The organism is Vibrio sp. 10N.261.51.F12 (genome assembly GCF_041471725.1).
In the GTDB taxonomy this organism is placed as follows: Bacteria; Pseudomonadota; Gammaproteobacteria; order Enterobacterales; family Vibrionaceae; genus Vibrio.
Map to the genome: position 1 here is coordinate 1 of NZ_JBFROV010000013.1, position 57,671 is coordinate 57,671.

57 protein-coding genes and 5 tRNA genes (1 of these 62 running past the window's edge) are annotated in these 57,671 nt (G+C 46.1%); 31 read left to right on the top strand and 31 right to left on the bottom strand.

Annotated elements, in window-relative coordinates:
- Positions 1–290 precede the first annotated feature (290 nt).
- The 11 genes from lafA to AB4405_RS06995 all read left to right on the top strand — a co-directional run bounded on the left by lafA (position 291) and on the right by AB4405_RS06995 (position 9,595).
- Positions 291–1,157 (top strand): lateral flagellin LafA, encoded by an 867-nt coding sequence (gene lafA, locus AB4405_RS06945; RefSeq protein ID WP_372060205.1) that lies wholly within the window; start codon positions 291–293, stop codon positions 1,155–1,157.
- Positions 1,158–1,578: 421 nt separating this feature from the next.
- Positions 1,579–2,916 carry a flagellar filament capping protein FliD gene (gene fliD / locus AB4405_RS06950; RefSeq protein ID WP_102470897.1) on the top strand — a complete coding sequence of 446 codons (1,338 nt, stop codon included), beginning with the start codon at positions 1,579–1,581 and terminating at the stop codon, positions 2,914–2,916.
- An 18-nt stretch (positions 2,917–2,934) separates the two neighbouring features.
- Positions 2,935–3,321, top strand: a complete 387-nt coding sequence (fliS, locus tag AB4405_RS06955) for a flagellar export chaperone FliS (protein WP_102470896.1) — start codon at positions 2,935–2,937, stop codon at positions 3,319–3,321.
- Positions 3,305–3,628, top strand: coding sequence for a LafD (locus AB4405_RS06960; RefSeq protein ID WP_102470895.1), 324 nt, complete (start codon positions 3,305–3,307; stop codon positions 3,626–3,628). Before fliS ends, AB4405_RS06960 begins: the two co-directional genes overlap by 17 nt.
- A 2-nt stretch (positions 3,629–3,630) precedes the next feature.
- Positions 3,631–4,701, top strand: coding sequence for a flagellar hook-length control protein FliK (locus tag AB4405_RS06965; protein WP_372060206.1), 1,071 nt, complete (start codon positions 3,631–3,633; stop codon positions 4,699–4,701).
- A gap of 22 nt (positions 4,702–4,723) precedes the next feature.
- Positions 4,724–5,200: a flagellar basal body-associated protein FliL gene (gene fliL, locus AB4405_RS06970; protein ID WP_372060207.1), complete on the top strand. Its 477-nt coding sequence runs from the start codon at positions 4,724–4,726 to the stop codon at positions 5,198–5,200.
- 8 nt (positions 5,201–5,208) lie between these two features.
- Positions 5,209–5,937 carry a FliA/WhiG family RNA polymerase sigma factor gene (locus AB4405_RS06975; protein ID WP_372060208.1) on the top strand — a complete coding sequence of 243 codons (729 nt, stop codon included), beginning with the start codon at positions 5,209–5,211 and terminating at the stop codon, positions 5,935–5,937.
- 9 nt (positions 5,938–5,946) lie between these two features.
- Complete coding sequence (motA, locus tag AB4405_RS06980) at positions 5,947–6,804, top strand: flagellar motor stator protein MotA (RefSeq protein WP_102470892.1); 858 nt, start codon at positions 5,947–5,949, stop codon at positions 6,802–6,804.
- Positions 6,804–7,793, top strand: coding sequence for a flagellar motor protein MotB (locus AB4405_RS06985; protein ID WP_102470891.1), 990 nt, complete (start codon positions 6,804–6,806; stop codon positions 7,791–7,793). Before motA ends, AB4405_RS06985 begins: the two co-directional genes overlap by 1 nt.
- A 174-nt stretch (positions 7,794–7,967) precedes the next feature.
- Positions 7,968–8,261, top strand: coding sequence for a hypothetical protein (locus tag AB4405_RS06990; protein ID WP_372060209.1), 294 nt, complete (start codon positions 7,968–7,970; stop codon positions 8,259–8,261).
- Positions 8,262–8,554: 293 nt separating this feature from the next.
- Entirely contained in the window at positions 8,555–9,595 is a 1,041-nt protein-coding gene (locus tag AB4405_RS06995; protein WP_102470889.1) for a polysaccharide lyase family 7 protein, read from the top strand.
- A gap of 135 nt (positions 9,596–9,730) precedes the next feature.
- Here the strand turns inward: AB4405_RS06995 and aroQ are convergent, their stop codons facing one another.
- The 13 genes from aroQ to flgB all read right to left on the bottom strand — a co-directional run bounded on the left by aroQ (position 9,731) and on the right by flgB (position 20,389).
- The gene (gene aroQ, locus AB4405_RS07000) at positions 9,731–10,267 is read right to left on the bottom strand and encodes a gamma subclass chorismate mutase AroQ (RefSeq protein ID WP_372060210.1); all 537 of its coding nucleotides are present in this window, start codon (positions 10,265–10,267) and stop codon (positions 9,731–9,733) included.
- A 110-nt stretch (positions 10,268–10,377) separates the two neighbouring features.
- Positions 10,378–11,424 carry a flagellin gene (locus AB4405_RS07005; RefSeq protein WP_372060211.1) on the bottom strand — a complete coding sequence of 349 codons (1,047 nt, stop codon included), beginning with the start codon at positions 11,422–11,424 and terminating at the stop codon, positions 10,378–10,380.
- A gap of 30 nt (positions 11,425–11,454) precedes the next feature.
- The gene (flgL, locus tag AB4405_RS07010; protein WP_102470887.1) at positions 11,455–12,354 is read right to left on the bottom strand and encodes a flagellar hook-associated protein FlgL; all 900 of its coding nucleotides are present in this window, start codon (positions 12,352–12,354) and stop codon (positions 11,455–11,457) included.
- Positions 12,355–12,363: 9 nt separating this feature from the next.
- Positions 12,364–13,737, bottom strand: coding sequence for a flagellar hook-associated protein FlgK (gene flgK, locus AB4405_RS07015; RefSeq protein ID WP_372060212.1), 1,374 nt, complete (start codon positions 13,735–13,737; stop codon positions 12,364–12,366).
- Entirely contained in the window at positions 13,734–14,279 is a 546-nt protein-coding gene (locus AB4405_RS07020; protein ID WP_372060213.1) for a rod-binding protein, read from the bottom strand. The genes flgK and AB4405_RS07020 overlap by 4 nt, the downstream gene beginning before the upstream one ends.
- Positions 14,280–14,288: 9 nt before the next feature.
- On the bottom strand, positions 14,289–15,410 hold the full coding sequence (locus AB4405_RS07025) for a flagellar basal body P-ring protein FlgI (protein WP_372060214.1): 1,122 nt from the start codon (positions 15,408–15,410) through the stop codon (positions 14,289–14,291).
- A complete protein-coding gene (flgH, locus tag AB4405_RS07030) occupies positions 15,410–16,084 on the bottom strand; it encodes a flagellar basal body L-ring protein FlgH (protein WP_372060215.1) in 675 nt (224 codons plus the stop codon). Before flgH ends, AB4405_RS07025 begins: the two co-directional genes overlap by 1 nt.
- A gap of 29 nt (positions 16,085–16,113) precedes the next feature.
- Positions 16,114–16,899, bottom strand: coding sequence for a flagellar basal-body rod protein FlgG (gene flgG, locus AB4405_RS07035; RefSeq protein ID WP_102470882.1), 786 nt, complete (start codon positions 16,897–16,899; stop codon positions 16,114–16,116).
- A gap of 24 nt (positions 16,900–16,923) precedes the next feature.
- Positions 16,924–17,655 carry a flagellar basal body rod protein FlgF gene (locus tag AB4405_RS07040; protein WP_102470881.1) on the bottom strand — a complete coding sequence of 244 codons (732 nt, stop codon included), beginning with the start codon at positions 17,653–17,655 and terminating at the stop codon, positions 16,924–16,926.
- 10 nt (positions 17,656–17,665) lie between these two features.
- On the bottom strand, positions 17,666–18,868 hold the full coding sequence (gene flgE / locus AB4405_RS07045) for a flagellar hook protein FlgE (RefSeq protein WP_372060216.1): 1,203 nt from the start codon (positions 18,866–18,868) through the stop codon (positions 17,666–17,668).
- A gap of 44 nt (positions 18,869–18,912) precedes the next feature.
- Positions 18,913–19,590, bottom strand: coding sequence for a flagellar hook assembly protein FlgD (flgD, locus tag AB4405_RS07050; RefSeq protein WP_372060217.1), 678 nt, complete (start codon positions 19,588–19,590; stop codon positions 18,913–18,915).
- Positions 19,590–20,024: a flagellar basal body rod protein FlgC gene (flgC, locus tag AB4405_RS07055; RefSeq protein ID WP_372060218.1), complete on the bottom strand. Its 435-nt coding sequence runs from the start codon at positions 20,022–20,024 to the stop codon at positions 19,590–19,592. The genes flgD and flgC overlap by 1 nt, the downstream gene beginning before the upstream one ends.
- A gap of 2 nt (positions 20,025–20,026) precedes the next feature.
- On the bottom strand, positions 20,027–20,389 hold the full coding sequence (flgB, locus tag AB4405_RS07060) for a flagellar basal body rod protein FlgB (RefSeq protein ID WP_372060219.1): 363 nt from the start codon (positions 20,387–20,389) through the stop codon (positions 20,027–20,029).
- 184 nt (positions 20,390–20,573) lie between these two features.
- Here flgB and flgA point away from each other — a divergent pair, with 184 nt between their 5' ends.
- The 8 genes from flgA to AB4405_RS07100 all read left to right on the top strand — a co-directional run bounded on the left by flgA (position 20,574) and on the right by AB4405_RS07100 (position 26,893).
- Positions 20,574–21,245, top strand: a complete 672-nt coding sequence (flgA, locus tag AB4405_RS07065; protein WP_241903157.1) for a flagellar basal body P-ring formation chaperone FlgA — start codon at positions 20,574–20,576, stop codon at positions 21,243–21,245.
- Between the two features lie 184 nt (positions 21,246–21,429).
- Complete coding sequence (gene flgM / locus AB4405_RS07070; RefSeq protein ID WP_102470876.1) at positions 21,430–21,711, top strand: flagellar biosynthesis anti-sigma factor FlgM; 282 nt, start codon at positions 21,430–21,432, stop codon at positions 21,709–21,711.
- Positions 21,712–21,786: 75 nt separating this feature from the next.
- Entirely contained in the window at positions 21,787–22,242 is a 456-nt protein-coding gene (gene flgN, locus AB4405_RS07075; protein WP_372060220.1) for a flagellar export chaperone FlgN, read from the top strand.
- Positions 22,205–22,999: a lytic transglycosylase domain-containing protein gene (locus AB4405_RS07080; RefSeq protein ID WP_372060221.1), complete on the top strand. Its 795-nt coding sequence runs from the start codon at positions 22,205–22,207 to the stop codon at positions 22,997–22,999. Before flgN ends, AB4405_RS07080 begins: the two co-directional genes overlap by 38 nt.
- Positions 23,000–23,093: 94 nt before the next feature.
- Entirely contained in the window at positions 23,094–23,975 is an 882-nt protein-coding gene (locus AB4405_RS07085; RefSeq protein WP_372060222.1) for a DMT family transporter, read from the top strand.
- A 129-nt stretch (positions 23,976–24,104) separates the two neighbouring features.
- Complete coding sequence (locus tag AB4405_RS07090; RefSeq protein ID WP_372060223.1) at positions 24,105–24,503, top strand: PPC domain-containing DNA-binding protein; 399 nt, start codon at positions 24,105–24,107, stop codon at positions 24,501–24,503.
- Positions 24,504–24,815: 312 nt separating this feature from the next.
- Positions 24,816–26,087: an NRAMP family divalent metal transporter gene (locus AB4405_RS07095; RefSeq protein WP_372060224.1), complete on the top strand. Its 1,272-nt coding sequence runs from the start codon at positions 24,816–24,818 to the stop codon at positions 26,085–26,087.
- Between the two features lie 206 nt (positions 26,088–26,293).
- Positions 26,294–26,893 carry a beta-phosphoglucomutase family hydrolase gene (locus AB4405_RS07100; protein ID WP_372060225.1) on the top strand — a complete coding sequence of 200 codons (600 nt, stop codon included), beginning with the start codon at positions 26,294–26,296 and terminating at the stop codon, positions 26,891–26,893.
- A gap of 21 nt (positions 26,894–26,914) precedes the next feature.
- Here AB4405_RS07100 and AB4405_RS07105 read toward each other — a convergent pair whose 3' ends face one another.
- Positions 26,915–28,192: a mechanosensitive ion channel family protein gene (locus AB4405_RS07105; protein ID WP_372060226.1), complete on the bottom strand. Its 1,278-nt coding sequence runs from the start codon at positions 28,190–28,192 to the stop codon at positions 26,915–26,917.
- A gap of 240 nt (positions 28,193–28,432) precedes the next feature.
- On the opposite strand from AB4405_RS07105, the gene pdxY reads away from it, so the two are divergent.
- Positions 28,433–29,287 (top strand): pyridoxal kinase PdxY, encoded by an 855-nt coding sequence (gene pdxY, locus AB4405_RS07110; RefSeq protein ID WP_372060227.1) that lies wholly within the window; start codon positions 28,433–28,435, stop codon positions 29,285–29,287.
- A gap of 75 nt (positions 29,288–29,362) precedes the next feature.
- On the opposite strand, the gene AB4405_RS07115 is transcribed toward pdxY, so the two are convergent.
- The 3 genes from AB4405_RS07115 to ftnA form a co-directional block, all read right to left on the bottom strand.
- Complete coding sequence (locus AB4405_RS07115; RefSeq protein ID WP_102470868.1) at positions 29,363–30,565, bottom strand: NAD(P)/FAD-dependent oxidoreductase; 1,203 nt, start codon at positions 30,563–30,565, stop codon at positions 29,363–29,365.
- 223 nt (positions 30,566–30,788) lie between these two features.
- On the bottom strand, positions 30,789–31,112 hold the full coding sequence (gene uspB / locus AB4405_RS07120; RefSeq protein WP_102470867.1) for a universal stress protein UspB: 324 nt from the start codon (positions 31,110–31,112) through the stop codon (positions 30,789–30,791).
- A gap of 72 nt (positions 31,113–31,184) precedes the next feature.
- Positions 31,185–31,712, bottom strand: a complete 528-nt coding sequence (gene ftnA / locus AB4405_RS07125) for a non-heme ferritin (protein ID WP_102470866.1) — start codon at positions 31,710–31,712, stop codon at positions 31,185–31,187.
- A gap of 278 nt (positions 31,713–31,990) precedes the next feature.
- Here ftnA and AB4405_RS07130 point away from each other — a divergent pair, with 278 nt between their 5' ends.
- Both AB4405_RS07130 and AB4405_RS07135 read left to right on the top strand, forming a co-directional pair.
- Positions 31,991–32,416 (top strand): universal stress protein, encoded by a 426-nt coding sequence (locus tag AB4405_RS07130; protein WP_372060228.1) that lies wholly within the window; start codon positions 31,991–31,993, stop codon positions 32,414–32,416.
- A gap of 107 nt (positions 32,417–32,523) precedes the next feature.
- The gene (locus tag AB4405_RS07135; RefSeq protein WP_372060229.1) at positions 32,524–33,405 is read left to right on the top strand and encodes a carboxylate/amino acid/amine transporter; all 882 of its coding nucleotides are present in this window, start codon (positions 32,524–32,526) and stop codon (positions 33,403–33,405) included.
- Between the two features lie 26 nt (positions 33,406–33,431).
- Here AB4405_RS07135 and AB4405_RS07140 read toward each other — a convergent pair whose 3' ends face one another.
- Both AB4405_RS07140 and AB4405_RS07145 read right to left on the bottom strand, forming a co-directional pair.
- A complete protein-coding gene (locus AB4405_RS07140) occupies positions 33,432–33,929 on the bottom strand; it encodes a hypothetical protein (protein ID WP_372060230.1) in 498 nt (165 codons plus the stop codon).
- Between the two features lie 158 nt (positions 33,930–34,087).
- Positions 34,088–34,867 carry a class I SAM-dependent methyltransferase gene (locus AB4405_RS07145; RefSeq protein WP_102470862.1) on the bottom strand — a complete coding sequence of 260 codons (780 nt, stop codon included), beginning with the start codon at positions 34,865–34,867 and terminating at the stop codon, positions 34,088–34,090.
- A 157-nt stretch (positions 34,868–35,024) separates the two neighbouring features.
- On the opposite strand from AB4405_RS07145, the gene asnC reads away from it, so the two are divergent.
- On the top strand, positions 35,025–35,486 hold the full coding sequence (gene asnC, locus AB4405_RS07150; RefSeq protein WP_102470861.1) for a transcriptional regulator AsnC: 462 nt from the start codon (positions 35,025–35,027) through the stop codon (positions 35,484–35,486).
- Between the two features lie 132 nt (positions 35,487–35,618).
- On the opposite strand, the gene prlC is transcribed toward asnC, so the two are convergent.
- On the bottom strand, positions 35,619–37,661 hold the full coding sequence (gene prlC / locus AB4405_RS07155) for an oligopeptidase A (RefSeq protein ID WP_372060231.1): 2,043 nt from the start codon (positions 37,659–37,661) through the stop codon (positions 35,619–35,621).
- A 237-nt stretch (positions 37,662–37,898) separates the two neighbouring features.
- Between prlC and AB4405_RS07160 the strand changes: the two genes are divergently transcribed.
- The 4 genes from AB4405_RS07160 to AB4405_RS07175 all read left to right on the top strand — a co-directional run bounded on the left by AB4405_RS07160 (position 37,899) and on the right by AB4405_RS07175 (position 42,620).
- The gene (locus tag AB4405_RS07160; protein WP_372060232.1) at positions 37,899–38,738 is read left to right on the top strand and encodes a 23S rRNA (adenine(2030)-N(6))-methyltransferase RlmJ; all 840 of its coding nucleotides are present in this window, start codon (positions 37,899–37,901) and stop codon (positions 38,736–38,738) included.
- Positions 38,739–38,950: 212 nt separating this feature from the next.
- Positions 38,951–39,649 carry a glutathione S-transferase family protein gene (locus AB4405_RS07165; RefSeq protein WP_372060233.1) on the top strand — a complete coding sequence of 233 codons (699 nt, stop codon included), beginning with the start codon at positions 38,951–38,953 and terminating at the stop codon, positions 39,647–39,649.
- A gap of 315 nt (positions 39,650–39,964) precedes the next feature.
- Entirely contained in the window at positions 39,965–41,320 is a 1,356-nt protein-coding gene (gorA, locus tag AB4405_RS07170) for a glutathione-disulfide reductase (RefSeq protein WP_102470857.1), read from the top strand.
- A gap of 286 nt (positions 41,321–41,606) precedes the next feature.
- The gene (locus AB4405_RS07175; RefSeq protein ID WP_372060234.1) at positions 41,607–42,620 is read left to right on the top strand and encodes an acyltransferase; all 1,014 of its coding nucleotides are present in this window, start codon (positions 41,607–41,609) and stop codon (positions 42,618–42,620) included.
- Between the two features lie 30 nt (positions 42,621–42,650).
- Here AB4405_RS07175 and AB4405_RS07180 read toward each other — a convergent pair whose 3' ends face one another.
- From AB4405_RS07180 to AB4405_RS07225, 10 genes are all read right to left on the bottom strand, one after another.
- A complete protein-coding gene (locus tag AB4405_RS07180) occupies positions 42,651–43,604 on the bottom strand; it encodes an SPOR domain-containing protein (RefSeq protein ID WP_372060235.1) in 954 nt (317 codons plus the stop codon).
- 124 nt (positions 43,605–43,728) lie between these two features.
- Entirely contained in the window at positions 43,729–44,673 is a 945-nt protein-coding gene (locus AB4405_RS07185; RefSeq protein ID WP_102470853.1) for an ABC transporter permease, read from the bottom strand.
- Between the two features lie 2 nt (positions 44,674–44,675).
- The gene (locus AB4405_RS07190) at positions 44,676–45,653 is read right to left on the bottom strand and encodes an ABC transporter permease (RefSeq protein ID WP_102470852.1); all 978 of its coding nucleotides are present in this window, start codon (positions 45,651–45,653) and stop codon (positions 44,676–44,678) included.
- A 148-nt stretch (positions 45,654–45,801) separates the two neighbouring features.
- Positions 45,802–47,355, bottom strand: a complete 1,554-nt coding sequence (locus AB4405_RS07195; protein WP_102470851.1) for an ABC transporter substrate-binding protein — start codon at positions 47,353–47,355, stop codon at positions 45,802–45,804.
- Positions 47,356–47,445: 90 nt separating this feature from the next.
- Positions 47,446–49,164: a dipeptide ABC transporter ATP-binding protein gene (locus AB4405_RS07200; protein WP_372060236.1), complete on the bottom strand. Its 1,719-nt coding sequence runs from the start codon at positions 49,162–49,164 to the stop codon at positions 47,446–47,448.
- 801 nt (positions 49,165–49,965) lie between these two features.
- Positions 49,966–50,042, bottom strand: a tRNA-Pro gene (locus AB4405_RS07205).
- A 52-nt stretch (positions 50,043–50,094) separates the two neighbouring features.
- Positions 50,095–50,170, bottom strand: a tRNA-His gene (locus tag AB4405_RS07210).
- 44 nt (positions 50,171–50,214) lie between these two features.
- Positions 50,215–50,291: transfer RNA gene (locus tag AB4405_RS07215), tRNA-Pro, on the bottom strand.
- A gap of 68 nt (positions 50,292–50,359) precedes the next feature.
- Positions 50,360–50,435: transfer RNA gene (locus tag AB4405_RS07220), tRNA-His, on the bottom strand.
- Between the two features lie 32 nt (positions 50,436–50,467).
- Positions 50,468–50,544: transfer RNA gene (locus AB4405_RS07225), tRNA-Arg, on the bottom strand.
- A gap of 301 nt (positions 50,545–50,845) precedes the next feature.
- Between AB4405_RS07225 and AB4405_RS07230 the strand changes: the two genes are divergently transcribed.
- Positions 50,846–51,259 carry a cytochrome c5 family protein gene (locus AB4405_RS07230; protein ID WP_372060237.1) on the top strand — a complete coding sequence of 138 codons (414 nt, stop codon included), beginning with the start codon at positions 50,846–50,848 and terminating at the stop codon, positions 51,257–51,259.
- 75 nt (positions 51,260–51,334) lie between these two features.
- On the opposite strand, the gene rep is transcribed toward AB4405_RS07230, so the two are convergent.
- The gene (gene rep / locus AB4405_RS07235; protein ID WP_102470848.1) at positions 51,335–53,353 is read right to left on the bottom strand and encodes a DNA helicase Rep; all 2,019 of its coding nucleotides are present in this window, start codon (positions 53,351–53,353) and stop codon (positions 51,335–51,337) included.
- Positions 53,354–53,530: 177 nt separating this feature from the next.
- Between rep and AB4405_RS07240 the strand changes: the two genes are divergently transcribed.
- The 3 genes in view from AB4405_RS07240 to AB4405_RS07250 are tightly spaced (at most 18 nt apart) and all read left to right on the top strand, a layout consistent with a single transcriptional unit that may run on beyond the window.
- Positions 53,531–54,112 (top strand): TetR/AcrR family transcriptional regulator, encoded by a 582-nt coding sequence (locus AB4405_RS07240; protein WP_102470847.1) that lies wholly within the window; start codon positions 53,531–53,533, stop codon positions 54,110–54,112.
- 18 nt (positions 54,113–54,130) lie between these two features.
- Positions 54,131–55,237, top strand: a complete 1,107-nt coding sequence (locus AB4405_RS07245; protein ID WP_102470846.1) for an efflux RND transporter periplasmic adaptor subunit — start codon at positions 54,131–54,133, stop codon at positions 55,235–55,237.
- Between the two features lie 11 nt (positions 55,238–55,248).
- Positions 55,249–57,671, top strand: the 5' portion of a protein-coding gene (locus AB4405_RS07250) for a multidrug efflux RND transporter permease subunit (RefSeq protein WP_372060238.1). It continues 700 nt past the right edge of the window; 2,423 of the gene's 3,123 nt are visible here — the first part of the coding sequence; its start codon is at positions 55,249–55,251; its stop codon lies beyond the right edge, outside the window.

Sequence of the window (57,671 nt, forward strand, 5' to 3'; positions counted from 1 at the left end):
TCTAGGGTCTAGGGTCTAGGAGATAATGTGGGGTAATCTATTTTCATCAAAAAAAAATGCTATCCCCAGGTTCCACCCTCTACCTCCTAGGCCCTAGGAACTAGGAACCGCTCTTCTCCATTCCTCCCATTTTTACCCTCCCCCTTGAACCAACCTCACACATTTCCGCCCTATTTCAACAATTTGGCTATTTTTTTCACTTTCGAGTTAATCCTAGAAATTATCTGACCGCCTCTTGTTAGTGAGCGGGGCGAACGTCCCAAATTGATAGTGATTCAAGGAGAACGACAATGGCTTTATCAATGCACACGAACTACGCGTCGCTAGTGACACAAAATACGCTAAACAACACCAGTGGCCTGCTTAACACCGCAATGGAACGTTTAAGCACTGGTTACCGCATCAACTCAGCCGCCGACGATGCCGCAGGTTTGCAAATTTCAACCCGTCTAGAATCACAAACCCGTGGCATGAATGTCGCCATGCGCAATGCGCAAGATGGCATCTCGATGATGCAAACGGCCGAAGGCTCAATGGATGAAATGACGAACATCGTGTATCGCATGAATGACCTTGCAACACAGGCATCAAATGACACGTCTTCGACCGCTGATAAAACGGCGCTAAATAAAGAATTCCAACAGCTCAATGAAGAGCTTGTCAACATCATGGATTCAACCAACTTTGGTGGCCAAAAATTATTCAACACAACTGGATTTGCTGCTGGTGCAGTGAATTTACAAATTGGTACTAACGCCGGCGAGCAACTTGCTGTCGATGTTTCAACTGAGATCACCGCTCTGAACGGTTCGATAGGCGCAGCGGGTGCTTTCGCTCTCGGCGATATTTCAACGGCTGCTGGCGCTCAAACTGCATTGACGACATTGACTGGTGCGAGCGGTGATGCTGGTGTTCTTGCTGATGTCGGCACCACTCGTTCTAGCTTTGGTGCCAACATTAACCGCCTAGAGCACACCATTGCTAACCTAGGCAACATGGTTGAGAACACCTCTGCTGCGAAAGGTCGTATCACTGATGCTGACTTCGCGGTTGAATCTTCAAACATGACGAAGAACCAGATGCTGATGCAAGCGGGCACAACGGTTCTTTCGCAAACAAACCAAATGCCTAGCATGGCGATGTCGCTACTGCGATAGCGCCACCCTATCCCTGATAACGGGTGTGATGACGTCCAACCTAGTACACCCGTTATCTTGGATTCGAAGAGCCTTCCTTTATCAGCTCTTCATCCGTCCTTTACCTCCCTCGGGAGGTTTTTTGTTTTCTCTATCGCAGCACGATTCGGAACCCAGATCTCACATTCCAACCATGAGTATTACCTACGGTTAATACCTTGAGGATTTGTGTCGCCTTCCTCTTCTAACACCAATGCCATGACTTGACTGGCAAGCGGAACATCAATGATGGAAACGTGCCTTCCGCCATTCAAATCAAACACATTTAAATAATTGTTTTTAAACGAATTAAATCATGGCACACATCTTGATTTAATCACTATTCACCCTCTGCGCTGTTCACGACATTAGCCATACAGCCAGCTTGATTAGGAGCACTCTAATGAGTTCGTTAGACCCCATCACTATGGCCACCCAGCTTGCCACTTACGACGTACAACCATTTCAACGTCGTTACCAGATGCAAGCCGACAGTTATCAAAGTCAGATGACCGCTTTAGGGAAAGTAGAATCGGCACTGCGCGAATTCAGAACGGCCGTCAATGCGATGAACAGCAGCGATTCTAATGTCATTAAAAATAGCGCCACTGTCTCTGAAGAAGGTTTCTTTGGTGCGAAAGTCGACGCCAAGGCACTGGCTGGAAGCTATCAGATTTTTGTCGAACAAGTCGCGACGGCGCATCAACTTTCAACCGGTATGCCCACAGACCTTGATGCCACCACCGAGGTGCCCATCACAGGCACACTGGACTTTACCGTGGATGGTGAGAGCCTTTCCCTGGATTTAGCGACGCTAGACAGCGACGGCGATGGAAAAGCGACCATGGCGGATTTGGTATCGGCGATCAACAACGACCCTGATAATCCCGGCGTGAATGCCACCTTAGTGCGCTCCAACGGTCAGACACATTTCATGCTATCGAGCACGGAAACAGGCGTCGCAAACACGATCAATGTTTCAGCCTCTGGAACAGGCGCAACCTGGTTTGAGGACGCCTTCAGCAACACCAACGATATCAGTGCCCCACAAGATGCTGTGATTTGGCTTGGAGCAGAAGGAACCGGGCTCAAGCTACAAAACAGCAGCAATACGTTCACTGGCGTAATAGATGGCGTTGATCTCACCGTAAGTAAGGCTCAAGTTTCTGGCGAGGCACCTCTCACCCTCGATATTGGCGCGGATACTGAGGCCACCAAAGAGCAAGTCACTCAGTTTATTGACGCTTATAACGCACTAATGTCGACCATCGATGAGCACACGGGTATCGGCGGTGAAGATACATCACGCGGTGTATTAGCCAGTGACCCTACCCTTCGTTCGATTGAGAGCCAACTGACCAGTTTAGTTCGTGGCGAATATGAGGGCATGCGCCTAAGCCAAGTGGGTATAGAGATAGATCGCAGCGGCACCATGACACTCGATACCAGCAAATTTGAAGAGGCTCAAAACAATAACAGTGCCGCGCTAGAGGCTATGTTCAATGGCGACGGCAACCTTCTAGATTCTATCGATACCATGGCAAACCCCTTCTTAAAATCAACGTCAGGGTTGTTTAAAAGCCGTAAAGACACCTTACAACAAAATATTTCACGCATCGACGATAAGCAGGCCACCTTAGATCGAAAATATGACATGTCGTACAACCGCTATCTCAAACAATTTACCCAAATGAATACCTTAATGACCCAGATGAATCAAACCATGGGCATGTTTGGTTAACCCAAGGAGACAATACAAATGCTAATGGACTCAGGCTACGACTCTTACCAGCAGGTTGATTTAAACGCTCAAGCTGCCGCTGCCAGCCCTCACCAGCTCGTAGTGATGCTCATTGATGGACTCCTCGATGAAGTCGAACGTGTGCGCGGCCATATTAATGCAGGACGGCTGGCCGAAAAAGGCGATGGCATCAGTAAAAGCATGAACATTCTAGTCGGTCTCGACAGTGCATTAGATCTCGATGCTGGCGGCGACATTGCTCAGAACCTCCACCAGCTTTATGACTTTTGTCAGGTTGAACTGTATCACGCCAGTGTGAATAACGACGTCGAGAAGCTAGCGAGCGTTGAGCGCATCATGGGCACTATCAAAGAAGGGTGGTTGAATTTTGGCAAACACGCATAAGGTGTCCCCTGAGCGATTTCGACACCTAAGTCAACTCATTGAAATCGCAACAAAAACAGAAGACTGGCCGACCCTAAAACGCTACGACTTACAGCTTAGGGAGCTTTTGGTTACCCATGATCCTTTTACTCTAGGTGCCCAACAAGACCCACGGTTAACCGCTGAAATTGAACGGGCAAAACAAGCACACCTACAGGCGTTTATGGCGTTATCTCAGGCCACTGACACCCTAAAAACGCAACTCGGTATGGCCGATGAGCAAAAAGAACGTGCCCAAGCGTATCAGCTGGCTATGACTCTGGAGTAATCATGCTAAATTCACCGTCGGCGACCCAAAGCGCCACTGCGCCAAATACCACCAGCCATCATCGCGATGATGGTAATTCCTCGAGCGCGCGGGCAATTGCCCCCTCAACACAAAACCCGATGACATCAGGCCGACCGTCATCGTTCAAGGCATTAGTGAGTGATTCAAAATCAGAATCGTCCTTAACTGAGCACGACGATGAGAACCTTGAAACCTCTACTGGGTCACCGCAACTCATCGGGGCCTTGCTGCTTCACCCTCAAATTAAGGGTGAGTTTGGGCTTGATGACGCTCACCCCTCCCTCGAATTCAACACACGCCTCAACTCTAAGAATATCAACACGCCTCAACAGCTCTCACATTCCAACGAGGCGCTGACAGGGCAGCGAACCACGAGTTCAATGCCCTCTGATTTTGCTTATCGCTCTGATCGACAAAGTGTTATCACTGCACTCAACCAACACGCACGCCTCTCCAGTCATTCACTGTCTGGCGATCTTCAATCGACCACTCAGTCTGTGTTAGGTGGGCTATCGAATACTACGCAGTCCAACCCTCTATTAAACCCTAATAATCTGTCTCTGGCAGCCGCCAACGGCAACGCCGAAAACGTGAGTGCCCACTCAACTGCACAATGGGCCAATGTTCGTGTCGATACCCAAGCAGGGAAGTGGGGCGAACAAATGCTGCAAGTGCTCAATGATCGCGTCACCTTACAAGCGCAGCAGAATCTACAAGAGGCACGAATTCGATTGGATCCACCCGATTTAGGCAAGCTTGACCTGACGGTGCGGGTTGAGGGTGACCGTCTCAGTGTACAAATTAATGCCAATGCCACCGCGACACGAGAAGCGCTCATGCAAGTCTCGGATCGACTGCGTCACGAGCTACAAAATCAAAACTTCCTACAAGTTGACGTTCAAGTGGGGTCCGGAGACAGCCACACGGCCTCATCACAATCGCAACAAGCGGAGGATGAAAAGCGTGTGTTTACTGCACGGGAGACCGTCGACGACTCAACAAAAAATCCGTCTCACTCCGCCGCCGAGCGTTGGCTCAATATTCATGCCTAGTGCATTCATAAGGAAATAGGTTATGACCAAACAACACATTATTGCGCTTTTTATTACCATGATTATCAGCAGTGTCGTTATATCGGCAGCGACTGTTGTGGGGACAACGTGGTACATGAAGCAAGCCAATCACCATAATTCCTGGCTGTCAGAGTTACTGGCCGATCAGCCCCAAAGCCAACTATCACCAAGCTTTCAATCATTAGAGAAATTAGTGCTTAGCGTAAGGGGCAAAAAGCAAACCCATTTTGTCATGCTTGAATTAGCGATCGAGACTCGTCGCCCTGATCGCATGGAGAACATCAATGACTATATGCCCGTAGTACGTAATGCCATGCTCAACCTGTTCAGCCAGAAAACCTATGAAGACCTGCACGGTGCCAATGCCTTGGTGCAACTTCAAGACGAGGTCAAGGTCACCGTACTCGGCGCGTTTGAGAAAACCGATTTAGTCCACGATATTGATGACGTACTGCTCACTAAATATGTCGTGCAGTAGGAGCCCTTATGCTGGATATGAATCACAGGGACAGTTACGGCATTGAAGAAGAGATTCAGTCTCCCTCACTGCCCATTGATGAGCACCGCTTACTCAGCCAACATCAAATTTTGGTGAAACGAATCGTGAATCAACTACGCCACCATGCGACGACCCATTGCAGCGTTGAAGATATGCAGCAGATCGGACTGATTGGTTTACTCGAAGCTGGGCGGCGTTATGGTGATATTGATGATAGTCACTTTGCAGCGTTTGCTGTGTGTCGAATTCGTGGTTCGATATTGGACGAATTGCGCCGTTTAGATTGGCGCTCTCGTAAGACTCGTCAACAAGCCCACGAGCTCAACGACATCACTCGTGACCTCACTAAAGCTTTAGGTCGCCTACCTACCGATAAAGAAATCATACAGGCGCTGGGTACCGACCAAGCTGACTATTTATCACGGCTCAATGCCTCCATGGCAGGTGAGATGCAAAGCCTCGACCAACTCATTGATAGCGGTCTTGAAAGCCATGCTCATAGCACCTATGACGCAACCCAACATGAGCATACTCGTCGTAGTCTCGAGGTCGCATTAGGCCAACTTGCTAAGCGAGAGCAACTGCTCATGACCCTATTTTATCAGCATGATATGAACCTACACGAAATCGCGCTGGTGCTGGACTTAACCCCTCCTCGTATCTGTCAGCTTCACAAGCAAGCTCTCAAACAACTCAATCAATTGTTATCTTCTTAGGAGTCACCTATGCAAAAATTTATGGGCGTGCTGATCATATTAGTGTGTGTGTTCGGTGGTTACGTTTGGGCCGGTGGAAACCTGATGGCGATATGGCAACCTGCTGAATTTCTTATCATCATTGGGGCGACCGTAGGGTCATTGATTGTTGGTAACCCACCGCAAGTCCTCAAAGAAATGCGCAGTCAACTACGCAGTATTGTCGCCCCTCAAAAACAAGAACAAGCATTTTATATGGAGCTTATGGCACTGCTGCAGGTCTTACTCGAGACCGTACGAAGTGGCGGATTCAAAGCCCTTGATAAGCACATTGAAAATCCAGAACAAAGCCCGATATTCAGCCGATATCCATTAGTAAACCGTGATTATCGTTTAGTTTCTTTCATTACCGACAATTTGCGTTTAATGGCAATGGGACAAATGTCGCCTCATGAATTAGAAGGACTACTAGAGCAAGAAATAGAAGCCATTGAGACCGATCTGTTACTGCCATCTCGGTCGATGCAACGCACAGCGGAGGCTCTTCCTGGGTTTGGCATTTTAGCGGCCGTGGGTGGCATCATTATTACCATGCAAGCTATTGATGGATCGATAGCCCTGATTGGTTATCACATTGCAGCGGCTCTAGTAGGCACATTTTTAGGTATTTTTGGTTGTTATTGCTGCTTAGATCCAGCCAGTAATGCCATGGCCCAGCGCGTTAAACGAGACATGTCAGCCTTTGATTGCATTCGCGCCACCCTGGTCGCGTATGTTGCAAAGAAGCCAACATTGCTTGCCATCGATGCCGGGCGAAAACACATTCAGCTAGACATCAAACCCACTTTCAATCAAATGGAGAGGTGGCTAGCTGAACAGGAGGGATAATGCAAAAACAAGAGTACGTTGTCTTTAAGCGTTCTGGGCGTCGTCATGAGCACGAACATCATGGCGGGGCGTGGAAGGTGGCATTGGCTGACTTCATGATCGCCCTAATGGCCCTATTTCTGGTGTTATGGGTCATGCAAGTGGTCGATAAAGAAGAGCGTAAAGCCATCGTTGCCCATTTGAACATGGGCAGCGTCTTTGATAAAAGCACTGGCAACCTATTTGATACCTCACAAAGTATCTCACCCATTGATCTCGCGAGTGATTCTTCGGTGCCAAGTCAGCATGACTCTGTCCATACGGTCACGTCTTTTTACAACGGTAACGGCAACGGTCCAGAGACTGATTCACTGATTCAAGGCACCTTCGATACGCAAGAGCAACTGGTTTTGCTTGCTCAGGTCATCGAAAACATGACAAGACAGATCAGCGCAGAGGGCAACGTCGATATTATCGTAACCCCGCAAGGCCTGCGAATCGTCTTACAAGATGACTATAAACAAAGTATGTTTCTTCGTGGTGGCGCGACATTAACCCCATTTTTCGAAGACCTGCTACTAGCACTTGCCCCCATTTTTCACCAAGTTGAAAACCCTCTCATCATCAGCGGTCATACCGACGCCACATTGTATAAGAAAGCATTTGGTCGCCGTTCTAACTGGGATCTCTCTGCGTCACGCGCCAATAGAGCACGGCAGACCCTTGTCTCCGGTGGTATGCCCGAGCAGCGAGTACTACAGGTAACTGGGATGTCCGACCGAGCGCTGCTCAATGCCGATGAGCCGAAGTCTAGCGAGAATCGACGTATCGAGTTATTTGTCCTCACCACACCCGCAGCACACGTCATCAGTACCTTATTTGGTGAACAACCAAGCAGCGCATTGAACAAGGCACGACAACAAGCCCAATTCAATCAACCGGTATTAAGGCATGACACCATCGGGTATGCGATAGATAAAACGTCAACGACCACACCACAGCCCTTATAACACGGATGTAACCAACCAAGTTCTATGCTTGGGTAGAACGTCGAGCCAATACGTGGCGATGGTGGATTACGTACCAAGGTAGTACTCACCCTTTGATGGGTGAGATCTATGTATGACGAAGCGTCAATCGCGAGCAGTACATCGTAAATTGATGAGAGTGAATTAGAGCCTGTTATGAAGCAAAGTCCGACACACATTCCCGATTCTCCGCCAGACGCACTTAAAAAAGCGTTCCTTTGGTTGGTGGTGGTTGACTATGTTTTATTGGCTTTTTTTCTCAGTCAGCTTGCAACACTGACACTTAAAGGAGGGACGGCAATTAGCCTATTGTTGGTCGTGTACAATGTTTTACTGAGCTTTCTTTGCTTTAGAAGAACCCATCAACATGATGGCTATATCATTTACCCCACACTCTCCGCCACCTTACTGGCGTTTATCTGCTTTCTTTATTTTTTCTTTTTGGTGTGATTCTTCTAGACCCTCTAGCAAGAAACACCTGATCGCTCTCTCACAGACGCGACTTAAAATCATCACCATCCTCCATTTCTGTCTCAGTGACGTCCTATCAGAAAATGTGACAAAGAACAGCCAACAGCATCACTAATGTCGATTCCTATCCGCTATTTTTTCTCATTCTTTGAAGTCGGTTGAAAGCCAAAATTATAAAGTGTGAACTATCAACCACATCTTGTTTTTTACGCTTTGTTTCAAGTCGCGATTAATTATTATGTATGACAATAATACATACAAGGAATTACAAAATGAAACAAAGTCTTGTCCTCACCGGTTCATTGTTGCTGTCGGTTTCTGCCTTCGCAAACGTGGCGAACAATGGTGTGTCATACCCTGTCCCTGCCGATAACTTTGATATGCGAAATTGGAAGATCACGATTCCATCTGATATCAATGAAGATGGTCGAGTCGACGAGATCGAGGGCGTTGCGATGATGAGCTACTCTCACTCAGATTTTTTTCACCTAGATAAAGATGGCCACCTTGTCTTTGAGGTACAAAACAAGGCGATTACGACCAAAAACTCAAAAAATGCTCGCTCAGAGCTGCGTCAAATGGCGCGTGGTGCAGACTTCTCTATCGACACTCATGACAATCTAAACAACTGGGCGCTCTCCAGCCACCCTGACGCAAAAACGTTTAGTGCTGTTGGTGGCAAACTGGAAGCGACCCTAAAGGTCAACCACGTTTCTCTGCACGCCAAATACCCTGAAAAATACCCTGCGCACTCTGTTGTTGTAGGACAGATACACGCTGAAAAAGACAAAGCACAAATCAAAGCGAAATCAGGTTATGGCCACGGTAATGAACCGATTAAGATTTTCTACAAGAAATTTCCAGGTCATAAGATGGGCTCAGTATTTTGGAACTATGAGCGCAACCTAGAAAAGAACGATCCTGATCGCGCGGACATTGCTTACCCTGTATGGGGAAATACATGGGAAAACCCAGCGGAACCTGGCGATGCTGGTATCGCATTGGGAGAAGAGTTTAGCTATAGCATTGAAGTGAAGGGCACAATGATGCACCTGATTTTTGAAACGGCTAAACACGACACCGTAAAATATGACATCGACCTAAGCAAAGGCATCGACGACAAAGATTACCCAACTGGTTACGCAAAAGATGCGTTCTACTTTAAAGCCGGTGCTTATGGTCAGTGTAGTGTCCAAGAATCTCACCCTGTATGGGGTCCGGGCTGTGAAGGTACGGGTGACTTTACGACTGACAAAAAGAATGGCGACTACAACAGCGTGACATTCACCGCTTTAAAGCTCAACGGTAAATAAACAAATCCAACTATATCCTAGTTCAGTTTAACCATGATAAACGGCCCTTCGTTATACGCTATAGGTAGCGAAGGGCCTTATTAACAGTCATGGGCTCGTCGTAATCAGATCGTGATAGACACGACAGATTACCAATTACCTCAGTTGTATTTGGGTCAGCGAGCTAAACAACATTTCCTTGTCTGCATCCGTTAAGTAATCAGAGTCGAGCGTGGCTTTGAAGAGTGCGAAGTCACGATTAGACAACGTGCCACCTTCATGAAAATATTCCGCAATATCCGTATTAATGTTCTTACCAAGTCTCAATAAATCGGGGCGAACCACGGTGTTTAAGTCTCTTGGAGTACTTGTGACTGGCTGAGTCAACAAATCGGCTCTATACCTATATTGAATGGCTTTTGCCGCTGATGTTTGCGCCTTAAAAAAACCGACAACACTTTGTTTATCTAAGCCTTCTTTTTCAGCCGATAGACTCGCCTTTTCAATCACCACCGCTTCTCGATCTAGATCCTCTATCGCTTTACCATTATTGGCTTTATATAACGCAACGTCTTCCATGTAACTCAAGCGCAGGTGGATTGTTGAAAATAACTCATTAGGGGTTGGCGTCACAGCCGCAAAAGAATTAAAGGAAAGTAATGCGGCTGCAAATAAAATCGTCGGTTTAAACATAGGTTTCTCATCATCCATATTAAGAGCATTGATCATAATACCTACAAACAAATATTCAAGCCGTTGCTTAATGCTCTCTTGTCGAAGATGACAATATGCGCAGCAAATCTCTATTTCAACAACGCGACGACGGTGTGGCGGTGCACATTAGCTTGGGCATTCATGGCTTGATAGGTGTGAGAGAAGTCGCCGGATAACTGGTTCAGTTTCGTGACCGTCTGCTCAACTTGTGACTCAGTAGGAAGATTAGATTGGCGTTGAATACGTGACATCTGCGTACTCAATTGAGATTGGAACTGCTGGCTGTCTTGAAGGCTTATTTGTGCTTGTTGTAGGTGCTGATTCACGGTTGCTATGGATTGCTTAATCCCTTCACGACTTGCTAAATCAAAGCGCAGCTCGGCAATGCCATCTGGCTCAGCTTGTACAGTAAACGTATTGGCTTGTCCAGCAGGAAAGCGGTGGCCTTGTCCCGTGACTTTTACTTGTTGCTGCATGGCGACATAAGCCGACTCTTGCGCCTGAAATACGACCGTACCATCACGAGAAAGGCTGGCCCTCATGCCCATTGGAATCAAACTACGATCCAACTGTTTCACGGTGCGCTCGGCACTACTTTGCGAGTCTGTTTGTCCGTCAAACTGCATGATGACCGTGCCGTGCGCAGGGAAATCAAGACGCACTTGTTCACTACGATCACTTAAACGTCCGGCATTTAAGCCGGGTATTGAGAAATGTCGTACATCGGCGCTGTCTAGTTTGAGTTTCAGCTCATTATCCACAACACGTTTGTCATCAAAGCGTGCTCGATTAAGTGTGGTTTCAATGACACTTTTTGAACGAGATAAAGAAGCCGTCAGGGCATCAGAAACACCATGAGTCAGAGCCTGGGTGAGGTTGCGCTTCACTTGCGTCAGTTCTCGCCCGACGCCTTGCAACGCTTTACTAGCAATTTGTACCGACGTCGCCTGCTGTTGGCCTTGCGTAAGCAATACACCTGATAGCGAGTACGCCGACGTCATTGTCGTAGCAGGCGTGAGATAACGCTTAGACAGCGACGTCGTTGGTTCAGGGGTTTGAGACGGCGCAATACTTGCTGTTTCTTGACCACCTAACTTAATACTATGTGGCCTAACTTCCACCGTACTTACCGCCATAACACTTCCCTAGTTAACGCATGGAGCGCCTTAAATTCGGTCGAATAACGACAGATCATTGATTTTGACGTAGCTAGCTTGCGTAGCTTGCAATGCCGCCATGTAATTGCTTAGACGCACCGATGCTTCCCCGTAATCCAATGCTGAGATGTCACTGGTGACCTTATCGACAAACAGCTTATTTTCGCTGTGTGCCCCCGCCAGTAGATCAAGGTTATTGTGTCGACCACCGATCTCAGTCATCGCCCCTAATACGTTTGCCAAGCTATCATCTATGGCGGCAATACTGGCATCAACTTCGGCTCTAAAATTTGGGCTCGGGTTCTTAAATTCAACAATCAAATCATCAATTTGATTCAGTACATTACTGCCACCGCCTAAATCCAGAATGTCTTTTGCGGTCATGTTCGACGTCATGGTCACGCCTTTTGCGACAGTCACAACACGCTTATCGCTATTACCATCAATCGTGTATCCAGCGCCAGTATTCGACAACGCCGCGGTATCCGTTTTGGTGCCAGAAAAGAGAAAATGCCCTTCTTCATCCTGAGCGTTGAACGAGGATTCTACCGAATCTCTCAGGCTCTCTAACTCAGTAATCATGCCAGCACGATCCTCATCCGTCAGTGTCCCATTCGAACCCCACAACACGAGTTCCCTCATGCTTTGCAGGCTCTCTGTTACCGAATCAAGCTGGATCTCTTGACTCGATAATATGGTTTTGACGTTATCAATATTGCGATGGTACTGATTGATTGCACTGCCTTCTCGCTCTAGATTCAACAACTGAATCGAAGCCATTGGATCGTCGGATAATTTTGTTAAACGATCACCGGTGGCCATTTGCTCTAATACCTTGCCAAGACCCGCGTTGTTCTGCTGTAGGCTTTGCAACATCATTTGGCTAAATTGAGTATCACTGATTCTCATGCGCGCTCCTTAAAACAGCTGCAACACCGAATCAAACAATTGATTCGCAGTGCTGATCACTTTCATATTGGCATTATGGGCATTAGCAAACGTCATCAGGTTTGCGGCTTCTTCATCACTGTTAACGGCGCTGACATTATCGCGAGCGGCAATCGCTTGCTCATTCATCGCATTTTTTGCCTGATAATCCGACTCGGCTTGTCGTGACTTGATCGCCGTCTCTCCGGTCATGGCGGTAAAGGCATCGTTTAACGACAACGAGCCAAACCCGGAGACCGCAACTGGTTTATTGCTGATCGCAATCAAGTCGGTCAGGTTGTCGCTGTTACCAGGGGTGCCATCGCTAGACAATGCCAGTTCATTGGCAGTAAGCGGATTGATCGCAATACTAGAGGCTGGATTGGCAGGGTCATACGTAAACAGCGCCGCCCCGGCGTTACCATTGAGATCAAGGCCAGCCGCAAGCGTTGCATTAAATTCATTAGCAAGGTGCATCGCCATGTCATCTAAGGCGTCTTGATTTGGCTTTAACACCTCGGTTTGATAGTCGTTCAACGCACCAATCTTTCCGCCGATATCACCATTGGTTGCAAAGGTTTGCTGAGCAAATTCAATATGCAGTTCTGCTAAATAAGGGTCACTCGCATCGGGAATGGCTTTTATCTTACCTGCATCCCCTCCCAACACTAATGGCTGCCCAGAGGCAAGTGAGATTTGCACACTACCATCTGGCTGATTCGTCGTTTTGACTTCCATAATTTTAGATAGTGAACCAATTAGGTGATCGCGAGTATCGAGGAGCTGCGCCGCATTGCCTCCCGTCCCCGTGGTTTCAACTATCTGTTTATTCACTTCGGCAATATTTGCCATCACGCTATTGGCATGGGCGATGGCGGTATTTCTTTGGTCGTGCGTGTCTTTATGCTGGCCATGAAGCGATTGAGTCAGGGTATTAAAACGAAGCGCGAGAGCTTCTGATTCATTGATAATTTGCTGACGAAGCGGCGTTGACTCAGGCTTGGACGTCGCATCATTAAGGGAGGCAAACAAAGAATCGAGCCCCATATTAAGACTAAAACCATCGGCGCCGAGCATGTTTTCAAGCTGAGCCATACTGCTCATATAACTCGATGCATAATTGGCTGAGCTATTCGTCGACCACGTTTGAGACACCAAGTATTGATCCGTCACTCGGCGAATCCCCGTCACTTCCACGCCCATTCCTGGGCTGCGGGAATCGTACTTGCCACCAGATATCGAAGCCATTAATGCTTGCTGCCGGCTGTACCCTTCGGTGTTGATGTTAGCCACATTTTGCGCCGTCACATCCAATGCAACGCGGTTGGCATTCATACCTGATAGCGCAATATTAACGAGATTCATAATAGATCACGCTCCGTTGTTCTTAGAAGAGGCTGAGAGAAAGCCATCGTAGTGGCAGACTCTTGCGGTGATTGAAGAGTCAAGGCGACTTGTGAGGGGAAAGCGTTAACATCATGGACTGAATTCTTTACTGCGATAAGTTCAGGCTGTGAACTCGCTTCCAAATCATTGGCGGAGGCTAATGACAACGCACTGTTAGCCTCAAACTGCACCTCTGAATGGGAAGGGCTCAGCTGTTTAACCAACATATCGGCAATGCCTGAGTTTTGCTTTTTGGCGAGCTCTATCGCCAACTGGCCATCATGCATATCACGAAATACCCCTTGCTGCTGGGATGAAAACGGACTGTCTTCATCGGCCAATACATCGCTGCTACTGCGCATTTGTCTGAGCACCATTTGCAAAAACATCGCCTCAAACTGACCAGCGACTTCTTTAAGTGCCGCAGGTGAGTCCTGACTATGTTTAATATTGGTGAGGGCAGCATTGTCGTGGTACAGAACCTGTGTATTAATGCTCGAGTTTGTCGTCTCAATTTTCATGCTACTCTCCTAAATCACGACGAGTTCGGCGTTTAAGGCACCGGCTTCATGCAGCGCCTGCAAAATAGACATGAGGTCAGTCGGTGTCGCCCCCAAACTGTTCACCGCATTAACAATCGTGTTGAGCTCTGTACCCGCGGGCCAGATGACCATCTGAGCTTGATCTTCTTGGATATCAACCTTGGATTGATCGACCACCACCGTATCACCGTCAGCAAAGGCATTGGGCTGGCTAACACGCTGTGATTCAGAAATGGTTACCGTTAGATTGCCATGACTCACTGCGGCTTCGGTGACCTTGACATTTTTCCCTACCACCACCGTCCCAGTTCGAGAATTGAACACGATTCGGGCTGGCTTCCGCCCCTCAATCACACTCATTTCTTCCAACATTGACATCATGGTGACGCGTTGCTGGGTATCTTTAGGGGCTCGCATATCGACTCGAGCCTTATTGACGGCAATTGCCACATCAGGACCAAATGTGGCATTGATCTCACGTGCGATATTCTTTGAGGTCGTAAAACTGGCTTTGCGTAGATGCAGCGTGATCTGATCGCGGCTATTAAAATCAGAAGGGATTTCACGCTCCAAAATCGCTCCATTTGGAATACGCCCAGAGGTGGGTGTATTGACGGCAATTTTAGAGCCACTTCGCCCCTCAGCCGACACACCGCCCACCACCATATTACCTTGTGCAACGGCATATACGTCGCCGTCCACTCCGCGTAACGGGGTAAGCAAAAGCGTGCCTCCTCGTAGGCTTTTCGCATCACCAATCGATGACACGACGATGTCTAAGGCCTGACCAGGCCCCGCCATCGGGTCAACCATAGCCGTCACACTGACGGAGGCTACATTTCGAAGTTTCGGATTGGCCGCATCATCAATCTGTACACCAAATTGACGCAGCATATTCATGATGGACTGAGCGGTAAATTTCACCTGATTACGATCGCCCTGGCCATCCAAGCCCACGACTAAGCCGTATCCCACCAATTGGTTATTCCTGATGCCTTGAACATCCACCAGGTCCATAATCGGAATCGGTGTTTCTGCTCGCGATGTGGTGATCATGCCAAGTATCAGTACCAAAAATAGCGTAGTACACGTTATCTGTTGTCGATTCATTAAAAAGGTATCCACGGGCTGGTAAAGAACTGCGTTAACCACCCTGCTGAGTTACTGTCAGCCAATGCGCCACGCCCTGAGTAAGTGATGCGGGCATCACCAATACGATGAGAAAAAACCTGGTTGTAACGGTCGACATCATCGACACGCACAATCCCTGTCACACGAATAAATTCATCCCCTTGATTAAGACGAATCCATTTTTCACCACTGATGCGTAACACGCCATTTGGCAACACATCATGCACCGTTACCGTAATGGCGCCTTCCAAGCTATTGCCCTGTGAACTGGCAGCAGAGCCATCAAAATCACGGTCTCCACTTAAACCCACCGCGGTTTCATCGTATGTCTTTCCACCGATGCTGGCCGCACCAAAGTTGACACTCGATGACTTACCAAACTTAGTGTCTGCCTTTTTGCTGGATTGGGTTTCTTCGGCAAGTAGAATCGTCAGCATGTCGCCCACTCGATACGCACGGCGATCCTGAAACAATGTCAGGTTATAGCGGTGTCGATACAAACTGCCACCCGCCGCTTCCGGCAAATCATAATTGAGCACCGGAGGGGCGTACTTTTGCTCATCCGGTTCAGGCGGTACGAACTCTGGACGGATCGAGCACCCGGAAATACCAAGAAGTAGTATTGCTGTGATAAAAAGTGAACGCCATGTCATGTCAAAATCCTTACGCATGATGCGACTACTTAAATGGCTTGAGCAACAAACTTGAGCATGTCATCGGCGGCAGAGACGACCTTGGCATTCATCTCGTAGGCACGCTGAGTGGTGATCATATCGACCATTTCCTCCACCACTTGCACATTAGAACCTTCCAGAGCACCCTGCTTAATACTGCCCGCGCCTTCTTCTCCCGGTATCAGCTCTTCGGCCTGACCACTCGCCTCCGTTTCTTTAAATAAGTTCCCGCCCACCGCTTCAAGTCCGGCTGGGTTAATGAATTTCGCCAATGATATTTGACCTAAATCTTGTGGCACTGTGCTGTCTGCGGTAGTCGCGGTTACTGTGCCATCGACCCCAACAGATAAACTCAGTGCGTTGTCAGGCAACTGCACTTGTGGCTCCAGTGGGAGGCCCTGACTGTTCACCATCAACCCCTCAGAGTTGACATGAAACTGGCCATTTCGGGTATACATGATCTGCCCATCGGAGTTTTCAATTTGGAAAAAACCCTGCCCCATAACCGCGAGATCAAGTTCTTGTCCCGTGTTTTGCGCGCTGCCTTGTGTAAAGACTTTCTGCGTGCCCACGACACGAACCCCACTACCAAGTTGTACGCCCGTTGGCAGTTGATTGACTTGATCTACTTGTGCGCCCGGTTGACGTTGAATGCTGTAGAACAAATCCTCGAAGACCACTCGATCTCGTTTAAAGCCCACGGTATTCACGTTGGCTAGATTGTTTGAGATGGCTGACATCTTGGTGTCTTGCGCCGCCATACCAGTCTTACTGATCCATAGTGCTGAATGCATTGTGTTGCTCCTTTGCCGTGCGCGTTAACGCGCACTCATTAATTTATTGCCTGCTTGTGCCAGTGTTTCTGCCGTTTTCATCATGCGGATTTGCATCTCAAAATTTCGAGTGAGTGACATGACACTAAGCAGCTCATCAATAGCGGATACGTTACTGGCTTCAATATGCTCAGGGGCAAGATTAACGGTCGCATCGGCGGCAAACGGAGCCCCCGTATTACTGTGCAGTAAGCTGTCGCTTTCTTTTTGCAGCTGTGTCGGATCAGGTTTTACCAACTTCAGTTGCCCAACCTCGACCTCAGCATTACCACCGGGTGGGATAATGGCAACCCGGCCGCGCTCACTGATTTCCACTTTTTGATAGTCAGGCAACACCATCGGCCCGTTGTCACCCACAACGGCAAAGCCGTTGATGCTCATCGCCCCCAGCTCATCGACCTTGATATTCCCGGCTCGGGTGTAGGCCTCATCACCGGCAGGCGTTTGCACGGTAAAGAAACCATCGCCCATCACCGCGACATCCAAGGCTCGACTGGTTTTCACGATGTCACCCGCATCAAAACGGGTTGCCGCTGAATTGGTCACTACCATGGTGCGACCATCAAAACCAGAACCGGAAAGCGGCACGCTTTTTACCCGTTCCATGTCGGCCCGAAAACCCGCAGTGTCGGCATTCGACAAGTTATTGGAACGAACATGCTGCGCCTTAAGTACGCGGCTTGCGCCCGTTGTTGCAGTAAATAGTAAGCTGTCCATGCTCGAATCCTTACACTGCGTTGAACAGGGCTTGTGTCAGCTTATCGGAGGTCGAAATCGTCTTAGCATTAGCTTGATAATTACGCTGCGCGGTCATCAAATTCACTAGTTCAGACGTCAGGTCCACATTGGATCCTTCTAACGCGCCTGGCGTTAAGTCACCCAGAACCCCCGTCCCCGGAGTCCCCATCACTGGCGCACCAGAGCCGTAGCTTTGTGTCCAAGCAGTGCCATTGGTTTTCGCCAAACCTTGTGGGTTAGCAAAGTTAGCCAAGACCACTTGACCTTGAAGTTGTGATTGACCATTGGTGTAGGTCGCAAACACCATCCCATTGTCTTCCACGCGCACACCCGCCAGTTCACCCGAGGTATAGCCATTCGGGCTATTGGTGCTCACACCAAATGCGGCGCCAAACTGAGTGCTGCCCGCCAAACTGATATCGATACTCATGTTGTTGGCACCGGCAGCCGGGAAGGCAACGTTAAAGCTGCCTGTCGGAGAGGCCAATGTACCATCGGTGTCAAAGGTCACGTTTTGGGTTGTTGCGGCCGGGGTCGTCGCCGAGCCATCGACTTCAACATTCACCTGCCATGTATTGTCGGCTGTCTTGGTAAAATACTGCGTAACCGTATGTGGGTTGCCCAACGAATCATGTACTTTGGTGGTGTAAGAGGAATTAAATGAACTAGGATCGGTTGAATCAAACGGTGTTACCGCTTGGTCAATAACCTTTGAGCTGGCATCAAAGTTGGCAACAAAATCCAGTTTATCGGTTGCTTGAGCGGCCAATGACGACGTGCTGATTTTCACATCCCCCACCGAACCCGTCAGTAAGTTGTTTTTGCCATCCACGTTATAACCTTGCAGCTTTGCCCCTGTGTTGCCGACGACATAGTTTTCTTTATCCGTACCAAACACCCCTGCGCGGGTATACAAGGTCTGCCCCATGTGGTCTTTAGTCACAAAGAACCCGTTACCATTAATCGCTAAATCCATGGAACGTCCCGTTCCAGAAACCGAGCCGTTTTTATCAAAATTTTGAGAGATAGCGGCAACTTCAACCCCACCCGCTTGCATACCGTTATAGACCGCAGAAAACTCGGTTCTCGCTTCTTTAAAACCATACGTCGATGCGTTAGCAATATTGTGGCTAATCGTGTTCAGTTGTGTGTTGGTGGCGTCCAGGCCACTTAATGCGATATCAAAGCTCATGATGTCCTCTTCTTGGTATTTTGTGTGATGTACTCAACAAGGCGCTAGGCACCAAACTGGCTGATCTGATAAAAAGGCACGCTACCGACACCGGTAATATTGACCAGTGCTGCGCCACCTGTGCTTGGGATACGAACCTGCTCTACCTCACCGGCAAGCAAAAGATTCGGCGAGGTCTGTCCCTCTTGAACTTCCACTGACACTCGGTAGTTGCCTGGCTTCAAGCCGTGCTCTTCAGGGTCAAGGGAGAACTCAACATCACCGGCGGCATGGGCGCCAAGTGGCACGGTCGTCTTCTGCCCAAACTCATCTTCGACAATTAGGTTTACTTGGTTTGATGAATGAGCAAGCTCAATTTTCCCATTCTGAGCAGTCTCACCCATCTCAAACTCATTGCTGCTGACATACACGGTTTGTCCGACTAAGCCTGCCGTTGATAGCACCTGCATATTGTCGAGGAGCACCATACTGTTCTGCATCAGTGACGACATGTTTTCAGTACTTTGAACCTGCGAGAACTGCGCAAGCTGACTAACATATTCAGTGCCATCTAACGGGTTTAAGGGATCTTGATTTTGTATCTGTGCGACCATCAAGGTGATGAATTCATTTTGCAGTGCGCTACTGCCATTCATGTCTTGCGGGTTGGCCGAAACACCTGCATCGGTTTGTGCCGGCAACGGGGTATCGCTCGACAGTGCACTAAACTGAGCAATACTCATTAGCGACCCTCCCCTAAACGCAATAACCCTTGCTGCATACTTTTCACGTTAGCGAGTACCTCGACATTGGTCTCAAAGCTACGAGTCGCTGACATCATGTCAGCCATCTCTGTCACCACATCAATACCTGGGTAATACACATAGCCTTCTTGGTTCGCTAATGGGTTACTGGGTTCAAAACGCTGCTCGGCTTGTGATTGACTTTGCACCACGTCCACGATTCGCACCTCGGCATTGGGATACAATGCTTGCTCGGCCGAGAATTGGGATTTGTTGTACACCGTCGCAAAAACGGGCTTGAGTGCTTTATAGGCATCGTCTGGGTTTGCAGAGACAGCATCCGCGTTGGCTAAGTTACTGGCGACAGTATTGAGCCGCACAGTTTGCGCCGTCATCGCCGACCCCGCGATAGAATAGATATCCGTAAATGACATGATTAACGTCCTTCAATTGCTTTTGCCAAGCCACTCAACTTCATATTGAGAAACGTTAGGCTGGTTTGAAAATCCATGTTGTTTTGCGCGAACTTGGCCTGCTCAACACCCAATTCCACCGTATTGCCATCTTTGCTGTTTTGGTAAGGCATCGAATACTGAGACTCAACCATGAGTTGAGGTACGTTAGACGACACGCCATTCGGCGTTATTTGCCCCATCACGGCCTTAAAGCTAAGGTCTCTGGCTAGGTATCCAGGGGTGTCAACATTTGCTAAGTTACTAGCCAAGACCTTGGTACGCTGAACCCGAAAGTCGAGAGCATTAGGATGAACCCCTAGTGCATTTTCAAAGCTGATTGCCATCTCACATTCCTTTCCTTCGGCAAAGTACCGAGAGACGTTACAATTTACATGCCATAAATTTAATTCATTAAAAACAATGCATTACAACAACAAAAGGAAGTCGAACTTCCGTTTATCGGAAGTGTTCACCATGATATGGAAGAAACTAGGAAGCATAATTTTGATACTGTTGAGCCATTCTGTCATGGCCCAACAATCACAAACCATGACGGCGAAAAGTATCACTCAAGACGTTGAGAAGTCGGTGAAAGATGAACTGTCACTGCTCGCAAGTCAGCAACAATGGGGCGAGTTTGAAGCCACTCTCGTGACCTTAGTTCCAGACTCAGTAAAACACCTTGAGCGTTGTTTACAGCCTCTATCAATTACAGGTCGCGATAATCATTATTTCCCCGTTGGCCACCTAAAACGCAGTGTCACTTGCCAAGACGGCCAGAATGATTGGCGCATCAACACGACGGTACGTGTCACGTTGTCGTTGCCTGTGGTGGTGGCAGCAAAAACCTTAAATCGCCACGACAACATCACCTTTAAAGATGTCAAACTCGAGCAACGCTCAATCACTCGAGATATGCCGTTTATTGTTCGTCTTGACCAAGTCATAGGGAAGAATGTGAATAGGCGTCTACGTTCTGGGCAACTCATCAATGCACGCTTTATTAGCACCCCGCCGCTAGTGGAAAAGGGTAACGAGGTGATCATGGTCGCCACCTCTGGGAAGTTCAGCGCCAGCACCCGAGGACTCGCAATGGAAACAGGGGGAAAAGGAGAGCAAATTCGAGTGCAAAATTTGAAATCAAAAAAAATAATTCGCGCCGTCGTGACAGGATTAAATCAAGTTCAAACCCAGTTTTGAGTGCCGCATAGCCAACATAAATATTGGGCTCAAGGTATCAGATTTCATCTTATGGCCTCGTCAACACATCACGTTGTGCTGTACAAAAAAAAGAGGCGTACCCACATTTAATGATCCTCCCATGTTTGTCGCCCTATATCGTTAACAATCGATACCGTTAACAGCATGTGACAGGAGATGTGCAATGAAAATCGACAAGGTAGCGGGTGGGCATGTTCCACAAACGGCGCTTAAGCAGCCCAATACGTCCGCAACAGAAGCGCCCAGTCGTCAATCCATCAATGCCGCTGCATTCAATGCTAATACGGTCGCTCTGGATACCGCTCAAGCTGAGCTATCCCAACTGCCCGATGTCGACATGGCCAAGGTTGAGCAGGTTCGCAATGCATTGAAAAATGGTGACCTCTCTTTGGACGTTCAAGCCCTCTCTCAGGCGGTGATGCGCTTTCATACGGGGCACGACTAACGATTAATGGCAAGCACGTCGACAATAGAACAGATGACAAAGTGAACGTAAAGCGTTGAGAATAATGAGGATTCCATGACAGTAACAAAAAGTGAATTGGTGCAGAATTTTGTGGTTTCCATCTCGGATGACATTAGGCTTTATCACAAATTACTTGCACTTTTGCAGCACCAAAAAGCTTTATATCTCAAATTGGATGGCAATGCGCTCAATAAAAACATTGAGCAGCAACTTCCAGTTTTGAAACAATTAAGCCGCGGCGCGACCACTCGTACTATGTGCTTGCAACAACTGCAATTGCCGAGCTCTGAGGTAGGAGTGAAAGCATTAACACAGGCGCTGCCCGTTAAGTTACAAGCACATGTCGTCAAGCAATGGTCAGTATTAGAAGCTTTAATTAAGCAGTGTCAGCGTTGTAACCATGATAACGGACAAAGCTCTGCGGCCTTTCATGAGTTGCTGGGAGAATTGACAGGCAAAGCCCCGAACACATATGAAGAACAAGCTGTCTATGGTGAGTATGCCCGTTAACTCGTGCCTGCAAGACCAACCGTTAGGTCGCCACACGATTAGAGTGGTGACCATAGCAGTGCTTTCTCTGCTATTCATGTTTAGCAGTACAAGTTTCGCGATTAGCTCACAACAATCCACCATCAGTCAAAGTGCGATCACGCCTCACCTCGAGATATTAAAGCCTTATCAAGCCGCTATTCTCAATAAACTCGACACGTTCAGCCCTTTAATTAACGACCTCTTCAAGCAGCTTACTCATCATTCGTTACCGGAAAGTCTAATCTTGATACCCATGCTCGAGTCTTCCTATAACCCGAAAGCTGTATCCGCCGCGAATGCGGCTGGTCTTTGGCAGCTGATCCCTGCCACGGCAACGCGTTTTGGATTGACGGTCAATGACCATAAGGATGAACGCTTTGATATTGAGGCCAGTACGTCTGCTGCCTTAAAGTACTTAGACTTTCTCTATCGTAAATTTGATGGCGATATCAATCTAACGTTAGCCGCTTACAATGCCGGAGAAGGTCGTGTTCAGCGGGCAGTGAATCGGGCAGGCACTCGACAATTTGACCACTTAATTTTACCCAGCGAGACTCGCCAATATGTATTACGTTATCACGCGCTGTTAACGCTGGTCGATCTGGATAAATTAAAGCAACCAGGTACAACAACGCAGGAAACATTTACCCCGTTATTCTTATTTGGACAACACTCAGCAAAGCAACAAGCCTCACTCATCGACCTTACCCCTCTGCCGGCATTAATTTCATTGTGACCCTTATCTAGTTACCAAAACTCTTGCTTTGCAGAATGCTTTTCGCTGGTAAGATGCTGGCATCTTTACTCCGTTTACCGTGTGCTACCTCCTCATGCAAAATGAACGAAAAGCTCTACTCTTTGCTTTATCCGCTGTCCTACTTTGGTCGACGGTTGCAACCGCATTCAAGCTCACCTTGGAAGAGTTCACGCCTGCTCAAATGGTCTTTGTCGCCTCTCTGGTTTCTGCCATTGCGCTCGTGATTGTGTGCGGGGCTCAAGGCACACTAAAACAAATCAAAACGACGTTTATTTCCAATCCTTGGTACTACGTATTGCTTGGGCTGATCAATCCGTTTGCTTATTACCTCATTTTGTTTAAAGCCTATGAATTACTGCCCGCCTCCCAGGCGCAACCCATTAATTACAGCTGGGCGATAACCTTAACCTTAATGGCTGCCGTATTTTTGAAGCAGAAAATCCGAGGCCAAGATTGGATTGCGTGCTTATTAGGCTACTTCGGTGTGGTTGTTATTGCCACAAAAGGCGATGTGCTAGGGCTGCAATTTGATAGCCCGTTGGGTGTCGGTCTTGCTCTTATTTCTACCCTGCTCTGGGCAAGCTATTGGATTCTAAATACCAAGAACACGGCTGACCCAGTGATTGGGGTTTTGCTGGGCTTCTTAGTTGCATTGCCCTTGGCATTTGGCGTCGCAATTTTTGAGGGCGCTTCTTGGGGCGGTATCAGCACGCAAGGTTGGCTCGCCGTGACTTATGTGGGTTTGTTTGAGATGGGCATTACGTTTGTCTTGTGGCTCAGCGCTCTTAAGCTCACACAAAATACGGCGCGCATCAGCAACTTAATCTTTGCTTCGCCATTCATATCTCTCATGCTCCTTGCTTATGTGATTGGAGAAGAGATTCACCCGTCAACACTGGTGGGCTTGGTGTTGATTGTCATTGGCTTAGTGGTGCAGCAGATTAAACGTCGCTAGGTTTTAGCATTTTATTTGCCTCAATAAGGCCGAGTTTAAGGTGGTCATTGAGGCAATGACACCTCATCGCGAAATGATACGAATAGAATGCTGTTTTTATTGAAGAGCACATAAGGTTAAAACATCTACATGAATGACACGATTGCGATTCGCTTAACAAAAGGCCAAGACCTAAAGCTGGCCATCCAGTCGCTGGTCACCGAACATAATATTAAAGCGGGAAGTGTTGCGTCATGTGTCGGATGTCTTCAGTCGATTCATATTCGCCTTGCCGGCGCCACTCAGTCCATCATGATGCAAGCACCCTTTGAGATCGTTTCCCTGATGGCCACGCTTACTCCTTGTCATCAACATATTCATATTGCGGTGGCCGATGCCCAAGGAAAAGTGATCGGTGGCCACTTGCTCGAAGGCAGTCTCGTTGATACCACTGCAGAGCTTATCCTCCATCGATATCCTGACCTTCATTTTAGTCGAGAACATGACCAGACCACGGGCTATACCGAATTGGTGATAACACAGATTTAGACCCAATATAATTACCTGTTATTCACTCACAACGCGCCTATTCCAACGACAAATTTTATTCACTGTTTTAACGAAAAATCCCTTCTTTTTATGTGACTGTATTATTGAAAATTAATACAAATAACCAGACATCACTAATAAATCAGTTCTTAACTCCAATCGCTCATTTTTAAATCAACTCGATTGATTGCATATTGCTGTCAGTCCTGTAGAAAAAGAGCGATAGCAAAATAAATTTTTCGCGAAGTGTACATATTTTTGAACGCGAATAACTAAACCCTCATGGATAATAATTACAAAGGAATTTTAAATATGGAGAGTTCCATCTCGTCACCTGCCACTACACGTGCCGGATTGAGTCAATTAATTCGCTCCCTTGGCCCTGGTATTATGATGGCCGCTGCCGCCGTAGGAGGATCACATCTGGTTGCCTCAACCAAAGCTGGCGCCATTTATGGCTGGCAGTTAGCTGCTCTGATTTTGCTGGTCAACCTTCTTAAATATCCATTTTTTCGAGCCGGCATCCAGTACACCATGGGAACAGGCGATAGCCTTATTCAGGGTTATGCTAATCTAGGTCGTGGTTATTTGTGGGTTTTTACGATACTCAGCGTCATTTCAGGCATCATTAATACCGCAGCATTACTGCTATTTAGTGCTAGCTTACTTGGGTATTTTTTACCCTTTGAATTACCGCTCGTCGCCTTATGCGGCATTGTTTTAGCTACGTGCCTTGCTATCTTGTTTGCGGGTCATTATCGCGCCCTCGATACCCTGTCAAAGGTCATCATGGCCGTGTTAACGGTTGCAACGGTCACCGCGGTTTGCATCGCTATCTCAAATGGCAGTGCCGCGCCAGCCGACTACCAAGCCCCGTCGCCATGGACCATTGCTTCTATTGGTTTCATTGTCGTGACCATGGGCTGGATGCCAGCCCCTATTGAGATCTCAAGCCTAACGTCGATGTGGCTAAAAACCCAATGTAAGAAACAAACCGTAACGCCAGAGTCGGCATTGTTTGATTTTAATGTTGGCTATATTGGCACCGCCTTACTTGCCATTGTTTTCTTGGCACTTGGGGCGCTCGTGATTCACGGGTCTGGCACTGAGCTGTCGGCATCGGGCGTTGGCTTCTCTCATCAGCTCGTCAGCATGTACGCATCAACCATTGGTGAATGGTCTCGCTACCTCATTGCTGTGATTGCCTTTTTCTGTATTTTTGGTAGCACCATTACCGTTATCGATGGCTATTCTCGTGCCATCGCAGAATCGCAGCGCTTGCTGCAAAATAAAACGGTAGAGAATCCCAAACACTTTCAGGCGTGGGTGGTTATTGTCGCAGTAGCGGCTATTTCGATTATTGCGTTTTTTGCTTCTGCATTAATGCCTATGCTTAACTTTGCTATGATCCTCGCATTTGTTACGACGCCAGTATTCGCGCTTTTGAACTACATATTGGTGTCACGAACTCAGCTTCCAGCCGCCCTACAATTGGGGACTAAGCTCAAAGTGCTTTCGTGGGTCGGCCTCACTTACCTATTTGGCTTCCTAGCTATTTTCATCTGGTGGAAATGGCTGATGTAATGCCTTAAAAACAAATGTATTAATAAAAGCCGAGCAAATTGCTCGGCTTTTTTTGACGCCATCGTTTTTTCCAGGCCACCAGTATTGATCTCTCTAAATAGAATGGGACAATAGCTCACTTCTCCTAGTTCATCGCATTGCTATCAGTTCTGAGACTAGACGCACTCAATGAACAACCTGTAATGACATGATTTAAGGTGCTTTTCATGCTTAATCTAGATAAATACCAAGGCATCATTTTTGATCTCGACGGCACACTGGTCAATTCAATGGTGGCCCACGCAGAGGCTTGGGAAGCAACCTGTCAGGCATTTGATATTCCCTATGATAAAGAGTGGCTTGACCAATTAGGGGGGATGCCTTCAAGAAAAGTGACGCTGGAAATCCTCAAACGCTACACGCTTGATTTAGACGCCCAAGCGATTACCAAACATAAAGTTGAGGTTTTTGAAAGGATTGAGCATAAAGGCGACATTATTCCAACGATCTACAAGATCCTGAAAGAAAATTACAAAAATAAACCAATCGGCATTGGTACTGGTGCGCAATACAAGCACGCAAAAGAGATACTTGATACCACCGATATTCTCAGTATGGTGCAGGCTTTGGTGACCTCTGATGACGTCGACAACCACAAACCCAATCCTGATACCTTTGAAAAAGTCGCCCAGCAACTCTCCCTTGCAGCCTCAGATTGTGTGGTATTTGAAGATACTCTGATCGGCCGTCAGGCCGCTAACAGGGCTGGTATGGACTGCTACTTAGTTGCTCAAGGGGAGATTGTTGATTTTTATCCTGCTATTTAGGAATAACTCACGTCCACGTTATCACTTCAGTTCTTTACTGACCCCGCTCTTTTCATAATGAATGTCATTGCCGGCCAATCGTTGAAAAGGGCGCAAGCCAAACAACGGCATTATCGAATATATATGGTCAAACAGATCAGATTGGATATCCTCATACTGCGCCCAATCAACAATATTCGTAAAGCCATAGATCTCAAGAGGAAGGCCTTCCGGTGTCGGTTGCAACTGTCGAACCATGAGTAACATATATTGATGGATGTCTTTATTAGCGCGCAAGTACGCATTCAAATACGCTCGAAACAATCCAACATTCGTAAATTGGCGAGAATTCCCAATGATATCGTCTTGTTTAAGGTTTTCGTTATAACTCTCTAATTCTTTCGATTTTTCATAAATATGCTGACGCAATAAACATATCTTAGTTAAGTCTTTTACTTCTTCATGAGACATAAATCGGATTGACGTAACGTCCAAGTTAACGGAACGGGTAATACGCCGCCCGCCCGACTCCGACATTCCTTGCCAATTGATGAACGCATTTTGAACCAGCGCGTAAGCAGGCAACATACTGACGGTGTTGTCGAAATTCCGCACTTTGATCGTCGTCAGTGAGATTTCTTCAACGGTACCATTTGCGCCAAATGAATCCATCTGGATCCAATCATTAAGGCTTACCATCCGGTTTGCAGACAGTTGGATACCCGCCACAAATCCCAAAATAGTATCTTTGAATACCAACATCACAAAACCAGTCGCGACACCAAGTCCGGAAAACAATAGAACGGGCGCTTCGTTCGCAAGAACGGAAATAGAAACAATTAGGCCAATGAAAAACGTAAACAGCTTTATGAGTTGAACAAAACTTTTGACGGGCATTCGACGCGCGATGCCATTTTGAGTCGCTAGGTCGTTAAGAGCATCAAGGAATGAGAAAATCATCCAAATAATAAGCACAAGGATGGTAATGGCTAGAAATCGGTCAACAATAGCCGTCAATACTTCAAAATGACCAATCGCGATAGGGACAAACAGATTCAAGACGAGCACTGGCGTGAGTAATGATATTTTTCCCAGGACATCATTTTTATAAAGGCTGGTTGCAAATGGTTTGTTCACTCTCTCAAGCACGTTATTACACAATCGAATAATCAAGTGATGCACGAATACATAACTAAGCACAGCCACAACAATACTGATCGCAACAAGTATCACTGTTGTGGACACACCATAAACATCGTTATCTGGCAGAACACCGCTCAGCTTATTGACAACAAAATCACGAAAAGGGTGTCCTAACAAATAATCATCCTCAACGGGTGGGCAAACTTTAACAAGATGAATGACTTAATCTAAGTCGCTATGAGTGAACGTTATACCTAATAAGACTAGACGAACTTGCCTCAGTACGCTGTTGTTGTTCCAATATTTTCTCAATCAGAAGGTTCATAGCGGTAATATTCGTAAGGTAAAAGCTTGTTTGAATGCGGTTTCAGATCCATATTAGAGAGATAACCTATAATTCGACGATCAGGAGTCACAATGAAGGGCGTTATTTCTATTCAATCTCATGTTGTATATGGTCATGCTGGAAATAGCTCAGCCGTTTTTCCATTACAGCGTATGGGTTTTGAGGTCTGGCCTATTCATACTGTCCAATTCTCTAACCATACACAGTATCAACAAGGTTGGACTGGACAAGCCTTTTCCGCTGAAGACATCTCAGCACTGATGAACGGTATTGATAATATTGGGCAGCTGGTAAATTGCGAGGCTGTTTTATCGGGTTATCAAGGAAGCTCAGAACAGTGCCTTGCGGTGATAGAAGCGGTCAACAAAGTCAAAGCGCAAAACCCAAACGCATTGTATATCTGCGACCCTGTGATGGGTTCTCCTGAAAAGGGATGCATTGTACCTGCAGGGACAACCGAGCACCTCGTTAAGCGTGTGATGCCAATGGCTGATGTCATTGTGCCGAACCAATTTGAACTAAGCCAGTTTACCAACATGGAAATTAACAGCCTCGATGATGCAGCAAGCGCTTGTCGCCAGGCATTGACACTCGGACCTAAGATGGTACTAGTGAAACACTTACACAGTGTGTCTAATGAGCAATTCACTATGATGCTCGCAACAGAGCAAGGTTGTTTCATCGCTCAGCGTCCTCACCTTGATTTTGACAAACAACCGGTCGGTGTTGGCGATCTTATTTCCGCATTGTTTACTGGTGGTTTATTAAAAGGTTGGACCCCAGAACAAGCATTTGAACATGCGAACAATGCCAGTTATGCCGTGTTGAAAGAAACACAAAAACGCACTGAATGGGAGCTGCAAACGATAGCAGCACAGCAAGAGTTAGTCTCGCCGGAAGAGTGCTTTCCAATACAGAAGATTTAATGGGAACGCAGAAATAAACTGCTGTGACTGAGCAGTTTATTTCTTGTATGACTTTTACTTATTATTCCTAAACACTTAAACGTGTTGGCCCGCCACAAACCCAGATGACCAGCACCATTGGAAGTTATACCCACCTAGCCAGCCGGTAACATCCATGACCTCGCCGATAAAGTACAACCCAGGAACCGATTTGCATGCCATGGTTTTAGACGATAGATGATCGGTATTCACCCCCCCTAATGTGACCTCAGCAGTACGATACCCCTCCGTGCCATTGGGGGCTATTTTCCATTGTTCTAGCTGACGTGTAATAGCCGTCATATCTTTAGGGTTCAGCTGTTTTAATGGCTTATCCACCAACACTTTTCTTTCAATCAACACCTCTACTAATCGCTTGGGTAGCACTCGAGCTAGGGTGTTCTTTAGGCTTTGGTTGGGATGACTTTCACGTGTCGATGTCAGTAAGTCGTTGACATCAGCATCAGGAACAAGGTTGACAGTAAGCGGTTGACCCGGCTTCCAAAATGAAGATATTTGTAATACTGATGGTCCTGATAGACCGCGATGCGTAAACAACAAGGCCTCTTTAAAAACGGTGCCATCGAGGGCTGTAATTTCAGCAGGAATGGCAATACCAGACAGCTCTGCGAAATCTTCTTTGTCTTCTTTGTGTAGCGTAAATGGCACCAAACCGGCAGTGGTTGCGATCACCTCTAAACCAAACTGCTCCGCCACTTTGTAACCAAACGGGCTTGCTCCAAGTTTAGGCATCGACAAACCACCGGTTGCAATCACCAACGAGTCACACTCAATCACTTTATTTCCTGCATTCGCACTATCCGCATGCAAGGAAAAGCCATCCTCAGTTTGAGCTATCGAATGAATCTCTGTTTGATACTGAAAATCGATGGTCGGCTGATCACATTCGCTGAGTAGCATTTTTACAATGTCTTTGGCTGAATCTAGGCAAAACAATTGGCCGTGATCGCGCTCTTCAAATTCGATACCGTACTTACTCACCAACGAGATAAAATCCCAATGGGTATATTGCGATAAAGCCGACTTAACGAAGTGTTCGTTTTGACATAGGAAATTACTCGGTGTCACATCGTAGTTGGTAAAATTGCATTTACCACCACCAGAGATGAGAATTTTCCGACCTGGCTTTTTAGCATGATCCAGCACAAGTACACGACGACCACGCTTTCCTGCTTCCGCTGCGCACATCAAACCAGCAGCGCCAGCGCCAATCACAACCACATCAAATTTATTGCTCATATCTACACTCTACCGACACACAAAAAATAGAATCAACAAAAAAGGATGTGCCAAAGCACATCCTTATCTCTTATTGCTCGCCATTGTAGCGAGTCTTTCTGGTATTGCAATCTTTCACGATTCCCCGGCCCAAACAGACCTCGGTGCAAAAAGCCATTGCACAAAATATGATTCCGCTTAGTTCACGTCTTGGCTCGCTTTAAAGCCTACCATGACGTGTTCACTACAATAAAATTGCTGCGAACAATGACACGCCAACCAACGCACACGACAGGACAAATAGCTCTCGCACGCGATTGCATTTAGAAATAAATATTTCGTCATGATGATGGTAGTATTCCTTAGTTTTGAGATAGGAATACAAGCGGACCTGCTTGGTCATGTTGCCATGTGTTGTGAAAAAACCACGTCCATCTACTTGCTGGTAAAGTAATGGGTGTGCCTCTCGCATAACAAATATGAGTGAGCGTAGTGCACTCAAATACCTCGCCATGTTAACCGAAGTAATGAGCATTAATGCTAATAGAATAGTGTCGCCACTGATCATCTTTCCCTCCCTACATCTTCCAAGAATGCCTAAGAGAAAAAGACGACCAATCGACTTTATATCCCGCTGAGGTTACTCAGCTGAGGCACCCATAATGGAAGAAGAACCTTCTTTTGCTAACGTTGCTAAATCTTTGTCGATGAAGAACAAAGCTTGCCCATTCTCACCAACCAGTTCTAGCTTATCTAAAATCCCTTTAAACAGTTTCTCTTCTTCGTGTTGCTCAGCAACATACCACTGAAGAAAATTAAACGTTGAGTAATCTTGGGCTGTGAAAGCAACATGAGCGAGCTTGTTGATTTGCTCTGTAATCATTTGCTCATGTTCATACGTCTCACGGAAGACATCACCTAAACTGGTAAAGGTATGTTTAGGGGCAGCAATAGAACCTAAAATTGGTAGCGCTCCAGTTTCACTTACGTAAGTAAAAAGACGCTGCATATGCTCCATCTCTTCTACAGCATGCTTACGCAAAAATTCCGCTGCTCCGTCAAATCCTTTGTCTTCACACCAAGCACTCATTTGTAAGTATAGGTTGGATGAGAAAAATTCGAGGTTTATTTGCTCATTTAGATGTTCAACCATTGCTTCTGAAAGCATGCTCTACTCCTAGTTTGGTAGCTTCAATTAACGCCACTATAACATAACATTTCTTGGAGTATTGCTTCATCCATCGACTCTTACTACTGAGTGATACTCTGTGTTCTTATTTTTATTTTAGAAAACTTGAGCGATTTTGCTCACATTTTCTTGTCTTGATGTTGAGAAAATACTCGGGAGTTCATTACGTCACGACAATGAATTGGGATCATTCCTACACATTTTTAATCGATAAAATGCTATGTTTTTATTAGAACTTACGTCAGGAGGAGTACGTGATGAGTTATAAACATATCTTGGTCGCATTGGATCTCTCAGAAGAAAGCAAGTTGCTCATAGATAAAGCCGTATCCCTAGCCAAGCCACTCGATGCTCAGGTATCTTTTATTCATATTGATGTGAATTACGCTGAACTTTATACGGGTTTGATTGATCTCAATATGGCTGAAACTCAGCATCAAGCCATGGAAGCATCCATGAGCCAGTTAAAAGCGTTTGCCGCTTACGCTAACTACCCAATCAAACATTCATTAGTTGGTAGTGGTGACCTCAGCAATGAACTGAGAGACACCATCGGGGAGTTCAGCGTCGACCTAGTCGTCTGTGGGCATCATCAGGATTTTTGGAGCAAGATTTTGTCGTCAACACGACAGTTAATCAACACCACACCAGTCGACCTACTCGTCGTTCCCATAAAAGATTAAGTCCACCACCGAAGGCTTCCGATAGGAGGCCTTTCTTATCCGCCCACTTACGTTGTTTTATGGTGATATAATCATCATCCCATTCAAACCATCCCTTATTTATTGCTATGAGTTACCTTTATTCCGTTACCCTTCTTTGGGCATTTTCATTTAGTTTGATCGGCGTCTATCTCGCCGGTCAGGTTGATTCTTGGTTTTCTGTACTGATGCGTGTTGTACTGGCCGCCGTTGTCTTTTTACCGTTCACTAAGTTTAAACAAGTTCCAAAGCGACTCATGGTGAAGCTCATGGCGATCGGGGGAATTCAACTGGGGTTAATGTACTGCTTTTATTATCAGTCATTTTTACTGCTCTCCGTCCCAGAAGTCTTATTATTTACGGTGTTCACTCCCATCTACGTCACCCTATTTTATGACCTCCTCAAAGGCCGTTTTTCACCGTGGTTCCTAGTGACAGCGGTTATTGCCGTTTGTGGTGCGGCGTTTATCAAGTTTGCCGGCGTGAACGAAAACTTTTTGTTTGGTTTTTTGGTCGTACAGGGCGCGAACCTTTGCTTTGCTATCGGGCAAGTGAGCTACAAATATGTCATGGAGCATGAGCCAACGAAGCTGCCGCAGCATTCCGTTTTTGGGTATTTTTATCTTGGTGCCACCGTGGTGGCAGGCATTGCTTTTATGCTCTTTGGTAGCCTTGATAAGCTGCCAACAACGGCGACGCAATGGGGTATTTTGATTTACTTAGGCACGATTGCCTCGGGACTTGGTTACTTTATCTGGAATAAGGGGGCGTGCTCTGTGAATGCAGGCGCATTAGCGGTGATGAATAACTTGTTGGTACCCGCCGGGTTGATTGTCAATATTGTGATTTGGAACCGCGATGTCGATATTCCAAAATTACTCATTGGTGGTGGGATTATTTTATTGTCATTGGTCGTGAATGAACTGTGGGTCAAACCTCGAGCCGAAGCTCAATACCGTAATCAATCTTAGGCGATGGATTACGGCTTAATGTGCCATTAGTGCAGCTGTTCTGGCTGCACTTTTTCTAACTGCTTATCTGCCACGACTTCAGCAAGATGGTATTTTTGCTCAAGCTTACTTTGTTTACGTGCCAACTTTTGGCTTTTACGTATAATTTTCTGCAGCTTTTTCTGCATTTTGGTTTGTTTCTTCAGGGCCTTACTTGCTCGCTTCAGCGCCTTCTTATTGAGTGATTCTGGCTCATGGAACATCACAACTTGTGCTTCTGGCTGCTTCTCCAAGACGGTTTGTTTAGGGATAATTCCCTCTGGTTTGATGCTCTCGAGCAATAGCCCACATTTGATTTTTTCTTCAACGGGTTTTTCTTGGCAACTCACCGGTGGAATAGCAGCAGGCTTACAAAGTGTTGAGCGGTCAGAAGAAGAGCGAGAGCATGAACGACACAGAAATTTGGGTTCGGCGACAAGGCGATGGATATCACCTAGGTTCGCACTGATCTCATGACGATTAAATTTACACAGGCGCTTGGCCATACAACCCTCCAACTAACAGTTACGCTCAATTACTTTACGTTTTCATCAAAACGAATAGTAATGATTCTTAGTTAGATATACATCCAATTAGCACTCGTTACAAGTAACTTACGTACGTTACATGGAGAATTTGAGTAACAAAATAAGGGTGACTTGGCTTAACTCATTGATGCATTAACATAAACATCAAAACGATTTTTTTTCGTCTCAATAGCCATTGTCGGTTTTTTCTCATCGAGCCAATTGGCATAGTCCGGACGCTTAACCACAACACGCTTTTTAGCCAGGCATAATGCCGGAGCTAATAAACCATCGGCGTCCATATCTGCGCCGACTAAAGATTGAAAAACACGCATCTCTTTTTTTACTAGCGCGCTTTTTTTCTTACTCTCTGGATGAGGATACATCGGGTCTAAATACACGACGTCTGGCTGCTCAAAATCGGCGTCATCCGCCAACTGTTGCAGCGCATCTAAGCTAGAAGCGTGAATCAGAGTCATGCGCTCTGACACCCAAGCACCGATCTCTGGGTCTTGCTTTGCTCTGGCAAGACCATCATCTAATAAGGCGGCCACAACAGGGTGTCTTTCAACCATTTGAACCTTGCAACCTAATGACGCCAGAACGAACGCGTCGCGGCCCAACCCTGCTGTACCATCAAGAACAACGGGCGTTGCCCCTTTGTTGAGACCCGCAGCTTTCGCTATGGCTTGCCCTTTCCCACCGCCAAACTTACGACGATGCGCCACCGCTCCACTCGCCAAATCAACGAAAATGGCACCAAGCTTTGGTTCATCCAATTTACGTAATTCGAGTCGATCTTCCGTAAGTACCAAGGCAAACTCACTGTCGTCAGAGGCGTCTAATCCCCAGCGTTGTGCCAGCTGGTTCAATTCGCTTTGACGAGGGGTATGTTCACAGATAAGTTGGATGTGCAAGGTCAGCTCCGAAAGGTCTTAGATAACGAGGCAAGTGTACATGAAGTCGATCGCTCTACCAATAAGCGTGATCCACTCGCAGACGACTCCAACATTTTAGTGCTAAGCTCTACAGCCTATTTTGCTCTCGATGACCGACAACGATTAAGGACTCAATATGCACAGCGTCAATGGGTTAGATGACCTCGATAAGGCAATTCTGAAAACACTGATGGAAGACGCTCGCCGCCCATATGCGGAAATGGCTAAGAATTTTGACGTAAGTCCCGCGACTATCCACGTTCGTATTGAGAAAATGAAAGCCGCTGGCATTATTGAAGGCACCGAGGTTGTCGTCAATACTAAGAAGTTAGGGTATGACGTGTGCTGTTTTATCGGTATAAATCTGTACGCGGCTCGTGATTACCACTCAGCTTTGGAAAAGCTCGACGCTCTCGATGAGGTCGTTGAGGCCTATTACACCACTGGGGCGTACAACATTTTCGTCAAGCTAATGTGTCGTTCTATTGAAGAACTACAACACGTACTGATCAATAAACTACAAGCAATCAATGAAGTGCAATCGACGGAAACCCTGATCTCTTTGCAAAATCCGATTAGCCGAAATGTTGATCCTTAAGCGCTAACGTATGTTTAGTTGTGGTTGGCTTGATCTCTAAAAAGCCACAATACAGACAGACAATGGGTTCAATACCTTGCTCGCATAAAAAAGCCTCTCATTTGAGAGGCTTCATGTTTTTAGCGAACCGGTTTAAGCACTGATACCGGAGTGGCGTAATAGCGCATCGATTTGTGGCTCACGACCACGGAAGCGTTTAAACAGCTCCATCGGCTCTTCACTGCCGCCCATCTCAAGAATATTGTTCAAGAAGCTTTGGCCCGTTTCTTTGTTAAAAATACCTTCTTCTTCGAATCGAGAATAAGCATCGGATGACAGGACTTCAGCCCATAAGTAACTGTAGTAACCCGCGCTGTAGCCACCAGCAAAGATATGGCTAAAGCTATGAGAGAAACGGTTCCACTCTAAGCTTGGCAATACGCCCACTTTTGATTTCACGTTTGCTAAGGTTTCTAGGACACGTGCACCAATTTCTGGGTCATATTCTGTGTGCAGAGTGAAATCAAATAGGCCAAACTCAAGCTGACGAAGGATAAACATGGCTGACTGGAAGTTCTTAGCCGCCAGCATCTTATCAAGCATCTCTTTAGGCAGTGGTTCGCCTGTTTCAAAATGACCGGAAATAAATGCCAACGCTTCCTCTTCCCAACACCAGTTCTCTAGGAATTGGCTTGGTAGTTCTACCGCGTCCCAAGGCACACCATTGATACCAGACACCGCACCGGTTTCAATTTTCGTCAGCATATGATGGATACCGTGACCGGTTTCGTGGAATAACGTCACGACTTCATCATGGGTAAACAGAGCCGGTTTATCACCAACAGGCTTATTAAAGTTACATGTTAGATAGGCAACGGGGGTCTGCAACTCACCCGATAAATCGGTGCGGCGCACTCGACACTCGTCCATCCAAGCACCGCCACGCTTATGCTCACGCGCATAAAGATCAAGATAAAAACTACCACGTAATGTATTTGATGCATCGAAGATGTCAAAGAAACGCACAGAATCATGCCAGGTATCCACCCCTTCTCGTTCGGTAATGTTCATACCAAAGACACGATTTAAGACCTCAAACAAACCACTGACCACTTTCGCTTCAGGGAAGTAAGGGCGCAATTCTTCATCGGAGAACTTGAACAAGTTTTGTTTTTGCTTCTCGCTGTAGTAAGCGATATCCCATAAGTTCAGCTGAGTTACGCCGCATTCTTTCTCAGCAAACTGACGCAACTCTTCAACTTCGCGCTCACCTTGCGGCTTCGCTTTAATCGCTAGGTCATTAAGGAAACCCAATACTTGTCCTGGGTTTTCCGCCATTTTTGTCGATAGGGATTTTTCGCTGAACGAGTTAAAACCAAGCAAACGAGCAATCTCATGACGCAGTTTTAACTGCTCAGAAATAATCTCTGTATTATCCCACTGGCCCGCGGTTGGACCACGATCCGATGCTCGCGTTACATAGGCTTCATACAACTCTTTACGCAGCGCTTCGTTATCACAGTAAGTCATCACTGGCAGGTAAGAAGGAATATCAAGCGTCAATAGATAACCATCCAGCTCTTTAGCTTCCGCGGAGGCTTGTGCCGCTGCCAACGCTGACTCCGGCATGCCTACTAGCTCAGTCACATCGGTCACATGCTTATTCCAACCCATGGTGGCGTCGAGCACGTTGTTTGAGAACTGAGAGCCCAGCTCAGACATGCGCTTGCTGATTTCACCATAGCGATGCTGTTCGTCGGCAGGCAGACCAATACCCGACAATTCAAAATCACGTAATGAATCTTGGATTGTTTTCTTTTGTGCCTGAGTCAGTGTTTGATACTCATCACTGGCTTTAATGGTTTTGTACGCGTCGTACAGCCCTTTGTGCTGGCCAACCCAAGTGCCATATTCGGACAAAATCGGCAGGCAGCTTTCATAGGCATCACGTAACTCATCGCTGTTCATCACTGAGTTCATATGACTCACCGGAGACCAAATGCGGCTCAAACGATCGTCAATTTCATCAATCGGTGCAATGATCGTATCCCACGTTGGCGAGTCGTTTTCAGTCAGCACTTGATCGATCTTTTGACGGCATGCCTCGATAGCTTGCTCAACCGCCGGTTTAACGTGTTCTGGCTTAATTTGTGAAAAAGGAGGTAAGTCAGTAAAGCTGATTAACGGATTAGACATGCAGCATCCCTTTTGAATAGATTGGGTTCCTTCACCTTGTCTCGTCCCTTAACGAGCGAGATAAGTGAGCGTAATTAATAGATAAATGTAGGCAATGATCGAAAAAATCAATGGCTGCTGGCGATTCGCATACCATAGTGTGATTTTAATGATGCACAGTTTTCTCGCCCTTATCTGGGTATCATCGGCAGATAGGGTTATAATCCGTCCATTCGACCATTTAAGTGAGTCTTCATTTTGCTGAGCTATCGACACAGTTTTCACGCGGGCAACCATGCCGACGTCGTCAAACACATAGTACAAAGTCTTATCCTTAATTCTCTAAAAAACAAGGAAAAGCCGTTCGTTTATCACGATACCCATTCTGGCGTAGGTCGCTACGATCTCACCCATGAATGGTCGGAAAAGACTGGGGAATACAAACAAGGTATTGCGCGCATTTGGGGCAATAACGATATCCCTGAAGACATGGCGTCTTACATTAAGTCTATTACTGAACTCAATAACGACGACACACTACGCTATTACCCAGGCTCACCAAGAGTGGCTCGTGCGCACCTTCGTCCACAAGATAGAATGCTACTTACTGAGCTTCATCCTAGCGACTTCCCATTGCTTGAACAGGAGTTTCACCGAGACCGTCAGGTAAAAATCTTCAAAGAAGATGGCTTTCAGCGCCTTAAAGGTAGCCTTCCCCCTGTTGAGCGACGCGGTTTAGTCTTAATCGACCCACCGTATGAGCTAGCCAAGGAATACCGCGATGTAGTGACCGCCATTGCCCAAAGTCATAAGCGCTGGGCGACAGGCACGTATGCCATTTGGTACCCGGTGGTTAATCGCTTGGATATTGAAGATATGATCGACGGTCTTGAAGGCCTTGGCATTCGTAAAATACTACAGATTGAATTAGGTGTGTCCCCTGATACCAATGAGCGTGGCATGACAGCGTCGGGAATGATCGTTGTGAACCCACCCTGGACACTCGAGCAACAGATGAAAACCATCTTGCCGTACTTGAAAGAAAAAATTGCTCCTGCCACTGGCCATTTCAAGGTGGAATGGATCGTACCAGAGTAATAGTTCAATCGTTCTATCACGAATATATCGGAAACCGTGCTGTGACCTCGTGTCGGCACGGTTTTTCTTTTTCATGATCTTTTTTTCATTATTTTCCCAATAAGCGTCGTCTTTTTTCTGGCCCCTTCGTCTTATAGGTGTAAGTCGCTCAATGAGCTTCAATCACTAACCTTGCTTGATTTGATAAGCACTCGACGAAAGAGATAACCACTATGATTAAAGTGATCAGTTTTAAAATTTGCCCATTTGTTCAACGCGTCACAGCCGCACTAGCAACAAAAAACATTCCCTACGAGATTGAATATATTGACTTAAAAAACAAGCCCGAGTGGTTTCTTGATATCTCACCAAACGGTCAGGTCCCGGTATTAGTAACGGAATCGGGTACGGCGTTGTTTGAATCTGATGCCATCATTGAATACATCGAAGACGAATTTGGCCCAATAGAGCAAAACGTCTCCAATGAACAGCGCGCTTTAGATCGTGCTTGGAGTTACCTAGGGTCTAAAAACTACCTCCCACAATGCGGCACCATGGGCAGTAAAGACAAAACCACGTTTGAAACACGCACAGAAAAGTTGCTGGCGGCATTCAAAAAAGCTGAAAAACAGCTTTCTGGGGACACAACATTCTTTAAGTCTGACGCACTCAGTAACGTTGATATTGCTTGGTTACCACTGCTGCATCGTGCTGCCATTGTAAAAGCGCATTCAGGGTATGATTTTTTCTGTGGCTTGCCAAAAATGCAGACATGGCAACAAAACATGCTGGCAACGGGGCTAGTTGAAAAAACGGTTGCCGATGACTTTGTTTCGCTATTCAGCGATTTTTATCTGACCAATACCTATCTCGCCGATGGTAAAGATGTACAAGCTCAAAGTGGTTGTGGAACAACGAGCTGTTGTGGTTGATTTGACCCTGTTACGTAAGCCAAAATCTGCTCGTAGGTTTCTAGGCAAACTCTAGAACGTTTGCTTTGCACTTGATGCCCCTAACCAGGGGGCTTCAAGTGCAAAAGATAAACCTCGCGAGCCGCATCTAGGGATTAATCGTTATTACTCATAAGCAAAGCCACTTTTTCCCATTGGCTAAAGTTGTTAGACTCGATTTATGATAGGGATAGCGATTCTTTAACAAAACATTGCCATAACATTGAGTTCAACTATGCTCACCCCAATGTATTTGTTATCAATAATCATAAAATTAATCAGCTCTCGGAGAACGTAATGGCGACTCATTTTGACTATATCTGTATTGGCGGTGGTAGCGGCGGTATTGCATCGGCAAACCGTGCATCAATGTACGGTGCTAAAGTTGCGCTAATTGAAGCACAAGACCTTGGTGGCACCTGTGTCAACGTCGGTTGTGTGCCGAAGAAAGTCATGTGGCATGGCGCCCAAGTCGCAGAAGCGATGAACCTGTATGCGGAAGACTATGGGTTTGATGTTGAAGTCAAAGGCTTCGACTGGAGCAAGTTGGTTGAAAATCGTCAAGCCTATATCGGTCGTATTCATCAATCTTACGACCGCGTATTAGGTAACAACAAAGTCAATGTCATTAAAGGCTTTGCCAAGTTCGTTGATGCAAAAACGGTTGAAGTGAACGGCGAACACTATACAGCCGATCACATTCTTATTGCCGTTGGTGGCCGCCCAAGTATCCCAAACATTCCAGGAGCAGAACACGGCATAGATTCAAATGGTTTCTTTGAACTCAATGAACAGCCAAAACGTGTCGCGGTGATTGGCGCGGGTTACATTGCGGTTGAAATCGCTGGCGTACTGCATGCCCTAGGCACAGAAACCCACCTATTTTGCCGTAAAGAGTCACCACTTCGTAGCTTTGATCCAATGATCATCGAGACCCTAGTTGAGGTGATGAATACCGAAGGCCCAACACTTCACACCCATTCGGTTCCAAAAGAGGTGGTGAAAGAAGCGGATGGCAGCCTAACTCTGCATCTAGAAAATGGTAACACGCAAAACGTTGATCAACTTATTTGGGCTATCGGTCGTCACCCAGCAACCGATGCCATTAACCTAAGTGCTACCGGTGTTGAGACCAACGATCGCGGCTACATCAAGGTCGACGAATACCAAACCACTAACATTGAAGGCATTCATTGTGTCGGCGATATCATGGAAGGCGGTATCGAGCTCACTCCAGTGGCTGTAAAAGCCGGTCGTCAGTTGTCTGAGCGTTTGTTCAACAATAAGCCTGACGCAAAAATGGACTACGACTTAGTGGCAACGGTTGTATTTAGTCACCCACCAATCGGTACGATTGGCCTAACGACTCAAGAAGCCGAAGAGAAGTACGGCAAAGACAACGTTAAGGTCTACACATCTGGCTTCACGGCAATGTACACCGCAGTCACTAAGCACCGTCAGCCATGTAAGATGAAGCTGGTTTGCGCTGGTCCAGAAGAGACGGTTGTTGGCCTTCATGGTATCGGTTTTACCGTAGATGAAATGATCCAAGGCTTCGCAGTTGCAATGAAGATGGGCGCAACCAAGGCTGATTTCGATGCCGTTGTAGCGATTCACCCTACCGGATCTGAAGAATTTGTTACTATGAGATAACGCTTCTCTTCACGAACAAAACCGAAAGCTCGACATTATTGTCGGGCTTTTTTTCATCTCAACCGACGTTTCTACGCCATACTTTTCCTCTGTCGTTAAATCAATGGCAAAAAGATTACGTTTTTTTGAATTCAAATAATCGTGTGCCGCTCATACCCCGTTCATTATTTCGGGGCAATTTGATTGTTATCTATTTATTTATTTAACAACATATTTTCATTTCACTGCACTGATTAACTATAATCCAAGTTACAATCCTTCTTCCTTATCTTGTAGTGAGCTCGGAATGAAAAAACACGTATTCTTCTTTGATGTAATGCGATGTGTTGCCGCACTTGCGGTCATCATTATCCATGCACTGGGCCCTTATCGTCACGAATTAGGGCAAATCCCAATGGGAGATTGGATGACCGCCATTACGTTTAATGGCTTTAGTCGTTGGGCTGTACCGGTGTTCATTTTGATTACAGGTGCATTAATGCTCAGTGATCAACGTCCGTTTAACTTGAAGTATTATCTTTCTCGCAGGCTCGGCAAGGTACTCATTCCCTTCCTTGCTTGGTCGTTATTTTATGCGTATTTATCTGGCTGGACGATCACTGGATTTGACGCCGGTACGGTGAAAGACGTGTTAGCGGAGAGTTATCATCATTCAACGTACTATCACCTTGGCTTTTTCTATTACTTTATCCCTTTATATGCCGCAATTCCTTTCCTGCAAATCTTAGTTCGTCGTTATGACGATACGGCCTTGTATGCACTCACTGGGGTGTGGTTGCTCACTACTTTGTTATTCTTAATGCGGATTGATGGACCTTGGAGCGAACAGTTTTGGCTTTATATGGGACTGTTACCGTTAGGCTACATCTTATTCCAGAAGCTACCTATTAATAACACCACGGTGATGATAGCGCTGATTCTTGGATTAGGGGGGATGGCGTTAGGGACATACATGGTGATAGAGAACAGCATTGCGGCTGATCGTTACTCGGTTGGACGCTGGTTTTCCTACAAAACCACCAATACCATTTTTGCTGCTAGCATGATTTTTGTGTTGGCAAAAGCCTATGCTGACCGTATCACAGGGACATTCAAAACGGTTGTGAGCTTTATTAGTCAACACAGCCTAGGGATTTACATTCTTCATCCACTCTTTTTGTGGCCAATGAATGAGCTAGCACTGCATCAACGCCACCCCATCATAATGATTCCATTATGGGTTGCAATCAGTGGCAGCTGTGCCTTATTCACCAGTTGGTTGCTCTCTCGCAGCACGAAAACACGTTGGCTACTGCCATAAGGCTTGATGGGCTTTCTGCTGAAGGAAGCCCTACTTGCCACCTACGCACACCACATTGAGCAGAGTATTACTTTTTAATGGTGATATTTTGCCGTTAGTAAACAAACCTTTTTGACCATCTCCCCAATACGGCATTTGCATAGGCCATTGTTTATTGTGCATCACTTTGGAGCCGAGTAAATGCTGCCATTCATCGTCCGTCACTAAATGCATATTAAGATCACCACACATCTTGATGGCGGTATGGTAATTGACCCGATTCCATGGCTTATCATGTTCCATATAGAATTGCTGCTGATTGCCTGTTAGGTACGGCACCGCATAGCGTTGCCCTTCAACCTTAGCCTCAAGACGAACCGTTAAAGACGGTGATACTGATGTAGCAAGAGGTTGAATCGATTTCGCTTTGCTGACCGGCTTTTTCTCTTTAACTACAGGTGCAGTGGCTTGCGCGATAGTGTTTGTTTTTTGCTTGGGCTTCGCGCTGGATTTAGGGTATTTTTTTGGTTCGCTCTCTAACGCTCCACCTTTAGAAGCGCCACGCTCAACCTGACGTATAAATGCGTCTTTGTAACCCTTCAAGGCTTTAATCTTCACCAATTCTTTTTGCACGAGTGCCGCATCATGATAGGGACCAATCAGGCATCGCTGACTTTGTCCTTCAGGCTTCATCCAAACATGCGTCGAAATAGCGCCGTACAATACTTTAGCGCTATTTAATGACATCGGTTCATCGAGGATGCCACATTGTATCCAATACACCGATGTGGACGTTTGCGGTACCGTGCTGCTCCATACCCCTTTCCCGATCGGGCAGCTTTGACCCAAAATAGGAAGCTGTGACATAGAAGGCTGAGACGCATCACAGAGGAACTCTGCGGCAACAACTGGGGTAGAGATGACACTGCACCCTAACAACAAGGCACCCATGATTGCGCTTATCGGCAGGCAATGTGATCCCTTAACACCATTTAAAGAGCTCATATACATCCTCGAACACTCTAGATAAGACAGGCTAGTTTCCATAAGCGGCACAAATAAAAAGAGCCGCACTTATGTGCGACTCTTAGTGTAGTGAGGATTGGGATTAAAAATCAATCTCTCTGGATCACCCTTTGTAGATTTTCGGGTTAAATACGTCTCTTAACCAGTCACCTAATAGGTTTACTACTAGAACTAACGTAATCAACACGATGCCAGGGAAGACAGTAATCCACCATGAACCAGAGAAGATGTAGTTAAAGCCAATACTAATCAACGACCCCAATGAAGGTTGGTCAACAGGTAGGCCCAGTCCTAAGAATGATAACGCTGCTTCCGACATAATGGCATTAGCAATTTGTACTGTCGAAATAACCAAAATTGGCGATAAGCAGTTTGGTAGGATATGGCGGAACATGATTTTTGGTGCTTTGAAGCCCATCACTCGTGCCGCTTCTACGTACTCTTTCTTTTTCTCTGCCAATACAGAGGCACGAATCGTACGAGCATATTGAGGCCATTCCGCCACCCCAATAATAACCACCAGCATAGTCACTGCGTACTGGCTATAAAATTCAGTACCAAAGCTGGCCTTGAATATCGCCGATACAATGATAGCAACCATCATGGTAGAGAATGACAGCTGCACATCGGCAAAACGCATCAAGAAGCTATCGATACGGCCACCAAAGTAACCCGCAGACAAACCAATGATAATGCCTAAGAACAGTTGTAGGCCGACCGCAAGAAAACCAATCGTCAATGAAAGACGTGAACCATAGAGGATCGTTGATAAAATATCACGACCTTGGTCATCGGTCCCCAGTACAAAGTTCGAGTCCCCCTCTTCCATCCAAGAAGGAGGAAGCTCTGAGTCCATAATATCAATCGAGCTCAGATCATAGGGATCAGCAGGAGCGATGAGTGGTGCAGATAACGCCAGCACCAAGAAAACCATAAAAATAGTAAAACTCGTCATCGCGACTTTATCGCGCTTAAAGTAGTACAAGAAATCTGATTGCTTAAAACGTTCCCAAGCTGAAGGAACTGTTGCTACATTTGTTTGGCTCATGCTTACGCTCCTTTTCCTGTTAGGTTCACGGTTGGGTTAATCAATCCGTACATCAAATCAACGATGGTGTTTGTCACGACAAAGATCAGGCCAACAAAAATAACGTAAGCCGTGATCAGCGGTGTATCTACACGGTTGATCGCCTCAAGGAAAAGAAAGCCAGTTCCTGGCCATTGGAAAACAGTTTCCGTCAAAATGGTGTAGGCCACCATTGTACCAATCTGAACACCACCCACCGTTAATACAGGGAGCATCGTGTTCTTAAGGGCATGTTGATAATAGATTTTACGAAGAGGTAACCCTTTTGCTTTAGCAAACTTGATGTATTCAGAGCTCAGTACTTCCAGCATTTCAGAACGAACTAAACGAATGAACAACGGCAACATAATCGAAGCTAATGCAACACATGGCAGCACTAAGTGCTTAATACCATCAATCGTAAAGAAACCTGACTGCCAGCCCAGTACATTCGCGGTTTCGCCTCGACCAAACGACGGTAACCAACCAAGTTCAATAGAAAAAACGTACATCAACATAATGGCCGTTAAGAAAACCGGAATCGAGATGCCGATACTACTGCCGGCCATGATGAGCTTGGTAAAGAAGCTTTTCGGGTGAATGGCTGAATAGACACCGAGCGGTATCGATAAACAAATTATAATTAACGTCGCGCCGAACACCAATTCGAGGGTTGCTACCAACTTATCGAGAATGACATCCACAGCAGGACGTTTGAAAAAGTATGATGTGCCGAGATCACCTTGCAGTGCCGCACCAATAAAACGAGTGTACTTTGTAGCGAAAGGATCGTTGAGGCCTAACTCATCACGCAGTGCTTGACGCTCTGCTTCCGAAACCGACTGACCTACAAGCTCACGCAGCGGGTCACCCAGATTATCCTGAATGGCAAATGCCACCAAACTGATCACAAACATCACTATCAGTGCCTGAAACAGGCGCTTGACCAGAAACGAAAACATCCCTTGCCCCTTAACTATCCATATGTCTCTGTAACGAGAACTTATTCAGTCTTAATAACCACTTAGTCCGACTGAAATAAAACTAAGTAGTATAAAGCGAACAAAGAGGGGAAGGCTTTCCCCTCTTATTAACGTGTACTAAACGTGATTACTCAACCACTAGGTCGCCAAAGTAAGGCATAACCATTGGGTTAACGATGTCTGCTGCTTTCACGTTAGACTTCGCGCCCCACGCTTCACTTTGCCAGTGAAGAGGAACAAATGCTGCATCGTTGTACAACGTTGCTTCAACGCCTTTCAGCATTTCAGCGCGTTTCGCAGGATCCGTTTCTACGTTCGCTGCTTCTACGATTGCATCCATCTCTGGGTTTGAGTAGTGACCACAGTTGTATTGACCACGACCTGTTTCTTCGTTACGAGTCATCGTTAGGAACTCGTTGAAGTTCGCTGAATCTTCTGTATCCGAGTGCCAACCGATCATCATCATGTCTGCAGAACAAAGGTCAAACTCAGGCCAGTACTGTGCTTTTGGTAGCGTTTTAAGATCTACTTTAATGCCAATCTTAGACAGCATTGCCGCCGCCGCTTGCGCTACTTTTGCATCGTTCACGTAACGGTTGTTTGGCGCCATCATAGAAAGCGTAAAGCCGTCTTCGTAGCCCGCTTCCTTCATTAGCTCTTTCGCTTTCTTCACGTCATAACGTGGAACCAGCGCATCATCGTGACCGACATAACCAGCTGGGCTTTGTTGACCTGCGGCTGTTGCAAAGCCTTTCATGATTTTCTTAACGATGCCTTCGTTGTTAATTGCGTGAACAATCGCCTGACGAACGCGCACATCTTTCAGTGCTTCGTTGCTGTTTTGGTTCATTTGGAACGTAATGATACGAGTACCAGGCAGCGTCACAAGATCGATGCCATCAGCCGATGCCACACGTTTGTGGTCATTTGGCGCAACCGGGTGAATCATATCCACACCGCCAGAAAGAAGCGCTGCAACACGTGTTGCATCTTCTTTAATTGGCACGAGCGTTAGTTTATCTACGTTGCCTTTTGACTCGGTATCCCAGTAATCAGCAAAACGTTCAAAATCAACTTTTACGCCTTGCTCACGAGCCGTAACGATAAATGGACCTGTACCAGATACGTGCGTAGAAGCAAATGAGTTACCGTGCTTCACTAGCTCAGACTTGTCTTTACCATCTTCTGTTTTACCTGAATAGAACTTGCTATCCATTGGGAAAATGTACGTTGCCGTTTGCAGCACAAGTGGGTAAGGACCTTTTGTTACTAGGTCAAATGTGTAGTCGTCAACCTTAACAATTTTTTCGTATGGGTCGAAGATAGCTTTGAAGTCTGGAGAGTTTTGTAGGCGGTCGAACGTCCAAACGACATCGTCAGCCGTCAACGCATTACCTGAGTGGAACTTAACACCTTTACGAAGATTGAATCGAACCGTCGTATCGTTAACACGCTCCCAGCTTTCTGCTAGGCGAGGTTCAAAATCCATGTCTTGGGTAAAACGAACTAGTGGGTCAAACACCATGTGTGACATTTGCAGTGTACCACCAGATAATTGCTCATGCGGGTCTAGTGATACTGGGTCAGCAGCGTAACCAACCTTGATGTCTGCTGCTAATGTATTAAAGCTCAGGCCTGCGGCCATTAGCGCCACTGCTAATTTGCTTTTCATGGTTCTCATATTTGCATAACTCCTTCATGCGGGGATCCGGATCCCGTAATTGTTGTGTTTGCTTCTGTTATCAAGTCCCGTAAGGGATTTCTTATTGGCTTACGCCGTTTTTGCTGTGTCTTCTCTTAAGCCCTTAAACTCAGGCATTAAGGAAATCAAATGCTGGCTGTATTCATGCTGTGGGTCGGTAAACAACTGCTCGGTCGGAGCGACCTCAAGTAGCGTACCCATTTGCATCACACCTACCCTGTCGCACATCTGGCGAATAACCGGTAAGTCATGACTGATAAACAGCATGGTCAGATTAAGCTCTTGTTGTAAGTCTTTTAATAGATTCAAGATTTGTGCCTGAACGGATACGTCTAACGCCGAAGTCGGCTCATCACAAATCAAAAGTCTTGGGCGAGTGGCTAATGCACGAGCAATGGAGATACGCTGACGCTGTCCACCAGAGAATTCATGCGGGTATTTCACGCCAGCCATTTTTCCCAGTCCCACATGCTGCAGCAGGTCATCCACAACCTGTTTCGTTTCATTCTCATTCGCGGTGAGCTTATGAAAACGAATCGGTTCAGCAACAATATCGTAGACTTTCATACGAGGGTTCATCGATGTGTACGGGTTTTGGAATACCATTTGCATCTGGCGACGCATAGGGCGACGTTCTTTCTCAGATTTTAAACCAGTAAGATCAATGCCTTCGAAGCTAACTTTGCCCGCATCCGGTGCATAAAGCCCCGCAATGATGCGTGCGATGGTCGATTTACCTGAACCCGACTCACCAACCAAGCCAAACGTTTCACCCTCATGAACCTCAAAGCTGACATTATTCGAGGCTTGAACATACTCACGACGGCTCTCAAACAAAGAATCTTTGGTAATAAAACGTAGGTTCACGTTCTCGACATTAAGCAATGGACCGGTATATTCACGCTGATCCTGGCTTTGTCCTAACCAGTGATTCTTAATATCAAGGGGCTCCATCTCTTTTGCATCTTCGATGTAACTCACCAATGGGAAACGCCCCAGCTTAACATCAGAACGAGGCACCGCTGATATAAGGCTACGAGTGTAGGAATGATCTGGGTCACCCAACACTTTAGCGGTCGGACCAAATTCGACTAGGTCACCACGGTACATAACCGCAACACGGTCGGTGACGTTAGATACCACACCCATATCATGCGTAACCAGCATACAACCTACGTTATTTTTGATGCACAACTCACGAATCAAACCCAGGATTTGGTCTTGAATCGACACATCTAACGCCGTCGTCGGCTCATCGGCAATAATGAGTTCAGGTTCACCCGCTAAGGCAATCGCGATTACTACGCGCTGTCTCATGCCACCAGAGAACTGATGTGGATATTGTTTGAGGCGGTTTTCTGGTTGTGGGATACCCACTTGATTCATGAGGTTGAGTGAGCGTTTATAGGCTTCATCATCCGAGACATCCATATTGGCATGGATCGTTTCTTTTAACTGCTGCTCAACCGTGAAAAGCGGGTTTAGAGAGGTCATCGGGTCTTGAAAGATAAACCCAATCTTAGAGCCACGAACTTTACGCATGGCTTCCGGTGAAAGCCCTGATATTTTTTCACCATCCAAGAATACGTCACCAGCGGCAACAACACCTGGAGGAGAAAGCAAATCGATGACAGCGTTACCCACTGTTGATTTGCCCGCACCCGACTCCCCAACCACACCAACTATTTCACCGCGCTCAACATTGAACGACAAAGATTTAACCGCGGCATGTACCCCATGGCGGGATGGGTATTCGATACGAAGATTTTTTACTTCTAATAATGACATTACCAGACCTCTACTGCTTTGGCAGTTTTCTGCCCCTGTCTGCAAAACTGAATCCATTCGTAGACAGCATTTTCTGCTGACTATTTATAAGGGCATCAATTTGGCAAACATTTCACAGAAAAGCAACAAAAATAGGATAAAAATTCGATTTCACGCAGATATAGAGGATCATAAACAAATATTTATGCACATTAATTACATATAATAGTGTGAAAACGAATGCAGATTATCCATCAGTCCATTGAATAACACCATTAAAGTTAGACACAAAAGCCTATCCGCAAGCAAATTAGCCATATTTATAACTAACGGTCATGGAATACTTATTCCACCATCAATTTAACATCTAAGAAACATTGATTTTCTAAGACCAACAATAACAGCACCAAAAACCAGATCATGGTCACATATGCCGAGTGTTTATCTCACTCAACCAAAAAATGCGACATAAAGCACTAAAAGAGGTTGTAACACCTTCGTGACACACAAAAACTGAACAATATGTAATTATCTGGTAATTACTTAAAATCCAGTAGTAACCACCATTTATCACGCAAAGAGAATTGTAGAAATGTTATTCAATGGTGTAATGACAGGTATAAACATTACTTGAGCTCTTCTTTTCAATCCATGGAGCTATTACGAGAACGCTTGATCCGACGATAAAGCCTTTTTTATAAACCAAATTGCAAGGCGATATTGAAAGATAGTGATTAGCACGATGAACTCGACTATTTTGGTAAGGTATATTCTTTTCTACAGACGAAAAAAAGCCTCGTCTTTCGACGAGGCTTTTAAAGGTGGTCGGTGAAGAGGGATTCGAACCCCCGACCCTCTGGTCCCAAACCAGATGCGCTACCAAGCTGCGCTATTCACCGACAAAGTTTTCTACGATATGATCGTAAGAGGAAGCGAATGCTACCTAATTAATGGGGTGGCTAACGAGATTCGAACTCGCGACCACCGGAATCACAATCCAGGGCTCTACCAACTGAGCTATAGCCACCACTAATTTTGCTTTGCTAAAGCACTAAGCTTTAACTGAAATAGTGGTCGGTGAAGAGGGATTCGAACCCCCGACCCTCTGGTCCCAAACCAGATGCGCTACCAAGCTGCGCTATTCACCGACAATGTTCTTTCGAACGTTTCGTCCCGACTGTAACAATCGAAACTGGAAACCGAGGTTACCAAATAATGGGGTGGCTAACGAGATTCGAACTCGCGACCACCGGAATCACAATCCAGGGCTCTACCAACTGAGCTATAGCCACCATTATATCTTTCGCCAATTTGTTATTCCGGATGGCGCGCCTGAAAGGATTCGAACCTTCGACCTTTGGCTCCGGAGGCCAACGCTCTATCCAGCTGAGCTACAGGCGCATGCCCTATCGGCGGAGAGGAATAATACGGATATCACACTATGGCGTAAAGCACTTTTTCACTTTTTTTTATTGATTGCCGCCTTTTTCAGCAGTTATTGCCCAGAAAGAACAACTATACGATGTGATTCACCCCGTGAAGCTGAAAACTTGTTGTTTATTGCAACAAGTTAACAGGATATAATCACCCAATATTTACATTGATTTAACAGCCGTTAAGTCTCAATGCAGAATAACAACGTAAAATCATAAGAACCCAAGCAAGCAACGACTTGCCACCTTTGGATAGTAAAGTGAGTTTAATGGATATGTCTCGTCAAATCTTAACGGTGTTGTGCGCCGCTCTAACGTTTTCTACCGCCAGTTTTGCGGCGGATGTCAATCAAGCTGAATACGATGCTATTGCAGAGCGTATTAAACCTGTAGGTAATGTTTACCTAGCAGGCAGTGAGCCAGTGGCGGCAGAGCCTACTGGCCCTCGTGACGGCGCTGCGGTTTATGGCATGTTTTGTACGGCCTGTCACTCTACAGGTATCAGTGACGCGCCTAAGACAGGGGATGCGGGCGATTGGGGTCCACGTATTGCACAGGGTAAAGATGTCTTACTCGACCACGCCATCAAAGGCTTTAATGCAATGCCTGCTAAAGGAACGTGTATGGACTGCTCTGATGATGAAATATCAGATGCAATCGAGCATATGATCGCCGGTTTATAATCCAAGTATTATAAAAAAGGCACCCAACAGGGTGCCCTTTATCGTCACTTGCCTAGATGGCAGTAAGAACTGTCATCATTTTTTATTGAACATTGCTCGAATGTTCGCAATATGTGTTTGCCCTTTCTCCATTCGCTCTTCTTGAGAGACCGGCTTCTTAGTTTGCTCCCAATCAATATCATCAAACGGCAGTTCATCTAAAAATCGGCTATGTTCTGGCTTAATTAACTCACCATATTGCCTTCTTTCTTTGCACAATGAGAACGTGAGCTCTTTCTGGGCTCGAGTGATTCCTACGTACATCAAACGTCGCTCTTCTTCGACGTTCTCCTCATCAATGCTGGTTTGATGAGGGAGAATACCCTCCTCAGCACCAAGCAGGTACACATAAGGAAACTCGAGGCCTTTTGAAGAATGCAATGTCATTAGTTGAACTGCATCACTGTCATCATCGTCCTCACCGCGCTCCATCATATCTCGCAACGTTAAACGCTGAACGACTTCCTTCAGTGATTTTTCTTCTTTGTCATAATTGTCACCCTCTAGATCGGCAACAATCCACGAATAAAGGTCGGAAACATTCTTCATTCGCATCTCGGCGGCTTTCGCGCTGGAAGACGTTTCATACAGCCAATCTTCATACTTAATATCACGCACGAGTGATCGCACAGCCTCCACGGTGTTACCACGTTCAGAGTTATCGGCAATCGCCACAATCCATTGCGTAAATCGGCGAAGATTTTCCAACCCTCGACCTGATAAGTGCTGCTCTAGACCCAACTCAAAACTGGCCTCGAACAAGCTTTTACCGCGCATGTTGGCATAACTACCCAATTTCTGTAATGTCACCGGGCCAATCTCACGACGTGGCGTATTAACGATACGTAAAAATGCGTTGTCATCAGCAGGGTTCACCAACACCCGCAAGTACGCCATGATGTCTTTTATCTCCGCGCGTGCAAAAAACGATGTCCCACCAGAGATCTTGTAAGGCACTCGGTTTTGCATCAAGACTTTCTCAATGAGTCTAGACTGATGATTGCCACGATATAGAATGGCGTAATCTCTGTAGTTCGTTCGATTCACAAAACGATGACCAATCAATTCACCAGTAATACGTTCTGCTTCATGGTCTTCATTTTTTGCCTTCAGTACTTTTAACTTTTCACCGTCCGGTATTTCTGAAAACAGTGATTTTTCAATAATATGCGGATTGTTCGCAATTAATATATTGGCTGCACGAAGGATCCGACTGGTCGAGCGATAGTTCTGCTCTAGCTTGACGACCTTTAAGCTTGGGTAATCTTTGCTTAATAAAATAAGGTTTTGAGGTTTCGCTCCGCGCCAAGAATAAATTGATTGATCATCATCGCCTACGACCGTGAATCGTGAACGTTCACCTACAAGCAATTTGACCAATTCATATTGGCTTGTATTGGTGTCTTGGTATTCATCAACCAACAAATATTGAATTTTCTTTTGCCAACGCTGGCGAACTTCTTCATTGTTTTTCAATAACACAACGGGCATGGCGATCAGGTCGTCAAAATCAAGGGCGTTGTACGCTTTCATCTGCTCCAAGTACATGTCATAGCAAAATGCGAACAGTTGTTCCTGCTCTGAACGGGCGATGCCTTTAACATGTTCGGCGGACAACATGTCATTTTTCCAATTCGATATACAGCTCATCAATGACCGTAGTAAGTCTTTATCACCCTCTAATTGATCCTCAGTTAACTCCTTAAGCAGGGCTAACTGATCTTGGTCGTCAAATAGTGAAAAGCCAGCCTTAAGGCCAAGCGCCTTATACTCTCGGCGAATGATATTCAGGCCCATGGTATGGAATGTAGAAACCAACAATCCCTTAGACTCGTGCTTGCCTAACGTTTGGCCGACACGCTCTTTCATTTCTCGCGCGGCTTTATTTGTAAACGTCACGGCAGCGATATTTCGAGCCTTGTATCCACAGTTTTGTACTAAATGCGCTATCTTATTAGTAATAACACGTGTTTTCCCCGACCCTGCGCCGGCAAGAACAAGACAAGGTCCAGAGACATATTTTACAGCCATATCTTGCTGTGGATTCAGCTTCATTGATGTACTCACTACTACGGATTTGTAACGGGCACATAATAGCCCCCTAATAGATAAGATGCCACGCCATGGCTGACTTTCTTTATTTCTATAGGAAATACTTTAAAAATAAGTTGCATAAATATAGGGTAATTGCTTTATAATGAATGAACGTTCATTCATTAATGCGGATGATTGATGAATACATTGAATCAAAATGATAAACGCCTACAAATACTCGAAGCCGCTCAAAAAATGGTGGCGGAAGTGGGTATCCAAGGTATATCTATGAAAAAACTAGCCGATGAAGCAGGCGTCGCAGCGGGCACTATTTATCGATATTTTGATGATAAAGACCACTTACTTGAAGAACTTCGACTATATGTTGTCTCATGTATGGCCAAAGCGGTTCAGCTAGGTGTTGATGCTGATAAACCACTCAAGGTTCAATATCGTACCATGTGGTTGAATATTTGGCGGCTTGCTGCATCGAATTTTAACTCGATGCAGACGCGCGCTCAGTATGATTCCATTCCGTCGAAGAATAGTGCGGAGACTCGGGAACAAGAACGTAAATTGTTTGCCCAAGTAGACAATCTATTCAGCGAAGGAAAGAAACAAGGGGTTTTCAAAGACCTCGACAATGAAATCCTTTCGGGTTTGAGCTTAGAGGCTAGCGTATCGCTAGCGAGGAAGCACGCTCTCGGACTATATCAACTGGATGAGAATGCGCTGGAATCAGCGATTGAAGCCAGTTGGGATGCAATAATTAAACACTAATTTGGAGTTTTCAACAGAATGAAAAAGTGGACATTTTTCATGCTTCTTATCGCCGTGCTACTTTTCGGTAGCGTGATAGGATTTAACATGTTTAAACAGCAAAAAATTGCTGAATACCTTGCCAATCGACCAGAACCGGAGTTTCCGGTCACGGCAACTACAGTGAAATCTGTTGATTGGGTACCAGTCATCGAGGTCATTGGTTTTGTTGAACCTAACCAAGGGGTAACTCTAACAACAGAAACTAGCGGTGTTATCGATAGCATTTCATTTACTTCAGGGTCGCAAGTTGAGGTAGGTCAAGAATTGGTCAAGCTAGATTCTGACGTTGAAAAGGCCAACCTGAAAAGCGCTGAAGCTCGTTTACCAGCAGCACAAGCTAAATATAAACGCTATCAAGGACTGTATAAGAAAGGCTCGATCTCTCGTGAGTCATACGATGAGGCTGAAGCTAACTTTTTCTCTTTGTCTGCTGATATTGAAAGCCTAAAAGCCTCGATTGATCGCCGTGAAATCAAAGCACCATTTTCTGGTGTCGTTGGTATTCGTAATGTATTTCTAGGTCAATATCTTCAGCCAAGCGATAAGATCGTCCGTTTGGAAGATATCAGTGTCATGAAGCTTCGTTTTACTGTTCCACAGACAGATTTCTCTAGAATCTCGATTGGGCAGGATGTTGATATATTCGTTGACGCTTACCCTGACCAGCCATTCAAGGGAGCAATCAGCGCGATTGAACCCGCCGTCAGTATTCAAAGTGGTTTGATTCAGGTACAAGCTGATATTCCAAACAACGATGGACGCTTGCGTAGTGGCATGTTTGCACGAGCAAATATCATTTTGCCGAAGCTTGAAAATCAGGTCACGCTACCACAAACAGCAATAACATTTACTCTCTACGGTGACAATGTCTACATTGTTGAAGATGTTGATGGTGAAAAACGCGTTAAGCAACAAGTCATCAAAGTAGGTGAACGTACCGGCGATATTGCTCACATCCTCGAAGGGGTAAAAGCCGACGATATCGTGGTGACATCTGGTCAGGTCCGCTTGAACAATGACGCAAAAGTGCGTGTTGTTGAAAGTGACGCGACTGTACCACCTGCTAAAACACCGATGCTGTAATTGGAGGCGAAATGCGTTTTACTGATATTTTCATAAAACGTCCTGTTCTTGCGGTATCAATCAGCTTTTTGATTGCCTTGCTTGGTCTACAAGCGGTTTTCAAAATGCAGGTTCGTGAATACCCAGAAATGACGAATACAGTCGTAACCGTTACGACCAGCTATTACGGAGCGAGTGCCGATTTGATTCAGGGGTTTATTACCCAGCCCTTGGAACAAGCCGTCGCGCAAGCCGATAATATTGATTACATGACATCGCAGTCTGTATTAGGACAATCGACGATCACCGTCACGATGAAGCTTAATACCGACCCCAATGCAGCTTTGTCTGACATTCTGGCGAAAACCAACTCCGTGCGTTCTCAGCTTCCTAAAGAAGCAGAAGATCCAACGGTAACGATGTCTACGGGTTCAACGACAGCGGTACTCTACATTGGTTTCACCAGTGACGAGTTAGCTTCCAGCCAAATCACCGATTACCTCGAGCGCGTGATTAACCCTCAGCTCTTTACGGTAAACGGTGTGTCAAAAGTAGACATGTATGGTGGTATGAAATACGCACTTCGTGTCTGGCTTGATCCATTAAAAATGGCGGCCTTGAAGTTAACGGCAACGGATATCATGAATGTCCTTAATGCCAATAACTACCAATCAGCAGCAGGCCAAGCCACTGGCGAGTTTGTGCTCTATAACGGCAGCGCTGACACACAAGTATCGAACACTGAAGAACTGAGCAATCTAGTGGTCATGGCGGATGATGGAGAAGTAACTCGTCTTGGTGACATTGCTAAAGTCACACTAGAAAAAAGTCATGATATCTATCGAGCAAGTGCAAATGGTCAAGAGGCGGTCGTTACCGCGATCAATGCTGCCCCAAGCGCAAACCCGATTAATATCGCGGCAGATGTTCTAGAGCTTCTTCCTCAACTAGAGAAGAACTTGCCAAGTAACATCAAAATGAACGTCATGTATGACTCCACGGTTGCGATTAATGAATCTATTCAGGAAGTAATCAAGACCATTTTAGAAGCAGCACTCATCGTTCTTGTGGTAATTACGTTATTCTTGGGATCATTCCGTGCAGTATTAATTCCGATCGTAACAATTCCACTATCATTGATTGGCGTTGCCATGGTGATGCAAGCGATTGGGTTCTCCTGGAACTTAATGACTTTGCTCGCAATGGTGCTAGCAATCGGTCTTGTTGTTGATGATGCGATTGTCGTACTGGAGAACGTTGACCGTCACATAAAATTGGGCGAGTCACCATTCCGAGCTGCGATCATCGGTACACGTGAGATTGCCGTTCCGGTCATTGCCATGACATTAACACTGGGTGCAGTTTATGCGCCGATCGCATTAATGGGCGGCATAACCGGTTCTTTGTTTAAAGAGTTTGCATTAACACTTGCTGGGGCGGTATTTATTTCCGGTATCATCGCGTTGACACTGTCTCCGATGATGTGTTCTAAGCTACTAAAAGCCAATGAAGCACCAAGCAAATTCGAAGTGAAGGTTCATCAAATCTTAGATAAGATGACCGCTCGCTACGAGAAGATGCTATCTGCGGTTATGTTGCACCGTCCTGTGATCATCGCATTTGCTGTGATTGTATTCGCAAGCTTGCCTTTGTTGTTCAAATTCATCCCAAGTGAACTTGCGCCATCAGAGGATAAAGGGGTAGTAATGTTGATGGGTACAGGTCCATCTAACGCTAACCTCGACTACTTGCAAAACACAATGAACGATGTAAATGCGATTTTAACCGAGCAACCTGAAGTTCAATTTGCTCAAGTGTTTACTGGTGTGCCTAACTCAAACCAAGCATTCGGTATCGCTTCTATGGTTCCTTGGAGCCAACGTGAAGCAAGCCAAGCTGAAGTGGCCAACCGTGTCGGTCAACTCGTCAGCAACGTCCCTGGTATGGCAGTAACAGCATTCCAGATGCCTGAGCTTCCTGGTGCGGGTTCTGGTCTACCAATTCAGTTTGTTATTACTACCCCAAACAGCTTTGAAAGCTTGTTTACCATTGCTTCTGATGTCTGGACTGATGTTCAACAAAATGCGCAATTCGTTTATTCAACGCTCGATTTGAATTACGATTCTGCCACGATGAAGATCAATATCGACAAAGACATGGCGGGTGCTTACGGCGTTACCATGCAGGACATCGGTATTACGCTAAGTACTATGATGGCAGACGGTTATGTTAACCGTATTGACTTAAACGGTCGTTCTTATGAGGTCATCCCTCAGGTAGAACGTAAGTATCGTTTAAACCCTGAATCAATGAATACTTACTTTGTTCGTTCAGCCAACAACCAAGCGATTCCACTAGGCAGTTTAATCTCTATCGATGTTGTGGCAGAGCCTCGCTCATTGCCTCACTTTAACCAACTAAACTCTGCAACGGTTGGCGCGGTTCCTGCGCCTGG

Bases quoted from the DNA above. Each gene is read 5' to 3' on its own strand.
- lafA (WP_372060205.1), top strand. From the start codon at position 291: ATGGCTTTATCAATGCACACGAACTACGCGTCGCTAGTGACACAAAAT.
- fliD (WP_102470897.1), top strand. From the start codon at position 1,579: ATGAGTTCGTTAGACCCCATCACTATGGCCACCCAGCTTGCCACTTAC.
- fliS (WP_102470896.1), top strand. From the start codon at position 2,935: ATGCTAATGGACTCAGGCTACGACTCTTACCAGCAGGTTGATTTAAAC.
- AB4405_RS06965 (WP_372060206.1), top strand. From the start codon at position 3,631: ATGCTAAATTCACCGTCGGCGACCCAAAGCGCCACTGCGCCAAATACC.
- fliL (WP_372060207.1), top strand. From the start codon at position 4,724: ATGACCAAACAACACATTATTGCGCTTTTTATTACCATGATTATCAGC.
- AB4405_RS06975 (WP_372060208.1), top strand. From the start codon at position 5,209: ATGCTGGATATGAATCACAGGGACAGTTACGGCATTGAAGAAGAGATT.
- motA (WP_102470892.1), top strand. From the start codon at position 5,947: ATGCAAAAATTTATGGGCGTGCTGATCATATTAGTGTGTGTGTTCGGT.
- AB4405_RS06985 (WP_102470891.1), top strand. From the start codon at position 6,804: ATGCAAAAACAAGAGTACGTTGTCTTTAAGCGTTCTGGGCGTCGTCAT.
- AB4405_RS06990 (WP_372060209.1), top strand. From the start codon at position 7,968: ATGAAGCAAAGTCCGACACACATTCCCGATTCTCCGCCAGACGCACTT.
- AB4405_RS06995 (WP_102470889.1), top strand. From the start codon at position 8,555: ATGAAACAAAGTCTTGTCCTCACCGGTTCATTGTTGCTGTCGGTTTCT.
- aroQ (WP_372060210.1), bottom strand. From the start codon at position 10,267: ATGTTTAAACCGACGATTTTATTTGCAGCCGCATTACTTTCCTTTAAT.
- AB4405_RS07005 (WP_372060211.1), bottom strand. From the start codon at position 11,424: ATGGCGGTAAGTACGGTGGAAGTTAGGCCACATAGTATTAAGTTAGGT.
- flgL (WP_102470887.1), bottom strand. From the start codon at position 12,354: ATGAGAATCAGTGATACTCAATTTAGCCAAATGATGTTGCAAAGCCTA.
- flgK (WP_372060212.1), bottom strand. From the start codon at position 13,737: ATGAATCTCGTTAATATTGCGCTATCAGGTATGAATGCCAACCGCGTT.
- AB4405_RS07020 (WP_372060213.1), bottom strand. From the start codon at position 14,279: ATGAAAATTGAGACGACAAACTCGAGCATTAATACACAGGTTCTGTAC.
- AB4405_RS07025 (WP_372060214.1), bottom strand. From the start codon at position 15,410: ATGAATCGACAACAGATAACGTGTACTACGCTATTTTTGGTACTGATA.
- flgH (WP_372060215.1), bottom strand. From the start codon at position 16,084: ATGACATGGCGTTCACTTTTTATCACAGCAATACTACTTCTTGGTATT.
- flgG (WP_102470882.1), bottom strand. From the start codon at position 16,899: ATGCATTCAGCACTATGGATCAGTAAGACTGGTATGGCGGCGCAAGAC.
- AB4405_RS07040 (WP_102470881.1), bottom strand. From the start codon at position 17,655: ATGGACAGCTTACTATTTACTGCAACAACGGGCGCAAGCCGCGTACTT.
- flgE (WP_372060216.1), bottom strand. From the start codon at position 18,868: ATGAGCTTTGATATCGCATTAAGTGGCCTGGACGCCACCAACACACAA.
- flgD (WP_372060217.1), bottom strand. From the start codon at position 19,590: ATGAGTATTGCTCAGTTTAGTGCACTGTCGAGCGATACCCCGTTGCCG.
- flgC (WP_372060218.1), bottom strand. From the start codon at position 20,024: ATGTCATTTACGGATATCTATTCTATCGCGGGGTCGGCGATGACGGCG.
- flgB (WP_372060219.1), bottom strand. From the start codon at position 20,389: ATGGCAATCAGCTTTGAAAATGCACTAGGGGTTCATCCTAATGCTCTC.
- flgA (WP_241903157.1), top strand. From the start codon at position 20,574: ATGGCCCAACAATCACAAACCATGACGGCGAAAAGTATCACTCAAGAC.
- flgM (WP_102470876.1), top strand. From the start codon at position 21,430: ATGAAAATCGACAAGGTAGCGGGTGGGCATGTTCCACAAACGGCGCTT.
- flgN (WP_372060220.1), top strand. From the start codon at position 21,787: ATGACAGTAACAAAAAGTGAATTGGTGCAGAATTTTGTGGTTTCCATC.
- AB4405_RS07080 (WP_372060221.1), top strand. From the start codon at position 22,205: ATGAAGAACAAGCTGTCTATGGTGAGTATGCCCGTTAACTCGTGCCTG.
- AB4405_RS07085 (WP_372060222.1), top strand. From the start codon at position 23,094: ATGCAAAATGAACGAAAAGCTCTACTCTTTGCTTTATCCGCTGTCCTA.
- AB4405_RS07090 (WP_372060223.1), top strand. From the start codon at position 24,105: ATGAATGACACGATTGCGATTCGCTTAACAAAAGGCCAAGACCTAAAG.
- AB4405_RS07095 (WP_372060224.1), top strand. From the start codon at position 24,816: ATGGAGAGTTCCATCTCGTCACCTGCCACTACACGTGCCGGATTGAGT.
- AB4405_RS07100 (WP_372060225.1), top strand. From the start codon at position 26,294: ATGCTTAATCTAGATAAATACCAAGGCATCATTTTTGATCTCGACGGC.
- pdxY (WP_372060227.1), top strand. From the start codon at position 28,433: ATGAAGGGCGTTATTTCTATTCAATCTCATGTTGTATATGGTCATGCT.
- AB4405_RS07115 (WP_102470868.1), bottom strand. From the start codon at position 30,565: ATGAGCAATAAATTTGATGTGGTTGTGATTGGCGCTGGCGCTGCTGGT.
- uspB (WP_102470867.1), bottom strand. From the start codon at position 31,112: ATGATCAGTGGCGACACTATTCTATTAGCATTAATGCTCATTACTTCG.
- ftnA (WP_102470866.1), bottom strand. From the start codon at position 31,712: ATGCTTTCAGAAGCAATGGTTGAACATCTAAATGAGCAAATAAACCTC.
- AB4405_RS07130 (WP_372060228.1), top strand. From the start codon at position 31,991: ATGAGTTATAAACATATCTTGGTCGCATTGGATCTCTCAGAAGAAAGC.
- AB4405_RS07135 (WP_372060229.1), top strand. From the start codon at position 32,524: ATGAGTTACCTTTATTCCGTTACCCTTCTTTGGGCATTTTCATTTAGT.
- AB4405_RS07140 (WP_372060230.1), bottom strand. From the start codon at position 33,929: ATGGCCAAGCGCCTGTGTAAATTTAATCGTCATGAGATCAGTGCGAAC.
- asnC (WP_102470861.1), top strand. From the start codon at position 35,025: ATGCACAGCGTCAATGGGTTAGATGACCTCGATAAGGCAATTCTGAAA.
- prlC (WP_372060231.1), bottom strand. From the start codon at position 37,661: ATGTCTAATCCGTTAATCAGCTTTACTGACTTACCTCCTTTTTCACAA.
- AB4405_RS07165 (WP_372060233.1), top strand. From the start codon at position 38,951: ATGATTAAAGTGATCAGTTTTAAAATTTGCCCATTTGTTCAACGCGTC.
- gorA (WP_102470857.1), top strand. From the start codon at position 39,965: ATGGCGACTCATTTTGACTATATCTGTATTGGCGGTGGTAGCGGCGGT.
- AB4405_RS07175 (WP_372060234.1), top strand. From the start codon at position 41,607: ATGAAAAAACACGTATTCTTCTTTGATGTAATGCGATGTGTTGCCGCA.
- AB4405_RS07180 (WP_372060235.1), bottom strand. From the start codon at position 43,604: ATGAGCTCTTTAAATGGTGTTAAGGGATCACATTGCCTGCCGATAAGC.
- AB4405_RS07185 (WP_102470853.1), bottom strand. From the start codon at position 44,673: ATGAGCCAAACAAATGTAGCAACAGTTCCTTCAGCTTGGGAACGTTTT.
- AB4405_RS07190 (WP_102470852.1), bottom strand. From the start codon at position 45,653: ATGTTTTCGTTTCTGGTCAAGCGCCTGTTTCAGGCACTGATAGTGATG.
- AB4405_RS07195 (WP_102470851.1), bottom strand. From the start codon at position 47,355: ATGAGAACCATGAAAAGCAAATTAGCAGTGGCGCTAATGGCCGCAGGC.
- AB4405_RS07200 (WP_372060236.1), bottom strand. From the start codon at position 49,164: ATGTCATTATTAGAAGTAAAAAATCTTCGTATCGAATACCCATCCCGC.
- AB4405_RS07230 (WP_372060237.1), top strand. From the start codon at position 50,846: ATGGATATGTCTCGTCAAATCTTAACGGTGTTGTGCGCCGCTCTAACG.
- rep (WP_102470848.1), bottom strand. From the start codon at position 53,353: ATGAAGCTGAATCCACAGCAAGATATGGCTGTAAAATATGTCTCTGGA.
- AB4405_RS07240 (WP_102470847.1), top strand. From the start codon at position 53,531: ATGAATACATTGAATCAAAATGATAAACGCCTACAAATACTCGAAGCC.
- AB4405_RS07245 (WP_102470846.1), top strand. From the start codon at position 54,131: ATGAAAAAGTGGACATTTTTCATGCTTCTTATCGCCGTGCTACTTTTC.